Source organism: Pseudoalteromonas piratica (assembly GCF_000788395.1).
Classification (GTDB): domain Bacteria; phylum Pseudomonadota; class Gammaproteobacteria; order Enterobacterales; family Alteromonadaceae; genus Pseudoalteromonas; species Pseudoalteromonas piratica.
Genome location: NZ_CP009888.1, coordinates 800001 through 857671, shown reverse-complemented (window position 1 = coordinate 857671; position 57671 = coordinate 800001). Strand labels below are relative to the sequence as shown.

Genomic DNA, 57671 nt, shown 5'->3' with positions numbered 1-57671 from the left:
GGTGTAGGTGAATCGCTTTACCTTCGATTAATACTGGTTCAAACGCCTGGATACCAAGACGGTGAAGTGTAGGTGCACGGTTAAGTAGAACCGGGTGCTCACGAATTACTTCATCAAGGATATCCCAAACTTCCGGTACTTCACGCTCTACCATCTTCTTCGCAGCTTTGATAGTAGTCGCCATACCGCGGCGCTCTAATTTACCGTAGATAAATGGCTTGAATAGCTCGAGTGCCATTTTCTTAGGAAGACCACACTGGTGTAGTTTCAGTGTAGGACCTACAGTGATTACAGAACGACCTGAGTAGTCAACACGCTTACCAAGAAGGTTTTGACGGAAACGACCTTGCTTACCTTTGATCATGTCTGCAAGCGACTTAAGTGGACGCTTGTTAGAACCTGTGATCGCACGACCGCGACGACCGTTATCAAGTAGTGCATCTACCGCTTCTTGTAACATACGCTTTTCGTTGCGTACGATAATGTCTGGTGCAGCTAAGTCTAAAAGACGCTTCAGACGGTTGTTACGGTTGATTACACGACGGTATAAATCGTTCAGATCAGATGTAGCAAAACGACCGCCATCTAGTGGTACTAGTGGACGTAGATCTGGTGGAAGAACTGGTAATACAGTCATGATCATCCACTCAGGGTTGTTACCTGATTGGTGGAATGATTCCATCAGCTTAAGACGCTTAGTGATCTTCTTACGCTTAGTTTCAGAGTTAATTGTTGGTAACTCTTCGCGCATTTCTGCAATTAGCTGACCAAGGTCTAGGTCACGAAGTAAATCAAGTACAGCTTCTGCACCCATCTTAGCTTCGAACTCGTCACCGTGTTCTTCTAATGCATCTAGGTATTCTTCTTCACCTAATAGCTGACCACGCTCAAGCGTTGTCATACCTGGCTCTGTTACTACGAATGATTCGAAGTAAAGTACACGTTCGATATCACGTAATGTCATGTCTAACATTAAGCCGATACGAGACGGTAATGATTTAAGGAACCAAATGTGCGCTACAGGGCTAGCTAGCTCGATATGACCCATACGGTCACGACGAACCTTAGTTAATGTAACTTCTACGCCACACTTTTCACAAATAACACCACGGTGCTTTAAGCGCTTATATTTACCACATAAACACTCATAGTCTTTTACTGGGCCGAAAATACGAGCACAGAATAAGCCGTCGCGCTCAGGCTTGAAAGTACGGTAGTTGATTGTCTCAGGTTTCTTTACTTCACCGAATGACCATGAACGTACCATATCTGGCGAAGCTAGACCGATGCGGATCGCATCAAACTCTTCGGTCTTGTTTTGTTGCTTCAGAAACTTAAGTAAGTCTTTCACCTTAGCTCTCCTAAAGGAGGTTAATCTTGGGGGCGGTCCATTTTAGCCACCCCAGCTATTCGTTCGCGAAAGGCGCTTAACTCTTTATTAGAGAAGCGCCGAATCGGCTTATTCTTCTTCCAGCTCGATGTTGATACCTAGTGAGCGGATCTCTTTCAACAATACGTTGAACGATTCTGGCATACCAGGTTCCATCTTGTGGTTTCCGTCTACGATGTTCTTATACATCTTAGTACGACCGTTAACATCATCCGACTTAACAGTAAGCATTTCTTGTAGTGTGTAAGCAGCACCGTATGCTTCTAGTGCCCATACTTCCATCTCACCGAAACGCTGACCACCGAACTGAGCTTTACCACCAAGTGGCTGCTGAGTTACTAAGCTGTAAGAACCAGTCGAACGAGCGTGCATCTTGTCATCTACTAAGTGGTTTAGTTTCAGCATGTACATGTAACCTACAGTTACTTTACGCTCAAACTCATCACCAGTACGACCGTCATAAAGTGTTACCTGACCACTTGAAGGGTATCCACCTAGCTCAAGTAGCTCTTTGATTTCACTTTCTTTTGCACCGTCAAACGCTGGAGTTGCGATTGGTAAACCGCCTTTTAGGTTTTCAGCTAAGCGACGGATTTCATCATCAGAGAAGCTTGCAATATCAACTTTCTGACGACAGTCACCTAATGCGTAAGCTTTAGCAATGAATTCACGTAATTCGTGAAGTTCACGCTGTTCTTTCATCATGTCTTCTAGACGTTCACCGATACCACGTGCAGCCAGACCCATGTGTGTTTCTAAGATCTGACCGATGTTCATACGTGATGGTACACCTAGCGGGTTAAGAACGATATCTACGGTACGACCACGGTCATCGTAAGGCATATCTTCTACTGGTACGATTGTCGAGATAACACCCTTGTTACCGTGACGACCAGCCATCTTATCACCCGGTTGAATACGACGTTTAACCGCAAGGTAAACTTTAACAATCTTAAGAACACCTGGTGCTAAATCATCACCTTGAGTGATCTTACGACGCTTAGTTTCAAAGCGCTTATCGTAATCAGCTTTTAATTCGTCATACTGTTCAGCTAGTTGCTCTAACTCACCTTGTTGTGCTTCGTCAGCTAGGCTTTGTGTTAGTAGCTTGTCTGCAGCAAGACCTGCTAGAGATGCTTCGTCAGCACCAGCAGCTACAAGTAGCTTGCGTGCACGACTTAAGATACCTTCTTCAAGGATCTTGAACTCTTCGTTGAAGTCTTTCTTCGCTTCACGAACTTGCATCTCTTCGATTTCAAGTGCGCGCTTGTCTTTTTCAACACCATCGCGAGTAAATACTTGAACATCGATTACCGTACCTGAAACTGAGTTTGGTACGCGTAGTGAGCTGTCTTTAACGTCAGACGCTTTTTCACCGAAGATAGCACGTAGTAGCTTTTCTTCAGGAGTTAGCTGCGTTTCACCTTTAGGCGTTACTTTACCTACTAAGATGTCACCGCCTTTAACTTCAGCACCGATGTAAACAACACCTGATTCATCAAGTTTGCCAAGTGCAGATTCACCTACGTTAGGAATATCAGCAGTGATTTCTTCTGGACCTAACTTGGTATCACGCGCGATACACTGAAGTTCTTGAATATGAATCGTAGTTAGGCGATCTTCTTGAACTACGCGCTCTGAAAGTAAGATTGAATCCTCGAAGTTGTAACCATTCCATGGCATGAATGCCACGCGAAGGTTCTGACCTAGTGCTAAGTCACCTAGGTCTGTCGAAGGACCATCTGCAAGTACGTCGCCACGAACAACCGGCTCACCAACCATACACGTTGGTTTTTGGTTGATACATGTGTTCTGGTTAGAACGTGTGTACTTAGTTAGGTTATAAATGTCGATACCCGCTTCACCTGGAACGCGCTCATCTTCATTTACGTTTACAACGATACGGCTCGCATCAGCGTAATCAACCACACCGCCACGCTTAGCAACGATTGTTACACCAGAGTCTTTCGCAAGTGTACGCTCGATACCTGTACCTACTAACGGCTTATCAGCGCGTAATGTTGGTACTGCTTGACGTTGCATGTTCGATCCCATTAGTGCACGGTTCGCATCATCGTGTTCTAGGAATGGGATAAGTGCTGCTGCAACTGAGATAACCTGTTGTGGCGATACATCCATATATTGAATGCTGTCGCTAGGCATAAAGGTTGATTCACCTTTGTGACGACATGGAATTTGCTCATCAACAAAACGGTTTTCTTCAGTTAGGTTTGCGTTTGCCTGTGCAATTACAAACTGGCCTTCTTCGATTGCAGATAGGTAATCAACTTCGTCAGTTACAACGCCGTCAATTACTTTACGATATGGTGTTTCTAGGAAACCATAATCGTTAGTGCGTGCGTACGTTGAAAGCGAGTTGATTAGACCGATGTTCGGACCTTCAGGCGTTTCGATTGGACATACACGACCGTAGTGAGTTACGTGAACGTCACGTACTTCGAAGCCTGCGCGCTCACGCGTTAGACCACCCGGACCTAATGCAGAGATACGACGCTTATGCGTTACTTCTGAAAGCGGGTTGTTTTGGTCCATAAATTGAGATAACTGCGATGAACCGAAGAATTCTTTAACCGCTGCAGAAATAGGCTTAGCATTGATTAGATCTTGTGGCATTACTGCATCAAGGTCACCTAAGCTTAAACGCTCACGAACTGCACGCTCAACACGTACTAAACCAACACGGAATTGGTTTTCAGCCATTTCACCAACTGAACGGATACGACGGTTACCTAAGTGGTCAATATCATCAACCTCACCTTTACCGTTACGAATGTCGATAAGAACCTTCATAACTGCAACGATGTCTTCTTTACTTAGTGTACCTGCACCATAACCTTCTTCGTGGCCAACACGGCTGTTGAACTTCATACGACCAACTTGTGATAGGTCGTAACGCTCTTCAGAGAAGAATAAGTTGTCGAATAATGCTTCTGCTGCATCACGCGTTGGTGGCTCACCTGGACGCATCATGCGATAGATTTCAACAAGTGCTTCTAAACGATCGTTTGTCGGGTCAACACGTACAGTTTCAGACATGTACGCACCGCTATCAACTTCGTTGATATACAGTGTTTCAATTTTGTTAAAGCCCGCTTTAACAAGTTCAGCCATTAACTCAAGTGAAAGCTCAGCATTTGCTTCAGCAATGATTTCACCTGTATCTTCGTTGATATAGTTTTTAGCTACAACACGATCAATGATGTATTCGTGAGGAACTTCTAGCTGAGTAACGTTGTTCTTTTCTAGTTGTTTGATGTGACGCGCCGTAATACGACGGCCTGATTCAACAATCACATCACCAGAAGGATCTTTAATATCAAAGATCGCAGTTTCACCACGTAAACGTGATGGAACAAGTTCCATTAATACTTTACCGTCTGCTACTTCGAAAGTCGTTGTTTCGAAGAACATTGCTAGAATTTCTTCTGTAGAGAATTCTAACGCACGTAAAATAATTGACGCTGGTAACTTACGACGACGGTCGATACGAACGAAAAGGTTATCTTTTGGATCGAATTCGAAGTCTAACCATGAACCACGGTAAGGAATAACGCGTGCATTGTATAAAACTTTACCCGACGAGTGTGTTTTACCACGGTCATTATCGAAGAATACACCTGGTGAACGATGTAGCTGAGAAACGATTACACGCTCAGTACCATTGATCACAAAAGTACCAGTATCGGTCATGAGCGGAATTTCGCCCATATATACTTCTTGTTCTTTAATGTCTTTTACTGTGCCTGGTGCTTCCTTGTCCATTAGCACTAAGCGAAGCTTAACGCGTAATGGTGCAGAATAAGTCACACCGCGGATTTGACACTCTTTAACATCAAATACTGGCTCACCAATACGATAACTTACGTATTGTAGCTCAGAATTTCCCGAGTAACTTTTGATCGGGAAAACAGAACGGAATGCTGCTTCAAGGCCGTGATTGCCTTCTGCGTCCGGACTTAAGAATTTTTTAAAGGATTCTAACTGCGTAGACAGTAGAAACGGCACATCCAACACTTGTGGACGTTTACCAAAATCCTTACGGATACGTTTCTTTTCAGAATAAGAGTAAGCCATGGGGTTCCTCAGCTTGCTGACTTTTGACCCAACTGCTCATAATAATGAACAGACTAACTTGGCACTGTGGCCAATACTGCAACACCAATTTTTTAATTAGCTAAAAACATTAAAAATCAGTTGGTTGCAAAACTAATAATTAAACAACTTAGCTAATTATTGTGCGACTGCAAAGCCGGAGCTCTACAGCGCAAAAAGGCCGGTGAATAAAAATTCACCAGCCCTTGCCTGATTTTTGGTCAGGCAGCTAATCTAGCATAAGCTAGATTACTTGATCTCAACTTCAGCACCAGCTTCTTCAAGATCTTTCTTAAGTGCTTCAGCTTCTTCCTTAGATACACCTTCTTTGATTGGTGCAGGAGCAGACTCAACAAGCGCCTTAGCTTCTTTAAGGCCAAGACCAGTTGCGCCACGTACAGCTTTGATTGCAGCAACTTTGTTACCGCCAGCAGCAGCTAAGATTACGTCGAACTCAGTCTTTTCTTCAGCAGCTTCAGCAGGACCAGCAGCAACAACAGCAGCAGCTGCAGTTACGCCGAACTTCTCTTCCATAGCTTCAACTAGTTCAACAACTTCCATTACTGACATTTCAGCAATAGCGTCAAGGATTTGGTCTTTAGATACAGACATTTCAAATTTCCTAATAATTACGAACCATTAAGGGTTCAAAAAATACTTTACACCGAAAAAGAACAAAAAACAGCTTAAAATTAAGCAGCTTGCTCAGCTTTCTGTACACGTACTGCTTCAATTGTTTTACACAATTTACCAGCAGACGCTTCTTTCATAGCGCTCATTAAGCGTGCAACTGCTTCGTCGTATGTAGGTAGTGTAGCAAGCATATCTGCGTCTACAACGTTACCTTCAAAAGCCGCCGTTTTAACTTCAAAGTTTTCATTCTTCTTCGCGAAATCTTTAAAGATACGCGCTGCAGCACCTGGGTGCTCAGAAGAGAAAGCAATTAAGCTAGGGCCAACTAGTGACTCATTTAGACACTCATAATCAGTACCTTCAACAGCACGTTTAGCTAAAGTGTTACGAACAACCTTCATCCAAACGCCTGCTTCACGAGCTTCTTTACGAAGGGCAGTGATAGCATCTACAGTTACACCACGAGAATCTGCAACAACTGCAGAAAGAGCACCTTTGGCAGCTTCGTTAACTTCAGCAACAATTGCTTTTTTGTCTTGAAGATTTAACGCCATGGGTGTTACTCCTGGTTCTATGGGGACAAGCCCCTGTTTACTCATCTTCTAATCAAAATTAAGATTAGAAGTGCTTTTTACGGCGAGAGCCAGAAGATTAGGAAAAATCTTGCTGGGGATTCACACCGTCTACGTAGGAAATTAAGCTTACCAAGTGGCTTGCACCTACGGTCTTGGACGAAAGCCTAATTTATCGCTTTTGCTTGAAACAAGCGCGAAATTATAGACTCCAACCCGAATTTGGTTCTATTGTTAAGTTATTAACTCAACAAAATGGCGCAAAATTATAGTGTAATTTTTGCGCCATGTAAACGCCATTCTCTAAATTATACTACTTGAGTATTCAGAGAAGCTTGGTCTACAGCAACACCAGCACCCATAGTAGTAGAGATGCTTACTTTCTTAAGGAAAGTACCTTTCGCTTGTGAAGGCTTAGCCTTCTTAAGAGCGATGATTAACGCTTCAAGGTTTTCTTGAAGTTGGTTTGCATCAAAATCTACTTTACCGATAGTAGTGTGGATAATACCGTTCTTGTCGTTGCGGTAACGAACCTGACCAGCTTTAGCGTTTTTAACTGCTTCTGCAACGTTAGGCGTTACAGTACCAGTTTTAGGGTTAGGCATAAGACCACGTGGACCTAGGATTTGACCTAGTTGACCAACAACGCGCATTGCATCTGGAGAAGCAACAACAACGTCAAAGTTCATTTCGCCTTTCTTAACCTGCTCAGCAAGGTCGTCCATACCAACTAAATCAGCACCAGCTTCTTTAGCAGCATCTGCATTTGCACCTTGAGTGAATACAGCAACGCGTACTTCACGACCAGTACCGTGTGGTAGTACAGTTGCACCACGTACGTTTTGGTCTGATTTACGAGCGTCGATGCCAAGGTTTACAGCAACGTCAACACTTTCAGTGAATTTAGCAGTAGCTAGTTCTTTAAGAAGAGCAACAGCTTCGTTGATTTCGTACTCTTTAGTTACGTCAACTTTTTCGCGGATTACGCGCATACGCTTAGTTAATTTAGCCATTCTCAATTACCCTTCTACATTCAAGCCCATTGCACGTGCAGAACCTGCAATCGTGCGTACAGCTGCATCCATATCAGCAGCAGTAAGGTCAGGACGTTTAGTCTCAACGATCTCTTCAAGTTGTGCACGTGTTACAGTACCAACTTTCTCAGTGTTAGGACGGCCAGAACCAGACTTGATACCTGCAGCCTTCTTAAGAAGGTAAGAAGCAGGTGGTGTTTTCATATCAAAAGTGAATGAACGGTCGTTGTAAACAGAAATGATTACAGGAACCGGTGCACCTTTCTCGATAGACTCTGTACGTGCGTTGAACGCTTTACAGAATTCCATGATGTTTACACCGTGTTGACCTAGTGCAGGACCTACTGGAGGACTAGGGTTAGCCATACCAGCAGCAACTTGTAGCTTGATTAGAGCTTCAACTTTCTTTGCCATTTTAATAACCTCATAAGTGGGTCTTAGCCTTGTGCGTGCGAGGACACGTACTCAAGCGGCTTCCCAAATTAAAAAATTCTATCTTTTGCTATCACCAGATAACAAAAGGCCGCTGATTATAGATTAACCAGCGGCCTTTTTCAATATGATCTTTTAAGAATTATTTATCAGCTTCAACCTGACCAAATTCTAATTCTACTGGTGTAGAACGACCAAAGATAAGTACTGATACCTTCAAACGGCTACGGTCGTAGTCGACCTCTTCAACAACACCGTTAAAGTCAGCAAATGGACCATCAGTAACACGTACCACTTCACCTGGCTCAAATAACGTAGCCGGCTTAGGTGCATCTGCGTTTTCTTGTAAACGATTCAGAATACGATCAGCTTCTTTTTTGCTGATTGGCGCAGGGCGATCTGATGTACCACCAATAAAGCCCATTACACGAGGTGTGCTGTTAACTAAGTGCCAACTTGCATCATTCATGTCCATTTCAACCAGTACATAGCCTGGGAAAAATTTACGCTCTGAACGACGTTTTTGGCCTGATTTCATTTCAACTACTTCTTCAGTAGGAACTAAAACTTCACCAAAACTGTCTTCAAGACCTTGGATTTTAATATGCTCAATAATTGTTTGAGCAACACGTTTCTCAAAACCAGAAAATGCTTGTACTACGTACCAGCGTAGTTTCTTTTCTTTGTTCTCATCCGCCATGGGATCAGATCTCCAATCCAGTTAAAAAGCCAACAATTCTAAATAATGCGCCGTCTAAACCCCACAGGATTAGCGCTGTGATTACTGTAGCAATCATCACGATAAAAGTAGTTTGAACCGTTTCTTGGCGTGTTGGCCACACCACTTTACGCACTTCTAACTTCGCTTCTTTAGCAAAGGCGATAAATTCTTGACCTTTACTCGTTAACGCTGCAACACCAAGGCCTGCAGCAATTGCAATCACTACACCAATTGCACGCAATAGTACAGATTGGTCTTCAAACATATAATTGCCAACAACTGCGCCTGCAAGCAGTGCAATTGAAACAATCCATTTTAATGCATCCATTGAGCTTGATGGAGCTTCTACATTCGCGCTCATAATTAATTTACCTTAATACCAGACACAACAACCCCGTCACTAAGACAGGGTTAATCCATAAAATCCAAACTTTATAATTTACTTAGCAATCAAAAAAACAAATTATCAGGTTTAGACTTCGAATTAAAGTGGCAGGGGCGACAGGACTCGAACCCGTAACCGTCGGTTTTGGAGACCGCTGTTCTACCAATTGGAACTACGCCCCTGCAAAGTGGAAGCCCATTATACTGACCAAATCTTTTAAAACAAGGGTAAAAGATGCTCACTGCTCAATTATCTTAACTTTGCAGTATTTCAGTTTTAGGTTTTTAAAATTTAGTCAATAAAAAACCCAGCAAAAGCTGGGTTTTTAGAACTTAGAAAAGTTTAATTACTTATTCTTTTCTTTTTGTTCAGCAATTACTGTCTCAGCAACGTTTGCTGGACATGCAGAGTAGTGTGAGAACTCCATTGAGAACTGACCACGACCTGAAGTAATTGTACGAAGGTGACCAATGTAACCGAACATTTCTGAAAGCGGTACGTCACCCTTGATGCGAACGCCCATTGCGCCAGCTTCTTGGTCTTTGATCATACCACGACGACGGTTAAGGTCACCGATTACGTCACCTACGTTGTCTTCTGGTGTGAACACATCAACTTTCATGATTGGCTCAAGAAGTTGAGGACCTGCTTTTGGAATTGACTGACGGAATGCACCTTTCGCTGCGATTTCGAACGCGATTGCTGATGAGTCAACTGCGTGGAAAGCACCGTCGAATAGCTCAACTTCAACGTCTAGTACTGGGAAGCCTGCAAGAACACCTTCTTCCATCATAGATGCGAAGCCTTTCTCAACTGCTGGCCAGAATTCCTTAGGAACGTTACCACCAACTACTGAAGATGAGAAAGTGAAGCCTGAGTTTTGCTCGCCTGGCTTGATGCGGTAGTCGATCTTACCGAACTGACCAGAACCACCTGATTGCTTCTTGTGCGTGTAGCTGTCTTCGATTTCTTGCGTGATAGTTTCACGGTAAGCAACCTGAGGCTGACCAACAACAAGGTCTACACCGTAAGTACGCTTAAGGATATCAACCTTGATGTCTAGGTGTAATTCACCCATACCTTTAAGGATTGTTTCACCTGAATCTTCGTCAGTTTCAACCTGGAATGACGGATCTTCTGCAACCATCTTACCGATAGCGATACCCATCTTCTCGTTACCACCTTTATCTTTAGGTGCAACAGCGATTGAGATTACCGGATCAGGGAAGATCATCGCTTCAAGAGTACATTCGTGCTTAGGATCACATAGCGTGTGACCTGTTTGAACGTTCTTCATACCTACAACTGCAATGATGTCACCCGCTTGTGCTTCAGTGATTTCGTTACGGTCGTCAGCTTGCATCTCTACCATACGGCCGATACGTTCTGTTTTACCCGTTGCTGAGTTAAGTACTGTATCACCTTTCTTCATGCGACCTGAGTAGATACGGATGAATGTAAGTGCACCGAAACGGTCATCCATGATTTTGAACGCTAGCGCTTTTAACGGCTCTTCAGCGTCAACAGTTGCAACTTCACCAGTTGGCTCACCTGTTTCAGGATCAGTTAGTGGCTGAGGGTCAACTTCAGTTGGTGCTGGAAGGTAATCAACAACAGCGTCAAGAACTAATTGAACACCCTTGTTTTTGAATGCAGAACCACAGTAAGTTGGGAAGAACGCTAGATCACGTGTACCTTTACGGATACATGCTTTAATTTGTTCCATTGAAGGGATTTCACCTTCCATGTACGCTTCCATTAGGTCATCGTCTTGCTCAACAGCAGTTTCGATTAGCATCTCATGGTATTCTTCAACTTTGTCAACCATGTCTGCAGGAACGTCTTGTACTTCATAGTTTTCAGGAAGACCTGAGTCATCCCAAACGTATGCTTTTTTCTCTAGTACGTCTACAACACCAACGAAATCATCTTCGATACCGATTGGTAATGTCATAACTAGTGGGTTTGCACCAAGAACATTTGTTACTTGATCTACTACGCGGTAGAAGTCAGCACCCATACGGTCTAGTTTGTTTACGAAGATACAACGAGCAACTTCTGACTCGTTCGCATAACGCCAGTTAGTTTCTGATTGCGGCTCAACACCACCAGAACCACAGAATACACCGATACCACCATCAAGAACTTTAAGTGAACGATATACTTCAACTGTGAAGTCAACGTGTCCAGGAGTATCGATTACGTTTAAACGGTGACCTTTCCACTCACACGTTACAGCTGCTGACTGGATTGTAATACCACGCTCAGCTTCCTGTTCCATGAAGTCAGTTGTAGATTCACCATCGTGAACTTCACCAGTTTTGTGGATTTTACCAGTAAGCTTAAGGATACGTTCTGTTGTAGTCGTTTTACCCGCATCTACGTGGGCAAAAATACCGATATTTCTGTACTTAGATAAATCAGCCATTTCTTTACTCTAATTAATTAAAATTTTTCGCGCGGAGTATAACACTAGTTGATGACAACATCATCTGTTAGTGACGTATTTACAGCAATAAAATGTACAAAAATTAGCTTATTTTTGATTAAGCCTATTACATTTGATTGCTTACAGTTTGAACAACTGTAGTTCAAACTATGTACAAGACCGCAACGAATGTTAAAAATGAAAAAAACCCGCGTAACTATTTACGCGGGTTTTTCAATGCTTATGCATTAACTATCAAGAATTAGTCTTCGATAGTTGCAACAACACCAGCACCTACTGTACGGCCACCTTCACGGATCGCGAAACGTAGACCTTCGTCCATCGCGATTGGAACGATTAGCTCAACAGTCATCTTGATGTTGTCACCTGGCATTACCATTTCTACGCCATCTGGTAATTGGATATCACCAGTTACGTCAGTTGTACGGAAGTAGAACTGTGGACGGTAGCCTTTGAAGAATGGCGTGTGACGACCACCTTCGTCTTTAGAAAGTACGTATACTTCTGAAGTGAACTTCGTGTGAGGAGTGATTGAACCAGGCTTACATAGAACCTGACCACGCTCAACTTCGTCACGCTTAGTACCACGTAGAAGTGCACCAATGTTCTCACCTGCACGACCTTCGTCTAGAAGCTTACGGAACATTTCAACACCCGTACAAGTAGTAGTTGTAGTTTCTTTAATACCTACGATTTCTACTTCGTCATTCACGTTGATGATACCGCGCTCAACACGACCTGTTACTACTGTACCACGGCCTTGGATTGAGAATACGTCTTCGATAGGCATTAGGAATGGCTTATCGATGTCACGCTCTGGCTCTGGGATGTATGAATCTAGTGCTTCTGCAAGCTCAACGATCTTGTCTTCCCACTCTTTCTCGCCTTCTAACGCTTTAAGCGCTGAACCTTGGATTAGAGGTAGGTCGTCACCTGGGAAGTCGTACTCAGAAAGAAGTTCACGAACTTCCATCTCTACTAGTTCTAGTAGTTCTTCGTCGTCAACCATGTCACATTTGTTCATGAATACAACGATGTAAGGTACACCAACCTGACGTGAAAGTAGGATGTGCTCACGAGTCTGTGGCATTGGGCCATCAGTCGCAGCTACTACTAGGATCGCGCCGTCCATCTGTGCAGCACCAGTGATCATGTTTTTAACATAATCCGCGTGTCCTGGACAGTCTACGTGTGCGTAGTGACGAGTCGGAGTATCGTACTCAACGTGTGAAGTTGAGATTGTGATACCACGCTCACGCTCTTCTGGAGCGTTATCGATTGCTGAGAAGTCTTTCGCTTCACCACCGTATACTTTTGCAAGTACGTTAGTGATTGCTGCAGTTAGAGTTGTTTTACCGTGGTCAACGTGGCCGATTGTACCTACGTTTACGTGCGGTTTCGAACGTTCAAACTTTTCTTTTGCCATGACGGAACCTATAAAGTTATATAACTAAAATTACATGTAAAGTGTCTACAAAAAGCGCAGACGTATTCAAATAATTGAATAAGTTTATGACAAATTAAAGGAAGTGGAAATTATTTAAGAAAGGTTATAGCTCGGTACTGGTGCTGATAGGCAGATTTGAACTGCCGACCTCACCCTTACCAAGGGTGCGCTCTACCGACTGAGCTATATCAGCACACCAGAAACTGGAGCGGGCAGCGGGAATCGAACCCGCATCATCAGCTTGGAAGGCTGAGGTAATAGCCATTATACGATGCCCGCTTTCGGAACCTGTTCTTAACTACCTCTAACCGTCAAGAGTAAGTGGTGGAGGGGGACGGATTCGAACCATCGAAGGCAATGCCGTCAGATTTACAGTCTGATCCCTTTGGCCGCTCGGGAACCCCTCCACAAATTCTTTTAAAGCTAGACTTTCATATAGTGAAAGTAAAATGGTGCCGACTATCCGAGTCGAACGGATGACCTACTGATTACAAGTCAGTTGCTCTACCAGCTGAGCTAAGTCGGCACGTATACTGCTTAAGTACGGGGCGAGATTCTAAGGCAAGGTTTTAGGATATGCAACCATTAATTTTAAAAAAAATGAAAGTATCGCTTCAAACGTCCAAGTTTTAGTCAAATCGCTGCAGATTTATGCTGTTACCATGCAATTTTTAATATGCAACCAAACCTCGCAGTACTAAATCTTCAATAAATTCGCTATTTTCAATGTGCTCTGATAATAGTTTTCCGTATCCACCAGTACATAATACGCGAATATTTTTACCAAATAAGGCCCTTACTTGTTGCACCAAGCCTAAATTTGCAGCCAAACAGCCAAAGCTTAACGCTTCTGGTGTGTTTATTCCGACCTTGTTATCAAATGTGACGTCTTCATTTGCAAATACTTTTTCTGCACGCATTGTGATTGATTCCATCATCAAATCGATACCAGGAATAATCCATCCACCTTTATGCACACTGCCATCAATTAATACATCTACCGTTGTAGCAGTACCTGCATCGATAACAATGGAGGATGTCTTGGGATATAAATGAGCTGCGGCCAACACAACAAGCCAACGATCTATGCCTAGGTTTTGAAACTCTGGATAAGCACAACTAACACCTTTGTGTTCTGCTGTTACCTGCGCAAAGATAGTTTCGACATTATTCGCTTTTGCGGTAGTAATTAACTGATCAAGCTTGGCATTAGCTCGCACACTCGCGATTAAAACTTGCGTAATTGACTGCCAATCCAAGCCTTGCTGCTCAATAAAAGTGATTTTGCCCGCTTGGTAAAGGGCGAGTTTTAATGCTGTGTTACCTACGTCAACTAATAACTTCATTATGGGTTTACCTTACGTACTGAAATTTCGCCGCCGTAATATGTTTTCTCAATACCATCTTGGCGCAACACTAGCCCGCCTTGCTTATCGATGCCCACACAAATTCCCTGCCACGCCTTTTGCCCTGTATGAAGTGTAATTAGTTGTTCAGCAAACGCGTTAACCTTGTTCCACTCTTGATACATTTCACTTAAACCTGAAGCTTGATACTGTGCCAACCGCTTTTCTAAATAAAATGTCAGCGCAGCAGCTAACTCATTTTTATTTACCTCAAGTCCTAAGCGTTTTAAATCAACCCAAGCTTGATCGATATATTCGCTGGCACTTTCTGGCATTGCGATATTCAAGCCAATTCCTATCACTAAATGGCAAGGGCCTTCGGGTTGACCATCCAGCTCTACTAACACACCTGCTAACTTTTGATTATCTACTAGAATATCGTTAGGCCATTTCAAATTTACTTCGATATTATAAAGCGACTTGATGCAATCGTAGATTGCTAATCCCACCGCTACACTCACCCCCATTGCAGCCTGTAAACCATCCTCAAGTAGCCAGTAATAACTATAATAAAGGTTTGCACCAAAGGGCGATTGCCAAACACGGCCGCGCCTACCACGACCCGCATTTTGCATTTCAGCAACAACTACAGTACCCGAAGTAAGAGCTTGCTTACTTGCTATACGTTGCATTAGTTCAGTATTCGTTGAGTCGATACTGGCATAGGTTTCAAAGTTACCAGTATGGCCTGCCAATTTTTGAAATTCAGATTCAAGTGTAGGCTGCGAAATTAAGGCTATCTCTTGGTTCAAGCAATAGCCTTTATTATTGACTTTGTAAATATCTAGGCCGAGCTCCCCAAGTGATTTAATATGTTTTGCAACCGCAGCTCTACTAATACCCAATTTTTCTCCCAAAAGCTGACCTGAAACAAATTCACCATTTTTCAACGCTTGAAGAATTGCTAGCTTAGTACCCGCTATTTGTGACATTTATCTGCCTCTATTTTGGTTTCACCACTTTTTGCGATGAGCCTTACCTCATGTTCAAGGGCAACATCAAATTTTGCCATTATCACATTTTGAATATGCTTTATCATGGCAATCAAATCGTTATTAACTGCATTTTCTGCATTAATTAAAACCAAAGCTTGTTTGTTACTGACTTCAACCCCGCCTATTTTAAAACCTTTTAAGTTTGCCTGGTCAATCAACCAGCCTGCGGCTAATTTAATATGCGTATCAGACACAGGATAAGTTGGCATCTTTGGATAGTTACTTAATAGAGCATGCGCTTGTTCTTTCAAAACTATCGGGTTTTTAAAAAAGCTGCCACTGTTCGGTTGTATATTTGGATCAGGCAGCTTACTGGAACGAATTGCGACGACCTCATCCATTACTTGCTGTGCTGTTGGTGCCTGTAAAGATCGCAAGGGTCCATAGCTTAAATTGGCTTGCCACTCTTTTGATAACTCAAACTCCACCATTGTAATTACAAACTTACCAAACAAGGCATGTTTAAATATTGAATCTCGGTAAGCAAATTCACACTCTTTATTACTTAATACTTGCTGTTCTCCAGTTTCGACGTCAAAACCAACGACCCTGCTGATTAAGTCTTTAACCTCAACACCATAAGCGCCAATGTTTTGTACGGGTGCAGCACCTACCGTGCCAGGAATAAGTGCCAAGTTTTCAAGGCCATACATGCCTTTTTCAACACAGTGACATACAAAGTCATGCCAATTTTCACCTGCGGCAACTTGAATAACATAGCTAGTTCCCGTATCTGTTACTGTTATTCCTCTATTGGCCATTTGAATTATGTGACCTTCGAAGTCATCAACAAATATTGTGTTACTGCCTTCACCAAGAATAATGTAAGGGGTATGCCAATCAATGCTTTCTAGTTCCTCAGGATGCTCGATTCGCGTCACGCTATTTGCACATGCGGGTAATGCAAATGTGTGGTAGTGCTGTAAAGAAATCAAAATAGGTGCTCAAATTACCTAATTATAAAATTACGCTCATATTAACGCATTCTTTTACTCAACGCATAGAAGTGCGTATTATTGACAAAAATTGTATACAACCTGTTTTTAGGAAAAGCACATGAAGCTAAACGCTATTGCGAGCTTAGTCGCAATGACATTATCTGGCACCACTCTCGCTGCTTATGATGAGCATACTTTTGGTAATTTAGACGATGTTCTTTCTACGCATATTCATTTAGATCTTGAAATTGATTTTGAAAAGAAACAGTTACAAGGTTTTGCAGAGCACACATTAGATTGGCAGCAAAAAAATACTAAAAAGCTTGTACTAGACACACGCGATTTAGAAATCGATAAAGTAGTTTATAAAGATAGTGCTGGCAATTGGCGTCAGGCAAGCTGGCAGCTTGCCAAAGATGATGGCGTTAGAGGCGCAAAACTGACCATTAATTTTGCTAAGCAAGCTGAAAAGGTACGTATTTATTACAACAGTTTACCGCAAGCATCAGGCCTTCAGTGGCTAACACCAGAACAAACAGCCACTAAAACACAGCCATTTATGTACAGTCAATCACAGGCAATTCATGCTCGCAGCTGGATCCCTGTACAAGATACACCGGCAATGCGTGTTACATACACTGCTCGTATTCAAACACCAGAAGACGTTCGTGCAGTTATGAGTGCAGATAACACAGATGCATTTATAAAAGACGGTGATTATCAATTCACTATGCCTCAAGCCATTCCCCCTTACTTGATTGCAATTGGTGCAGGTAACTTAGAATACAAAGAAATGTCACACCAAACTGCGATTTTTGCAGAGCCAACAATTCTCGATGCATCAGTTGCTGAGTTTAATGACACGCAAACCATGATTGAGAAAACCAATGCTATTTATGGCGAATATGCTTGGGGTCGTTACGATTTATTAATGTTACCACCAAGCTTCCCATTTGGAGGCATGGAAAATCCGCGTCTTTCTTTTATTACTCCAACCGTTGTCGCTGGTGATAAGAGCCTCGTTAACCTTATTGCTCATGAGCTTGCTCATTCATGGTCTGGCAACCTAGTCACTAACGCAACTTGGGAAGATCTATGGCTGAATGAAGGTTTCACCTCATACGTAGAAAATCGCATTATGGAAGAAGTCTTTGGTCGTGATCGCGCAGTGATGGAACAAGCATTAGATACCGCAGCGCTAAAAGGCCAAATGCCAAACCTTGAACAAGGCGATACTCGATTAAACCTTAAGTTGAATGGTCGTGATCCGGACGATGCATTTAGCAAGGTTCCTTATATTAAAGGTATGCTATTTTTGATTTACCTTGAAGAAAAGTTTGGACGCGACCGCTTTGACGACTTTGTTCGAGGTTACTTTAAAGAGTACTCGTTTAAGTCGCTAACAACTGCAGAATTTGAAGATTACTTGGCTGACAATCTACTTAATAAATACCCGGGTATTGTTTCTGTAGAAAAGGCAAAAGAGTGGATCCATCAACCAGGTTTACCTGAGGATGCACCCAACCCCACATCTGATGCCTTTATCAAAGTGGATAGCGCCGCAAAAGCATGGTTAAAATCAGGTGACATCACCGCACTGCCTACCGGTAAGTGGACGGTGCATGAATGGCTACATTTTATCAATAATCTGCCACGCGATTTATCAATTGATAAAATGTCACAATTAGATAGCGCCTATAATCTAACACATTCAACCAACGATGAATTAAGCTTCGCTTGGTATATGCTAGCTGTTGGCAATGGCTATCAACCGATTTATGGCCCATTAGAAGAACACCTTGTGGGTATCGGCCGTCGTAAGTTAATTGTCCCTTTATATAAAGCGCTTATTGCCAACGGCAAAAAAGAGTGGGCACTGGCTGTTTACCAAAAAGCCAAACCCGGTTATCACCCACTTGCTCAAGGTACGGTAGAAAACTTATTTAAATAATTACTATGTTGTAACTTAAAAAGGCAGCACTTAGCTGCCTTTTTTATTTGCTAAAAACGCCGCTTTTTCCTGTTCACTAGCTTGCGACCACCAAAACTCTAACATATTCAATGCACTTGGTTGTTGACTAACCGGTGCACTCGTTGCTTGATTAGTAGCCACTTTAGCTTTAGGTGGTGATTTTGGTGCATAGGCAGTGCTGTTAGAAGGAATTTTTCCAATTGTGGATGAAGTTGGCAAATCTGCCATGTTATTTGTTTCAGTCGAGAGAACTACATGCGCTTTTACGGGCTCTAGACGCAGTGCTTGGTTATTCGTCCCGCGTTCTTTGAAATTTGCGAATGGACCTTTAATATACCTTTTTGCCCCGGCAATATCATCAGCACGGGGCATTGATATCTGATAAGTTGCTTCACTTTTATCAATATTGACAACAAGCCAAAACGGATCAGACTCAATTACTTCGTGCTCATCGTAATCAATCTCGTAAAGATCTTTGTACTTAACTTTAATTTTATGCTGCCCTTGTGGCACCGTTACTTTATCTACGCTTGAAAATAACGAATGCTCTACTTTTTCATCATTTACTTGAAGAGGGATTATTTCTTCAGAAAATTTGATAGTTGCACCATAAACTATTGTTGGTAATAAAAGACTAAGCGTTAATATATTTTTCATAAGCATTCCAATAAACCCTTGCAGATATATTCCATCAATCTAAACTGGCATAATTCAATAAGAATTACTACTAGGATGTTGGTATGAGTCAAGATACCCTTTTCACTAAAATTATTAATCGCGAAATTCCTGCAGAAATTGTTTATGAAGATGAATTTAGCCTAGCCTTTAAAGATATTAATCCACAAGCCCCTTATCATGTTTTAATCATTCCAAAAAAGCCTATCGCAACAATAAACGATATTGAGCTTGATGATAGAGAAGTTGTTGGCCATCTTTATTATGTAGCTAAACAGCTAGCCTCTGAAAATGGTTTTTCAGATGATGGTTACCGTGTTGTGATGAACTGTAATGAACATGCCGGTCAAACTGTTTTTCATATCCACCTGCATATGCTCGCTGGTAAAGTTTTAGGCTGGCCTCCTTACACTGACAAAGAAAAGACCTAGATAAAAGTATTAACTTGTTTAAAAAAACAATACAAAAGTTTAAATATTGTGTTAAGCTTCAACAATAATTTAGTTGAAGCTTTTTTTTGTTGAGTTAAACAATGAACAACACAGCGTTTATTATTCTAAACACAAATCCGACTAATAATTCTGGATTAGAAGTATTAAAGCCATTACTTACCACGCAAGGCTTAAATGTAATGCATGGTTTTGATGGAAAGGAAGTTCCGAGCAACACCCGTCTTTTGTTTATCGAGTCTAATGGCGATAATGTTTGGCAACGTTTACAAATGCACATTGCAGAACTGAAATGCGATTGCGATATAATTTTGTTCAATATCTGTGAAAATACTGAACTTGCTAATCGTGCGCTGTTATCTGGCATCCGTGGTGTGTTTTATGAAACTGATAATGCCGACGTGTTAATGAAAGGCATTCGTTTATTACTCGACAATCAACTGTGGTTCCGCCGTGATGTAATGTGTAGTGCGTTAAATCGTTTACTGCAATTCAATAAAGAAGCAATTAATCAAATTACTGATGCTGAATTAGAGCCGGTAAAACTCACTAAACGTGAACGTGCAATTATTAGCCTTATGAGTAAAGGTGCTAAGAATAAAGAAATTGCTGATGAGCTAAATATTAGCCCACATACAGTTAAAACCCATTTGTACAGTGCGTTTAGAAAAACTAACTGCCGTAATCGCATCGAGTTACTTTCATGGGCTCAGTACAATATGCCTAACGAATTACGTTAGCCAACCTATTTAGTTTTCCCCTTTTGATACCGGGTTCTGCCCGGTTTTTTATTGCCTAAAATTCAGGGTTCAGGGTTCAGGGTTCAGGGTTCAGGGTTCAGGGTTCAGGGTTCAGGGTTCAGGGTTCAGGGTTCAGCAAACATTTTTAGCTGTTTAAACCGAACTTTCAACATTCAACCTTATTCAGGCAATAAAAAAGCCGAGCATTTGCTCGGCTTTTTAATTCTTTAAATCTTACTCTGCAGACTGCGCGTCTTCTTGAACTTCTTCAGTCGCTGGGCGATCTAGTAGTTCAATGTAAGCCATTGGTGCGTTGTCACCAGTACGGAAGCCACACTTAAGAATACGAGTGTAACCACCTGGACGATCCGCGAAACGAGGACCAATCTCAGTGAACAATTTACCAACTACTTCTTTATCACGCGTGCGAGCAAACGCTAAACGACGGTTTGCAACGCTATCAGTCTTAGCCAGTGTGATTAAAGGCTCAATTACACGGCGTAACTCTTTCGCTTTAGGCAAAGTAGTTTTGATGATTTCGTGCTTCACCAAAGAACTTGCCATGTTGCTGAACATCGCTTTACGATGACTGCTGTTACGGTTTAATTGACGACCACTCTTACGATGGCGCATGACCCTATCCTTCTAACTAAACTTATCGTTGATTATTCAGCTAAGCTTGCAGGTGGCCAGTTTTCTAGGCGCATACCTAGAGATAGACCACGTGAAGCAAGCACGTCTTTAATTTCTGTAAGTGACTTCTTACCAAGGTTTGGTGTTTTAAGAAGCTCAACTTCAGTACGCTGAACAAGATCACCGATATATTGAATTTGCTCGGCTTTCAGACAGTTCGCAGAACGTACAGTAAGCTCTAAATCATCAACAGGACGAAGTAGAATCGGATCAAATTCCGGCTTCTCTTCTTTCTCTTCTGGCTCAGCCACATCACGTAAATCTACGAATGCGTCTAACTGCTCAGCTAGAATAGTAGATGCACGACGGATTGCCTCTTCAGGATCAATCGTACCATTTGTTTCCATGTCGATAATTAGCTTATCTAAGTCTGTACGTTGCTCAACACGTGCTGATTCAACCGAGTACGCAATACGCTCAACCGGGCTAAATGAAGCATCTAGCAACAAACGACCGATTGGGCGCTCATCGTCTTCAGAGGAAATACGGCTCGACGCTGGAACGTAGCCACGGCCACGTTGAACGCGAATACGCATGCTGATTTCACTGCTATCAGTCGTCAGGTGACAAATCACGTGATCTGGGTTAGCAACTTCAACACTGTCATCGTGTTGAATGTCAGCAGCGGTTACAGGGCCAACGCCTGATTTAGTCAGGGTTAGAAATACTTCATCTTTCTCGTGTAAAGAAACTGCTAAGCCTTTAAGGTTTAGTAGAATTTCGATGATGTCTTCTTGAACACCTTCCTTCGCACTGTATTCGTGTAGTACGCCGTCGATTTCAACTTCAGTCACTGCACAACCTGGCATTGATGAAAGTAAAATACGACGAAGTGCATTACCTAAAGTGTGACCAAAGCCACGCTCTAGAGGCTCTAAAATTACTTTAGAACGCGATGTACTTACAGCGTCGATATCGACTAATTTTGGCTTTAGGAATTCGGTAACAGAACCCTGCATGTGTATCCTCTCTTATCTTTTAACTTTACTTCGAGTAAAGTTCGACGATTAGCTGTTCATTAATTTCTGCAGACAGATCAGAACGCTCAGGTAAACGCTTAAATGTACCTGCTAGTTTCTTAGTGTCTACTTCAACCCAAGTTGGCTTCTCGCGTTGCTCAGCTAGTTCTACAGCTGCAGTAATACGAGCTTGCTTCTTAGCCTTCTCACGGATTTCAACTACATCTTCAGCTGAAACTGTGAATGAAGGAATGTTTACAACTTGACCATTAACAACGATCGCTTTGTGGCTTACTAGCTGACGAGCTTCAGCACGTGTGCTTGCGAAACCCATGCGGTAAACTACGTTGTCTAAACGTTGTTCTAGAAGCTGAAGTAGGTTTTCACCTGTGTTGCCTTTAAGACGAGCAGCTTCTTTGTAGTAGTTACGGAATTGCTTTTCAAGTACACCGTAGATACGACGAACTTTTTGCTTTTCACGTAATTGTAAACCGTAGTCAGATAGGCGACCTTTACGAGCGCCGTGTTGACCTGGTGCTGTTTCAAGCTTACATTTAGAGTCGATTGCTCTAACGCCGCTCTTAAGGAACAGGTCAGTACCTTCACGACGACTTAGCTTGAGCTTAGGGCCCAAATATCTTGCCATGTTATTTCTCCTAACCTATTGTTATACGCGACGTTTCTTCGGTGGACGACAACCATTGTGTGGAATTGGCGTCACGTCAGTAATGTTTGTAATACGGTAACCTAGTGCGTTTAATGCACGAACTGAAGATTCACGACCTGGACCTGGGCCCTTGATGAAAACTTCTAGGTTCTTTAAACCATATTCCTGAGCAGCAGTACCTGCACGCTCAGCAGCAACCTGTGCAGCGAATGGCGTAGATTTACGTGAACCACGGAAACCTGAACCACCTGCAGTTGCCCAAGATAACGCATTACCTTGACGGTCTGTAATAGTAACAATAGTGTTGTTGAAAGAAGCATGAACATGAGCCATACCATCAGCAACTTGCTTTTTAACCTTCTTACGACGGATTGGTGCTTTAGCCATAACTTACCCCACCTTATTTCTTGATAGGCTTGCGAGGACCCTTACGAGTACGCGCGTTAGTCTTAGTACGCTGACCACGTAGTGGAAGCGAACGACGGTGACGTAGGCCACGGAAACAACCAAGGTCCATAAGACGCTTGATATTTAGAGTAACTTCACGACGAAGATCACCTTCAACAGTGTACTTACCAACTTCTTCACGTAATTGGTCAAGAACTTCATCACTTAGTTCACCGATTTTTGTGGTCTCGGCGATACCAGTCGCTGCTAAGATAGCCTTAGAGCGAGTCTTACCTACACCATAGATGCTTGTTAAAGCGATAACAGCATGCTTATGGTCAGGAACGTTAATGCCTGCGATACGGGCCACTAACATATCTCCTATAAATGAATCTGATTATCATCCTGTTGGAAAGCCCGTATAGGATACCCAACCGATATCAGATTTCTACCAATGAAACAGGCCGAGCTTTCGCTCAGCCTGCATGACTTAATTAGCCTTGCCTTTGCTTATGCTTAGGATCGCTGCAAATTACACGTACAACACCTGCACGCTTAATAACTTTACAGCTACGGCAAATTTTCTTAACGGAAGCACGTACTTTCATAACTTAACTCCGTAGTCAACCCTTAGCGGCCGTAGCCTTTAAGGTTTGCTTTTTTCAGCACAGACTCATACTGATGAGACATCAGATGGGTTTGTACTTGTGCCATAAAGTCCATGATAACAACAACGATAATCAAAATTGATGTACCGCCGAAATAGAATGGCGTTTGCCATGCCATTGTCATGAACTCGGGCACTAGACAAATAAAGGTAATGTACAATGCGCCAGCTAAAGTTAGGCGTGTCATTACTTTATCAATGTATTTAGATGTCTGCTCACCTGGGCGAATGCCTGGGATAAATGCCCCTGATTTTTTCAGGTTGTCTGCTGTTTCACGCGGGTTAAATACCAACGCAGTGTAAAAGAAGCAGAAAAAGATGATTGCAGCTGCTAACACCATCGCATATAGCGGCTGTCCAGGAGACAATGCTAATGAGATAGTTTGTAATGTATCAGCAACCGGGCCTTCACCTTGACCGAACCAGCTCGCAATTGTACCAGGGAACAGAATAATACTACTAGCAAAGATTGGTGGAATAACCCCTGCCATATTAACTTTCAGTGGTAAGTGTGAACTTTGCGCTGCAAACACCTGACGGCCTTGCTGACGTTTAGCGTAGTTAACAACGATGCGACGCTGTCCACGCTCAAAGAACACTACCAAATAAGTTACAGCAAAAACGATTACCGCAATCAATAGTAGTACTAACGGTTGTAAATCACCTTGGCGCGCCATTTCGGCAGTCGAACCAATAGCAGACGGCAAGTTAGCTACAATACCTACAAAAATTAGAACCGAAATACCGTTACCGATACCACGTTCTGTAATTTGTTCACCCAACCACATCAGGAACATTGTACCTGTTACCAAGCTCACTACAGCAGTGAAATAGAATGCTGGACCTGGGTTAACCACCAGACCTGACATCATATTTGGTAAACTAGTTGCAATACCAATTGATTGGAATGTAGCTAGCACGAGCGTTGCATAACGAGTGTGTTGGCTGATCTTCTTACGACCTTGCTCACCTTCTTTCTTCAATTCCATGTAAGTTGGATGCATATGCGTCATCAACTGCATGATAATCGAAGCGGTGATGTAAGGCATAATACCTAACGCCAACACCGATGCACGCTCAAGTGCACCACCACTGAACATGTTGAACATTTCAACAATGGTGCCCTTTTGTTGCTCGAAGAACTGGGCCAATACTGCGGCGTCAATACCAGGGATCGGCACGAACGAGCCTAAACGGTAAATAATGATAGCACCTAATACAAATAGTAATCGGCGCTTCAGCTCCGCTAAGCCGCTTTGTGCACTTTGCATATCTAGACCTGGTTTAGCCATAGTACTTCCTTATTATTCTTCTATCTTGCCTCCGGCAGCTTCAATCGCTTCACGAGCACCTTTAGTCACTTTAAGACCTTTAACGGTAACCGCGCGAGAAACTTCGCCAGATTTAACTACTTTAACGAACTGAATGTTCTTTTTAACAATACCAGCTGCTTGTAGTGTGCTTAGTTCTACCACATCGCCTTCAACTTTAGCGATTTCGAACAGGTTCACTTCTGCAGATACTAGAGATTTGCGTGAAGTGAAACCGAACTTAGGTAGACGACGTTGCATAGGCATTTGACCGCCTTCAAAACCAACGCGTACTTTACCACCTGAACGTGACTTTTGACCTTTGTGACCACGACCACCAGTCTTACCAAGACCAGAACCGATACCACGACCAACACGTTTACCAGGTTTTTTTGCACCTACTGCAGGAGAAAGTGTATTCAATTGCATCGAATTAACCCTCAACCTTAACCATGTAAGACACTTGATTGATCATACCACGTACACAAGGAGTATCTTCTAACTCCACTGTGTGGTTGATACGACGTAAACCAAGACCACGTAAAGTAGCTTTATGCTTCGGTAAACGACCGATAGAGCTCTTTACTTGAGTTACTTTTACTGTATTTGCCATCGTGTCTTACCCCAGGATGTTATCAACGCTTAAACCACGCTTCGCAGCAACAGCTTCTGGTGACTTCATGTTGTCAAGAGCTTTAATTGTTGCACGAACTACGTTGATTGGGTTAGTAGAACCATATGCTTTAGAAAGTACGTTATGTACACCTACTACTTCTAGTACTGCACGCATCGCACCACCGGCGATGATACCTGTACCTTCAGCAGCTGGCTGCATGTATACTTTAGAACCAGCGTGACGACCCTTGATTGGGTGCTGTAACGTGTTTCCGTTTAATTCTACGTTTACCATGTTACGACGTGCTTTTTCCATTGCCTTTTGAATAGCAGCAGGAACTTCACGTGCTTTACCGTAACCAAAACCTACTTTACCAGCGCCATCACCAACTACAGTTAGTGCTGTGAAGCTAAAGATACGACCACCTTTAACTACTTTAGAAACGCGGTTTACTGCAACTAGCTTTTCAGCTAATTCAGGTTGCTTTACTTCTACGTTAGCCATTCTCTGCTCCTAGAATTGTAAACCGGCTTCACGCGCTGCATCAGCAAGCGCCTTAACACGGCCGTGATATTTAAAACCACTGCGATCAAAAGATAATTTAGCGATACCTTTCTCAACTGCACGTTCAGCAACTGCTTTACCAACTGCTTGCGCAGCTGCAACATTGCTTGTGCCTTCGATAGAACCACTAATCGCTTTTTCTACAGTAGAAGCAGCAGCTACCACTACACCCTCAGGATTTACAACTTGCGCGTAAATGTGACGTGGAGTGCGGTGGATAACTAGGCGAGTTGCGCCTTGTTCAATAAAGTTTCTACGAGTGCGTTTTGCACGACGTAGACGAGCTGTTTTCTTATCCATCGTTCTACCTTACTTCTTCTTGGCTTCTTTGCGACGCACGTGTTCATCAGCATAACGTACACCTTTACCTTTATACGGCTCTGGCTCACGGTATGCGCGAATGTTAGCAGCAACTTGGCCAACTAACTGCTTATCTGCGCCTTTAACCACAATTTCAGTTTGGCTAGGTGTTTCAACAGTGATACCTTCTGGAACTGGGAAGTTCACAGGGTGTGAGAAACCAAGCGTTAAGTCTAATACTTTACCCTTAGCTGCTGCACGGTAACCAACACCAACTAGCTGAAGTTTTTTCTCGTAACCTTCGCCTGCACCAACAACCATGTTGTTGATTAGTGCACGAGCAGTACCTGCTTGTGCCCAGCCGTCAGCAAAACCTTCACGAGGAAGAGTTTTGATTACGTTTTCTTCAAGCGTTACTTCAACAGCGTCGTTGATAGTGCGAGTTAACTCACCGCTTTTACCTTTAACTTTGATGTCCTGACCAGCAAGTGTAACTTCTACACCGGCAGGAACATTGATAGGTGCCTTTGCTACGCGAGACATAGTTCCCCTCCGATTAAGCTACAAAGCCGATGATTTCACCACCGATACCAGCACCACGTGCAGCACGGTCAGTCATCAAGCCTTTAGAAGTTGAAACGATAGCAATACCTAAACCGCCCATTACCTTTGGTAAGTCGTCACGTTTCTTGTAGATACGTAGACCAGGACGGCTAACGCGCTGTAGAGACTCGATTACAGCTTTGCCTTCGAAATATTTTAATTCTACAGAAAGCTCAGGTTTTACGTCACCAGCTACAGCGTAGTCTGTGATGTAACCTTCTTCTTTAAGTAGTTTTGCAACAGCAACTTTTAGCTTTGAAGAAGGCATAGATACTGAAACCTTCTTAGCCTGTTGGCCGTTACGAACACGTGTAAACATATCCGCGATTGGATCTTGCAAGCTCATTGTCTTACTCCCGTGATTCTATTACCAAGAAGCCTTTTTAAGGCCAGGAACTTCACCGCGCATAGCAGCTTCGCGTAATTTGATACGGCTTAAGCCGAACTTACGAAGGTAACCATGTGGGCGGCCCGTGATGTTACAACGATTACGTTGACGTGCAGGGCTTGAATCACGCGGAAGGCTTTGAAGCTTTAATACCGCGTCCCAACGATCATCTTCAGACGCATTTACGTCAGAGATGATTGCTTTTAGTGCTGCGCGCTTTTCAGCGTACTGAGCAACTAGTTTAGTGCGCTTTGCTTCGCGCGCTTTCATTGAATTCTTTGCCATAACCCTACCCTTATTTCTTGAATGGGAAGTTAAACGCTGTTAACAACGCACGGCCTTCCTCATCACTTTTCGCAGAAGTAGTGATTGTGATATCCATACCGCGAACGCGGTCTACTTTATCATAATCAATTTCTGGGAAGATGATTTGCTCACGTACGCCCATAGAATAGTTACCGCGACCGTCAAAAGACTTAGCGCTAACACCGCGGAAGTCACGAATACGTGGCATCGCAATAGAGACTAAACGCTCTAGGAAATCCCACATACGCTCACCGCGTAGGGTTACTTTACAACCGATCGGATAGCCTTCACGAATCTTAAAGCCAGCAACAGATTTGCGAGCTTTAGTGATAAGTGGCTTCTGACCAGAGATAGCTTCTAGGTCGCTTACCGCGTTCTCTAGAATCTTTTTGTCCGCTAGGGCTTCGCCCACACCCATGTTAAGGGTGATTTTCTCAATTCGAGGGACTTGCATGACAGAGCTGTAGTTGAACTCTTTTACTAGTTCAGCTACTACTTTGTCTTTATATACTTCATGCAGTTTCGCCATCGTATACTCCGACTATTAGATAGTTTTACCGGTAGATTTGAAGATACGTACTTTCTTACCATCTTCAATCTTGAAACCTACACGATCCGCTTTACCAGTTTCCTGGTTAAAGATCGCTACGTTTGATACGTCGATTGACGCTTCTTTCTCAACAATACCGCCTGGCTGGTTCAACTGAGGAACTGGCTTCTGGTGCTTCTTGATTAAGTTAACGCCTTCAACAAATACTCGACTAGATTCAGTTACAACTGAAAGCACTTTGCCGCGCTTACCTTTGTCTTTACCTGCAAGTACGATTACTTCGTCATCACGACGGATTTTTGCTGCCATGATCGACTCCTTATAGTACTTCTGGGGCTAGTGAAACGATCTTCATGAACTTATCGTTACGAAGTTCACGAGTCACAGGGCCAAAGATACGAGTACCAATTGGCTGTAAGCTATCGTTTAAGATTACTGCCGCATTGCTATCGAAACGGATTAAAGAGCCGTCTGGACGACGAACGCCTTTTTTAGTACGCACAACTACTGCGTTTTTAACATCACCTTTCTTCACTTTACCGCGAGGAATCGCTTCTTTAACAGAAACTTTGATGATATCGCCAATCGCTGCGTAGCGACGGTGCGAACCGCCAAGGACTTTAATACACTGCACTTTGCGAGCGCCGCTGTTATCAGCAACGTCCAGCTGAGTTTGCATTTGGATCATTTTATATGCTCCGGTGTAGTTAAAATTTGCCGTAAATTCATACAAATTCACGACCTAAACGTTTATTTGTTCACCATTAAGCGTGTCATCGACAGCTCAAGGGCGGGCAATTGTACCAGCAAACATGGATAAGTGGTAGGTTATTTTTTAATTAATTTAATGCTTAAACCAATGATAAAAAAAGCCTTGCAATAACAAGGAGTTTAAAAAACATACAGCACTATTCAGTTTTACTGTTAAACAAAATGGGGGATAAAATTTGAATATCAAGCGTTGAAGGCTTTGTTCACTAAACTCGTTTACAAAGCCTTATTAAATCATCTTTAATTAAATAAACTTTTTAGTTTGTCTTTAATTTTATCTTTGGCTTTATCTTTTGCTGCATCACCAATATCAGGTTTAACTTGCACATCGTGAAATGGCCCTTTAATACGAATTGGAATTTTAAAGCCTGTGCTTTGATCTTGTGTGCCTTGCCCTTCGATTGAATCAACAATGCCAGTCACTAAGCGATAGTTAATTTTAGTTGCCGGCAAATCAATATCACCATTACCAGAAACACGAATCAGCGGACTTTTCAGCGATAAGTCATTTTGCTTACTCACACCATCAACAAATTGAAAATTACCTGTAAGCGCTGAGAAATCGGTTTTCTCTGCATTATCAAACCCTTTTTCCAACCCTTTTGCGTCAAGGCCACCACCATTAATAAGCTGTTCAGCACTGCGCACCATCGCTGCAATGTTAGCGCCTTTAACGGCACCATCTTTAAAACCAAAACCAATTGCACCATGTAATGCATTTACAAACTCTTTTTGAGATTGGCCTTGGGTGTTAAGCGCAATAGTTAGCTCCCCTTTACCCATTAATTTGTCAAAGCCCACAGCATCACTAAGCAAAGGTTCAGCCTGAATACCTTCAAATGAGAATGACGTATTCATTTTATAGGGTGCACGTTTAGCAACCAATACAATCTGCCCGGTTCCATCACCTTCATACGCTTTAAACTTATCTAGGCCAAGTTGTGCCGTACCATTATTAAGTTTCAGTGATAACTTAGTTTCACCAAGTTTAATTTCTTTAAATTGAAAACCTGTCGCCGCAACTTTAATATCAGCATTAACAATGTTAAGCGCAGATAAGTCGATTTCACTGTCATCCCAAGCGATGGGTTGCGGCTCGCTTGGCGTTTGAGTTGTTTGCTCTTTTGATTCTTCAGGTACATCAATTGATTCAGGTAAGTAAGGGTTAACATTCAACATACCTAAATCAACATTGGCAGTAATCTTAGGCACATTTGTTAACGCTAGTTTGGCGGAGCCTTTAATTGCTAGTTCATCTAAGCTGGCATCGAGCTTAGATAAATTAAGCTCTTGTCCGACAAAACGCATTTCAGACACAATTGAAAATTTATTAAATGCATTGTCTTTCGCTATGAGCGCTTGATTTTGCCACTTAGCAAGCGCTTTAACCGAATCGCCCGTCACTTCTAATTTACCACTAAAATCAGTCATCTGTTTTGCAACTAACCCATCAAAGGTAAGGGACACCAAACGTGAATCTAATAAGGTTTTTAACGTAAAGTCTTGGCCTAACAATAGTTTTTCTGGTGTGTTAAGTGTGACATCTAATTCAAACTTCTCAGCCATATAAGTAACTGCGCCTTCTACTTTCAGCTCCTTTTTGAGCGAAGGTAATTTAATAGCTAAATCTAAATCTGTTACTTTTTGCGATGTATTATTTTGATGATCGATAAATGTAAAGCTACCGCCATAAATCGCAACTTCGCCTAATTGAATATCAAGCCCTTCAGGTAACCCTTGCGAAGCGCCTTGCTGAGAAGACCTTGAGTTTTCATCTTGCGCACCAGTAGTCTTAACCAGTTGCCAATTCACATCACCATTTGGCATCTTCTCTAATAGAATACTTGGATTATTAATAACAAACTTCTCCAGTTTGATATCACCTGTGAGCACTGAAAGGTAAGGAATATGAATGGCCAGTTGGTCCATCGATGCCATACTGGGCTGTGAACCCTGTTTAAAGTTTGAAAATGCTACATCGTTCAGCTCAAGCTTTAGCTTTGGGAAAACAGAGAGGGTTTTATCACCTTTAATTTCGAGCGTACGCCCTGTTGTTTGTTCAACAGACTGTGTAACTTGCTTAAAAATATAATCGACTGGAATAATAAATGGCAGCGCCACTATTAATGCAACAATGCCTAAAAATAAAAATCCAATAACTTTTGCGAACGTTTTCATTGTTTGTCCCTTAATTCACACCTATCGCTACTATAGCTAAGGCCCACTAAAGTTAAAACCTAGCTTGCTAAAAATAATAAGGTTTCTTCAACCAGCACACTTAACCCTTCGACCATTCTGGGTTCCCATGGCAAAGCAAAAGTAATTCTAAAATAGTTTTCAAAATCATTATTTGCTAAAAACATTTTTCCTGGTGCAATCGCAATATTACGCTTGAGTAAACGTTGAAATAGAAGCTCAGAACTTTTACCGCGAGGTAGTTTAAACCAAATACATGGTCCACCTTTTACAACAGCTACGCTCAAATGTGAATAAAGGGGTTTTAACAAAGCCTTTGTTAAACAGTACTGCTGCCACATTTGTTTACGTAACCTTGCTAAAAGTTTGCGATATTCCAATGACGTTATCATTTCACTTAACATCATTTGACTTATCATATCGGGTTTTTCAACAGTAATATGTTTGGTAAAAGAACACATATCAACGCATTGATGGCACACCATGTAACCGAGTGAAAAACTGAAACTGACCGTATCGGAGAAATCCCCAATACTAATTGCGGGTGTTTTATGATGGCTCTGCAGTAAATGGATAATCGACTTTGGACGCTGACCAGAAAAATAGAGCTCCCCTCGATCATATTCGATTAAAATCACATTGCGAGATTGCGCCCAGGTTATTAATGCTTGTTTATTATCATCACTCAGTAGCCGACCGGTTGGATCATTAAAGTTTGGATTAAAGATATAAGCCCTAAATGGCTCAGACAGAAACGCCTCATCCATCAAAGCGATTTCTTTAGTAAAATCGGCCTGCATAGGTACAGCCACCGTTTCGATGTTCAGCTGCTGCAAGTTAGCATTAATAAAAAATGAGCAAGGCGCTTCAACAGCCACCTTTTCATGCAATAGGCCGAGTGAAACCAATGCTAGATTTAGTGCATCGCTACGCCCATGCGTGATTAAAATATTTTCGCTAAATTGTAACTCTTGGCTAAATTCTAAATGCTTAGCCAGCGCATAACGTAGTTCTGGTAACCCCAACTCAAAGTTGTCTTGCTGCAACCGAAAAGGTCTTTTTGAAAACGCTTTTCGATAAAATTTATTAAGAGTCGCTTCATTATCAAGCACCGTAGAGGGGCCTGTACACGACAGCGGTAAAATAGATTCATCATTGAAAGAGTATTGCACCGACTCTGCAAGTGATAGCGCATTTAAATCACGTTTATTAATTACCTTGTCACCGAAGCCAAACAATAAATCATCATTTTGTTGTGTAACGAAATACCCCGATTTTGCTTTCGCTGTTACTAGTCCGGCTAACTCTAATTCATTTAATACCTTGGTCGAGGTACTAATTGACACATTATGTTCTTTGCTCAAAGCTCTTACGGATGGCAACTTGTCTCCGTTAACGTACTCACCCGAAACAATAAGCTGATGGTAATAATCTGTCAGTTGGCGATATTTAAAATGCGGCATCTGTACCCTAAAAAAAATCAGAAACTGTATCTGTTATGTATTTGATCTGAAAATTAAGATTTAAAGCATTACAGAAAAGGAGTCAATATGAACACATTAATTGAAACACCTCGAATGCTTATGCGGCAATTTACGCTCGAAGATGCTGAGCAAGTTTTTAAATTTAGCAGTAATGAAGATGTCACCCGTTACACTGGAGACGCTGGTTGGGTGAACACCATAAACGATGCCGAAAATATTATTCGCAATATTTGGTTAAAAGAATATAACGAGATTGGCTATGCACGCTTTGCCATAATCCTCAAAGAGAATAATCAAGTGATTGGGTTTTGTGGATTAAAATATGAACCTGAGTTAAATGCACCGGATATCGGCTACCGTATGCTGCCAGAATATTGGGGGAAAGGGTTAGGCATGGAAGCAAGTCGCGCTGCACTTGAATACGCATTTAACCAACTCGGCCTTTCTTATATTGTTGGTGAGGTAGATGTTGCTAATACCGCATCACATAAAATACTCACTAATCTTGGTCTTGTAGAGCAGAAACGCTATGAAAAGTGGGGGCATCATTTAATTCACCTAAGTATTGATAACTTTCCTGAAATCACATCCGACAAGTTCACGTTAGTTGAACAAACACAGGCACAGGCTGAAGCTGTTTTCCATCTTTTTTCTAGTTCAAAGGTGTGTGAGTTTTACGATCTTCCAACTATGAAAAGCCTAGCAGAAGCAAAAACACTTATTGAGCAAGATGAATTAATACGCAGACAAGGTAACGGGCATCGCTGGTTAATACAGTGCAACTCGCATAAACAAATTGTTGGCAGTTGTGGATACAAATATGATTTCGCAATACGCACAGCGAAAATTAGTATCGAGATCCACCCTGATTTCTGGCAACAAGGTTTCGCATCGAGTGCTATTACTACTATGACAAAATGGATGTTTACCCATATCGCCTCTTTAAATCGTATTGAAGCGGAAGTACTACCTGAAAACACTGCTTCGTCTATGTTGTTTACCAAACTTGGTTTTCATTTAGATGGTGTAATGCGTGAAAAAGGCGTTTGGAAAAATAAAACCCATGACCTTCAAGTTTTTAGTCAACTCAGGCGCGAAATTTAAGAAGTCAATATTGCATCAAAATTAGATCTCAGTATGATCCACAGCCCGCTTAGCGTAACGCTTTGCAGGACATTGTTAATATTATATTGGGGTCACTTACTAATTATGAAAAAATTGCTTACGTCGCCATCGAAAATGCCACTTTCTGAAGTGGAAGCAAACATCTACCAAAATATTTTAAAACTCATTCCAGATGTTAGCCTTAACCTAATGGCCGTAAAAGTAAGTAACCATCCAGAAGACTTTGCCGGCTGGTGTTATGAGTTAATTGATATTGTAAGCAAACGCGTAAATTTTGACCTACTTGAACCAAACCAACTACCTATTTTAAAGAAAATTCAGCAACAGCTAGAGGCGGGTATTGGCATTAGCCAAATTAAAACGCTACGTATTGCGCCTTGGCCAGTTGTATTTGATTCAATTCAGCAAAATAAAGAGCGCATTGTGCTAGATGAGCAAATTGCACTGCTTAAACATATTGAGAGTATTCGTGAAACCTCTCTGGTTGATATGATTGAAGAAGACAAGCTAGCGTTTGCCGGAAAGCATACGGCAAAACATGATCCGAACATCTATCAATTTGATGTTGAATGGTTTGCGTCAACCAAAACAGCCAAAGCGCTACATAATGTGATTGCCACCAGCTGTACTGACTTAAATGATGCGCTTAGTCATATTCCGTTAGAAGGTGAAATCACCTTTGAAAACTACATGGACTTTGTTCACGGTTACATTACAGCATTTGCAGCAGTTGATAATGAAAAAGCCACACTTGCGCCGGCAACACGCTTACTAGCCATGCGCCGCCCTGATTTTTTCACCCCAGTAACAGCAGCAAGCCTTGATATCTTATGCCAAGCGTTTGGCCTTGTAAGATTAAACAACCAAGACTTTGGCCGCTACTGGCATGACATAGTTATGGCAATTCACAAACAACCTTGGTTTATTGCAACAACACCTGAAGCCGAAGAAGAACAAGCTCTTTGGCAGTACAAAGCATTAGTACCATGTTGGTTTGCTTATTACAGTGACGATGCAAAAGAAAATTCTAACTACTACAAAGCACTTCATAAACCGAAACGCGCAAGCTCAGAAAAATCGAGTGGCCGTAAACGCGGGAAAGAATCAGCTGAAGCATTGGTTGATCGTGCGTTGGCAGCAGAAGATATGCCACAACATATTAAGAATATGCGCGATTCTATTGTAAAAGAAGTTGCTGCTGGTCGTAGCGTTGATGAAACCATCACTTTGATGCGTACTATTTTCGGCTAATTACAAAACAAGGTGCGCAGTTTTTGTGCACCTTGTAATTTTCACGCACCGAGTTAGTGCATTATTTTCAAATACTCATCTTGCCAAATTCATAATTCCCTACTAGTACTTTGATATTCTTGAACTTTTCAGTTTAGGCATAAACTTTGTTAATGGATAGTTAACTCAGCGCTACAATTTTAGGAATTATTATGAAAAAACAATTACTCACAACTCTCACTGCTACGAGTATCGCCTTTTTCTCAGCAGCAAGTTATGCAGAAGTAACCGCTAATGCTGCAGCTTCATCAAACTACTTATGGCGTGGTGTAACGCAAACTAGCGACAACGCTCAAGTGTCTGGTGGTATAGATTACAGCCATGAATCAGGGTTTTATGCGGGCACATGGGCATCAAATGTGGACTTTGGTGGTGATAAGCCAGGTTATGAACTTGATTTATACGCAGGCTTTGCTGGTGAAATGGGTGAGTTTGGTTACGACGTGGGTTATGTGTATTACGCATACCCTGATGCGGTTGACTCAATTGACTTTGGTGAACTTTATGGTGCGTTAAGCTGGAACTGGCTCGAAGGTAAAGTAAGTTATCTTAGCAATGCGCAGTCAGGTGCAACTTCAGAAGAAGATATGATTTACCTAGAGCTAAACGCAACTTTTGAAGTATTAAATGAAACCGAGCTTACATTCCACATTGGTAATTCGATGGGTGATACCGTTGCAGAGTGGTATGGCGAAGACGACAGCTATATTGACTACGGTGTGAGCATTGCAAAAGGCGGCTTCACTTTCGGTGTTGCGCAAACAGATTTAGATGCAGATGACGACTTAAAAGTTTATGTGGGCTTTGCCATGGACTTTGAACTCTAGCAATCAGTATTAATGCTTTAAACTAAAATTACTCCAACTTGCTACAACTAAGGGTGCCTTTCGGCACCTTTATTTCGTTTAGTAAATATCCAAGGCTAATTGTTATGGCACACTGTGACCTGTTGATGCTTGCCAAACGCTATACCATTGCTCACGACTCAAACGCACTTTACTTGCCGCAACTGCTGATTGAATACGCGCTAACTTTCCGGTACCTAAGATTACGCTCGGTTGACATGGTAACGTTAACAACCACGCATAAGCAGCTTGATCGACACTGTCTAACCCGGTTTCTTCGGCAACACTGTGTAATGCAGTTCTCACTCGTTGTGCTTGCTCTGTCTCAGCGAATAATCCGCCACCAGCAAGAGGCGACCAGAGCATAGGTGATATTTGATGCTGTTGGCATAAGTTAAGCGTACCATCATCGAGTGCCCCCATATGTAACGGCGACATTTCAATTTGATTGGTTACTAACTTAAAGTCTAAACGCGACTGCAATAACTCAAACTGTGAAATCGTAAAATTAGATACACCAAAGTTAAGCACTTTACCTTGCGCTTTTAGCTCACAAAAGGCGTCTGCAACTTCATCCGCATGCATTAAATAATCAGGACGGTGGATCAATAACACATCAAGGCGATCAGTTTTGAAATTACGCAATGATTGTTCTGCTGAAGCAATGATGTTAGCTTTACTTGAGTCATAATGTGCAGTTTTACCTGCAAAGCCATTTTCAGGCCAGGCCGGTTTAATACCACACTTAGTAATGATCTTAAGTTGATCTCTTAAATGAGGCGTTAATGCCTCACCAAAGAGTTTCTCACACTGGTATTGACCATAGATATCAGCATGGTCAACTGTATCTATGCCAAGCGCTAGCAGTTGCTCAATGAATTGTGTTAGAGAAGACCCGCGTTGCTGCCACTCATCTAAACGCCAAAAGCCAGCCACAAACGACGATAAATTAAATTCTTGCATATGATTCTCCTGAGTTTAGATACGCTTATTGTAAAGTGTGGCCAAACTCAGCGCATTGCTTCGCATACGTTTTCAGAAAAAAATAATGTTTTTGAATGAAATAAAAACCACTTTCTATGCAATTGTGCAATTAGCTAACGTTTCGCCATTAAGAGATACACTCAAGGTGTCCTGAATATTAAGCTTACCTACCCCTTCAGGTGTGCCCGTTAAAACAATGTCGCCCGGCTGTAATGAGAAATATCTGACAATTTCAGAAAGTAGTTGTTCTATTTTGAATATCATCAGGTTGGTGTCACCAGATTGGCGAAGCTCATTATTAATCGAAAGTGAAAATTCACTGTGCGTTAAATCACTCTCTGCTAGCGGTACAAAGCGCGACACTAAACAGCTTTTGTCGTAGGCTTTTGCGCGCTCCCACGGGTGCCCTTTCGCTTTCAGTTTTGCTTGCTCATCACGTAACGTAAGATCAAGCCCTACACCTAAACCAGCGATACAAGACTTATAATCAGCAATATTGCCCTTATTGAGTGGTTTACCAATTAACAACATTAGCTCCGCTTCATAATGGTGCTCACCTAACCTATGGTCTAACGCCACTTCCCCTTCTGCATTTACAATACTACTCGCTGGTTTTAAAAAGAGTAACGGCTCTGTAGGTACTTCATTACCGAGTTCTGCTGCATGGGCAACATAATTGCGCCCCACACACACAGCTTTGCCAATAGGAAGCTCAATAGCCTCACCGTTATTCCATAAATACGTCATTTAAAAATACCTTTTTATAGTGCTTGCGCCTGTGCCTTAAGTTCAGCCAAATAGCTTGCTTGTCGCTTTTTATGCCAAGTGAGCATATTAGCGGCAAGACTCACCGCCTTTTCTTGCAACTCAATGGCTTTTGCCAATTTATTACTTTGCACATAAGCCTTGGCTAAGTGGTGATAAGCGTATGCATCTTGCGGATAAAGCGCTAATGCTTGGTTAAATACCTTTATCGCTTGCTCTGGCGACGTTTCCAACAAGTGAAATCCCAGTGCATTAATTGACGATTTAGGTGATACTTCAAAACCAAACTTTTCAGTTGATAGACGCTTATAATGACCAACAATAGCTTCCACACCTTGCTTAGCTATTTGGGATTCAGGCGCCAAACCGTTATGAATCTCATCAAAGATCTGCTCTATGCCATACGCAGTAGATAACACCGGCAACGACATAAAATAATGCGCTTTATAATTTTGATATTGCCATTGTAATGATGCAGGTGCGTTTGCACTAATTTCTTCTTTTAATTGTGAATATCTATGCTGTTGATGATCTTCTTTTATGGTTTCGCCATGAGTAAACAGTAAATAACGCGGTTTATTATTTAGCTTGGCTAATTTCTTACCATAGTCCTTTAAAATATTGACACGCTTAGGCGTGAGCTCAGGGCTAATTACAATATGTGCATTAAACAAGTTCGGTTTATTCACTAAGCTTGAAAGCACCACCGAACCATTCACCCGAAAGCCACTAAAAATGCGAAAGCCGTTAGTACGGTATTGTTTATCAATTTCTGGCACTAATTGGGCTTCAAAAAAATCGAGTAAAGGCGTTGTTTTGCCTGTAGCATCAAATAACCGCCCTACCGGATTACCGTATGCAGGCGTCACAATAATGGTTTCTAACCAAGGCCATTCACCATTATGACTCATCCAATCATGCATACCCGGTAAGTAATTTTTGGCATTAGGGTGAAAGTCAAACATCAGCACATAGCGTTTGTTTTGTTTTTGCGAATAGCTTTTTGGCAACTGCACATTAAATTCCAATGGTTGCTCAAACCGCTGGTCTGCAATTGTCAGTACTACTTGTTCAGCTTTAAGAGATGTACTCAGAAATGAAAAGCCAAGCATTAGATAACATATTAAAAAGCGCATAATTTCCCTTTATGTTCAAAGTAGAAGTTAATCCAAACTACGGGATAACGTTATTCAAGTAAACTAAAAAGCCTTATCAGCAAAACTGATAAGGCTTGGTAAGTACATATGAATTATAAGTATTAAAGCTTCTTAATATTATCCCCGCTGTCGCGGTCGATTAGCTTCACAAATGGGTCAACACCGGCGAACTTAGGTAACTCTTTTACTTTCAGTTCAATAATGTTTTCACCCGATTTAATATTGTGCTTTTGTAAGTAAAGTACGGTGTTATCTGCTGATAAATCTTCAGGATCAGCGCTGAATAAGCCAATATCGACTTTATCGCTAAACTGTACTTCGGTTTCTTTACCTTTGCTGTCAGCGCGGTTTAGCTTAGCATCAATGGTGAGTGTTACTGTGTAGAATCCATTTTCATCTTGCTGTTCAGCAACTGCAACTTCCGTTGTTTTTAAATCGTATAAGCTAATATGCTCAAACAAGTTACTTACAAACTGCTTTTCGCTGTCATTTGCATCTTGTGAAATGTATGCCATTAAATCAAGCGTTGTTGGGTAAGGCGTGCTCTGATACTTAAATTCCGCTAAGAAATCTTTCAAAGCTTTGTTTAAACGCTCTTCGCCTAGACGGTCTTTTAACGACATCATTACCACAGAGCCTTTACGATAGTGAATGTACTGCTGGTTTTCACTGCGCATAAATGGCATTTCTTCCAGTGCTTCGGTAGTACGGCCACGTAAGTAGCGGTCTAGCTCGTATTTTAAGAACTTACGGATTTTCTCAGGACCATATTTCTTTTCCATTACCATTAACGCGCTGTATTGCGATAAGGCTTCAGAGATAATTGCGCTACCTTGTACATTTGCCGCGCCTACTTGGTGCCCCCACCATTGGTGAGCCACTTCGTGTGCTGTTACATAGTAAACAGGGTCAATGTTTTCAGGATCACGTAAGTCAGTAATAAAACCAATTTCTTCTGAATACGGCACTGTATTGGCAAAGCTCTGTGCAAATGAGCGGTAACCAGGAAACTCAATAATGCGCATTTGTTTATGCTGGTAAGGGCCAAACGCTTCGGTGAAGTAGTCAATCGAGTCTTTCACTGATTCAATCATACGATCCACATTCATATCATGCGTTTTATGATAGTAAATCTCGATATCAATCCCGTTATAGTTTTCCTTTTTCGCCTCTAAACGCGCAGACATAATTGAGTAGAAGTTCACCATAGGCGCATCCATTTGGTAATGGAAAATACGGCGGCCATTCTCTACTCGTTCTTCAGTTAAATAACCCGGTGCAATTGCAAACTGATCTTCCGACGTTGAAATGGTCGCCTCGAAGTCGATAAAGCCTGTACCTTTACCAAAGAAGCTTTCATTGTAGTAACGGTCGTCTTCTAATTTATTGGCACGCTCTAATGGCTCTAAACCATGTTTGCGACGTTTATGGCGGTCAACGATTTGGTAGCCTTCGTAGTAACCGAAGTGAGGTAATAAATCACCGTTGTTAATAAAGGTACCATTATTCAATAACGTAAAGTCCTCATTGCCTGCTCTAAAGCCTTTATGTTCACGCACTACACTTAACTTACCGCTGCGCGTTTCACCTGGCTGAAGAGGCTTATCAAAAGTAAACCATGCAAGGCTGTAGGTTTTATCTAATTCACCTAACGCGCCACCAGCTAACTCTACTGAGTACTGTTCGGTATAACGCGGTTTATGCACCATAAACTTCTCAATCGCCGTATCGCCCACATTGGTAAATTCAATATTGGCGGTTGCTTCGATTTTACGTGCTTCAGGGAAAATATCCGCGTTGATATTTACCTTAGTAATTACCGGAATATTATCTTCTTTGTGCTGAACATACGCTTTTTCATAGCCTGCTTGCTCAAGTTCATAATCATCCTGCTCTTGATAAACATGTAATACTCGAGTGTTTTGGTAAATGTAACTACCACTGGCAATAAAGATAATTAAACCAGCTGCAACGGTCGCTTTACCATAAGCACCTAAATAATAAGGTACTAACTTGATACGTGCTTTAAGTGGTTGCTCAGGGCCGCGATGCCAAAGCGCATAGCTCAATGCACCTAAGACTAAACTTGCACCTAACCAATACAACATAAACCAATTATGCGCTGTTAAGAAGTGACCATATTGGTTAATGTCTGAATAAGGCACGCTTGGCGCATCGGCAAATTGCCACATTGGATGACTAAAGCCAAAGTTAGAAAGCACTAATGTTCCAATGATGTACACCATAAACAAAAGCATACCGACATATTTGTTAGGGCTAATTACTTGAAGGAAGAATGCCATAACCACTGTCATCATCAATGGAACCAGGTTGATATAACCTAAACGGAATGCATACTGTGATAATTCAAAGTTGGTGTAGCCTTTAAGTGCTTGGTTAGCGACTGTAACAAACGTACCAAAGCTATATAGCAGTACGAAAACAAGTGCTATTGCAATGAATTTAGATAACCAAAAGGTAATGTTGTTTACAGGCATACTATCAATGATATCGCCCATACCTGAGTTGCGTTCACGCCAAACAACTTCTGCACTGTAGTAAGCTAATATCACCAGCATCAATAAACCGGTAGAGCCAGCCACTAATTGCACCATAGTTTGAGTTAATGGCCAATTAGGCGTGCCAAACATGCCTTGTGGGTCAAATAGAGGCGCCATTAACATAAAGCAGGTAATTAGACCTAAAATCAAAAATGGCGCGCTAAAAATCACTTGTTTCACTTCAAAAAGCGTACGTGTTTTGAGATGAGCAAGGGTATTGATTCGCGGGCTATTTTTAATGTTAATACGGTTTGCAAGTGCTGATGTGAAACTATCATTTACAGCTGATTTTTCAGCTTTTTTTGCTTTTACTTTAGTCAGAGTTAAACCACGTTTAAAGCCGCCAAACAACGCCAAAATAGCAATCGCTGCCACCAGCCAAATTACGCGGTTTTGCATTAGTACACCGCTTAACTCAATTGCAGAATTATTCTTCTCATGCATTGTCCAGTAACGGGTTACTTCAGCAAAAGCACTGTAACCAAATGGGTCAATTAATGCGGCTAATTCTCGATATGCAGGCTCACCGGCAAATTGCACTGCCACGTTATAACCAATAAAGAGCGCTACAGCACTTAAATACACACCCATCATTGAGCGGAAGCGAATAGCAATCGCGTAAAATATACAGGCGAGTACTAATAAAGTAGGTACCGATAAGTAGAAAAAAGCAGTGAAGTAATGACTAAATACCGTTGGCCCTAGTCGCTCAACATCAACCCATCCTGCAGCTGCACCCAGTGTAGTACCCAAAAAAATACCCAGCGGCACAAACGCAAATACAGTTAATACCACGGCAAATGAGCCAAAAAAGCGCCCTAGCTGATAGCTAACAGGGTTTATTGGCTTGGAATATAAAATCTCCGCCATTTTAGAGCTTTCATTACGGGTTGCCGTGCTTGCAACAAAGTTCACCACCAAAAAGATGGCAAAAAAGCCCAATATTAGTAGTGTTTGTGCGATAGAGAATGGGCCGTTATAAACCACATTACCGCCACCGCCAATTTGCACATTTTCAGATACAGTCGCAAAAAACGTCAGTAGAAAGAAAATACTGCTCGTAACAATAAACGAAGGTTGTCGAGTAAAGTAGCGCCACTCGAAGGCGAGCATTTTTAAAAACATATCGCCTCCTTACGCTGCATTTCGGTGTTGCAGTAGCGTTGAGAAATAAACATCTTCTAAGTTAGCCGGTGCTGCATCAAAACCTTCAGGTTGGTTTTCAGCCATTACATGCACAATGGTTTTACCAGCAAATAAGCGCTTTGAAATAAGTGGCATAGACGATTCAATTTCCTGTGCTTCATCAAGCGATACCGATTTTTTCCAAATCTGACCATTTAGCTGATCGGTAAGCGCTATTGGGTTACCCTCTAGTAAAATTTGACCCGATGCTAACACTGCCATATTTGGGCAAAGTTCAGATACATCTTCTACGATGTGCGTTGATAAAATGATGGCTTTTTCTTCACCTAGGCTTACTAATAAGTTGTGAAAACGGTTTCGCTCTTCAGGGTCAAGGCCCGCTGTTGGCTCGTCCACAATAATTAAATCAGGATCACCTAGCAGTGCTTGTGCAATACCAAAACGCTGACGCATACCACCAGAAAAACCGCTTACCGCTTTTTTACGATGCTGGAATAAATTAGTGTGCGCCAATAAACCTTCAACAGCTTCCTTACGTTCACCTTTACTTTCTAAGCCTTTTAAAATCGCCATATGATCAAGTAATTCATACGCACTAATACGTGGATACACACCAAAATCTTGTGGTAGATAACCTAGGCGTTTACGTAAACTTTGCGGATCATTGAATACATCAATACCATCAAAGGTAATTTGACCAGCATCTGCCGTTTGAAGTGTTGCGATAGTGCGCATCAATGATGATTTACCTGCACCATTTGGCCCTAATAAACCAAACATGCCTTTTGGCACTTCGAGATTTACATTATTCAGTGCTTTTACACCGTTGTCGTACGTTTTTGATAACCCTGTTATTGATAACATTTGCGTTCTCTTTTTTGTAATTGCCAATATTTCATCAGCCAGTCTAAGTAAAGTGAACGCAATATAACCACGTAAAAATGATTAAAGGTTAAATTCGGTGATTAACGGATTATTAACAAAAAAGCTGTTATTCAAACTAATCAGCGGCGGTACAGTTAATAACGGTCGTATTGTGTTGAAGGAATGAGCTTAAACAACTTACAGCTACAGTAAAGCCCATAGCGATAATGATTAACAAAAAAGCCGCCAATCTAATGATCAGCGGCTTTGCACATAATAGTGGGCGTATTATGTATAAGGGATAAACTATGCTACTTGCTGCGTACCATCAGCATGGCGAATTAAATAATCAAATGCGCCTAAACTTGCTGTTGCACCACTGCCCATTGCAATAATAATTTGTTTAAATGGTGTGGTTGTCGCATCACCAGCAGCATATACACCTGGCATTGATGTAGCGCCTTTGTCATCAATAACAATCTCGCCAAAAGGAGTTAATTCGATACTGCCTTTTAAAAACTCTGTATTTGGAATTAAGCCTATTTGCACAAAAATACCGGCAAGGGAAAGGCTATGTTCGTCGCCAGAGGCACGATCCGTATAATTTAGGCCAGTTACTCGTGTACCGTCACCGATAACTTCAGTGGTTTGTGCACTTTTAATAATTTCAATATTACCTAGGCTGTTGGCCTTTTTGATCAGCACTTCATCGGCACGTAACGTATCAGCAAACTCCAATACGGTAACATGCTCAACAATATTAGCTAAATCGATCGCGGCCTCGATGCCTGAGTTACCACCACCAATCACTGCCACTTTTTTGCCTTTAAATAACGGACCATCACAGTGCGGGCAGTAAGCAACACCTTTACCACGATATTCTTGTTCGCCCGGTACATTCATTTCACGCCAGCGTGCTCCTGTTGCCAAAATCACACTTTTACTGGACAGTGTTGCACCGCTTTCCAGTGCGACTTCTACGTTGCCAGACTTACCTAAGGTAACCGCTTTTTGTTGGGTAATAATATCAACATCATAGTCTTTAACATGTTCTTCAAGCTGTGCCACCAGCTTAGGCCCTTCTGTTTTTTGCACCGAAATAAAGTTTTCAATGCCAACAGTATCTGCCACTTGGCCACCAAAGCGCTCAGCTACAATACCTGTTTTTAAGCCCTTACGCGCCGCATAAATTGCCGCGGAGGCACCTGCTGGCCCACCACCGACTACAAGTACATCAAATTTATCTTTTTGTGACAGCAGCTCGGCTGTTTTTTCTGCTGCGCCATCATCAAGTTTATTGATAATGTCACTGAGTGAAAGTGCACCTTGGCTAAATAGCTCACCATTTAAATACACGCTTGGTACGGCCAAAATGTTGCGCTCTGACACTTCACCTTGGAACAGTGCACCATCGATCATTGTAACCGTAACATTCGAATTTAAAGCCGCAATTGTATTAAGCGCTTGTACTACTCCTGGGCATGTTTGGCAACTCAGTGAAATATACACTTCGAAATTAAGTGTACTTTGCAAACCCTTAATTTGTTCCACCTCCAGCTCACTTGCTTTGGTAGCAACGCCCCCTGTATGCAACAGTGCCAAAATTAAGCTTGTAAATTCGTGGCCCATTGGCACACCCGCAAAATTAATTTCGGTGCCTCTTTTCGGTGAACGAATTGAAAGCATTGGTTTGCGTGCAATTGAATCGTCTTCACGAATTAAAAAATGCTCACTTAGCGCTAAAAGATCATGTGCTAAGGCTTTTACTTCCTGTGATTTATCACTGTCATCTAAGGCAATGACCAGCTCTACAGGGTCGACAATACTGCTAAAATGGCTCTGTAATTGTGTTTTGATATTGTTATCTAAAATACTGTTCATGATGATCATTCCTTAAATGACATTAATCGGTAAACCAAATTGCTGCCTGCTCTAACAGGCAGCAAGGTAAGAGGTGTTAGATTTTGCCAACTAGGTCTAATGAAGGAGCAAGTGTTTCATCACCTGGCTGCCATTTAGCAGGACAAACTTCACCGTCATGTGATGCAACATACTGTGCTGCTTGGATTTTACGAACAAGTTCACCTGCATCACGGCCAATACCTAAATCGTGAGTTTCGATAACTTTAATCTCACCTTCAGGGTTGATTACAAATGTGCCGCGTAGTGCTAAGCCGTCTTCTTCAATCATTACACCGAAGTTGCGCGTAATACGGCCAGTTGGGTCGCCAATCATTGGGAACTGGATTTTCTTAATTGTGTCTGACGTATCGTGCCACGCTTTGTGTGTAAAGTGTGTGTCAGTTGATACTGAGTACACTTCAACACCCATTTCTTGTAACTTGCTGTAGTGATCCGCTAAGTCGCCAAGTTCGGTTGGGCAAACAAAAGTAAAGTCGGCTGGGTAGAAGAATACAACCGCCCATTTACCTAAAACGTCTTTTTCCGAAACTTCAACAAACTCACCATTGTGGTATGCCATTGCGTTGAAAGGTTGGATAGTTGTATTGATTAACGATGTGCTCATAATATTTCTCTCTATAATGTAATTAGTCATCGGAAAAATTAATTAATTTTTTCCGATTGGCTTGATATATAGATTAAGAAATTCAGTTAAAAAGATAAAACAGATTAATTTGATTACTATAATCGGTTTTTAAGAACATCATAAAGTGATCGGTTTTAGTCTGCTAATTAATGACTTTCACTAGCAGCATCATCACACTTGATTTTTTGCTCACCATAAAAGTAGATATTGTTTACTAAGGTATAAGAACCCGAAAGTAATCCTGATAATGGAATCAGTATAGGAGAGAGTACAACGCCAGAAACGCTATAAAAGGTATTTGTTGCTTTCGCAACATCGACTATTTTTAAAACTTTCTTATCACTGGAAAGTTCGCAACGCACATTTGCAATACGGGTTGCTTCTTGGTCTTTCACAGGGAAAACGACGCACCCTGAGAGTGAAAGTATAAGGATAAAAGTAACATTACGCATCGCCGAGTTCCTTGGTAAATTGCATAAGTTACTGTAACTCAACTTTCACAGAGAAAATGTAAAATACTGTGTGAAGTTAAACTGATAAGGCTGTTGTACAGCGCTTTTTATAAATGGCTTTATTCAAGTTCATTATTAATGTTATTTAAGTAAGTTTCAGCCATATTCGCCTGATGGTTCAACTGACTTTTTCCCACATAAAACTGACGAGCAGTATCATTGTTTTTAATTAAATATGCTTCCCCCATTGAAATACTATCATCCATCAAGTTTGAAACCGCTCTATAAGCTGCTATTGCCTTAGCTGTTTCTTTAATGTTTTGATCGTCAGAGGGTAATGTTCCAACGTCTGCTTGCGCGTTTTCTTTTTCATATAGAGCTTGTGCATTAGTAGATATGCTTACATTAACACTATTAGCTGTTACTGAATTATCTTCCTGCGGATGAGTAGCTGTATTACTTTGATGATTCAATTGGTATGAAGTATTGAATGGATTAGAGTTCATCGAAACTTGCATAGTACTTTCTCTCCTAGATCTTGATGATACTATCGTAGCGCCGAAAGTATTAACCTTTGCTTAACTAGACCATTTTTTGTTCAACACTTTAATCTAGCTTGATTAGATGAGGCATCTCGGGATATAACACAAATAAAAAGGGTAAAATAATGCAAGATCATCAATCAGTACCACTGTCTGACTTTATCGAATACTCTCAGGAAGAGATGTTACATCGGGCACAAACGTTTTTAGATACCAGTAAACGAAGGCACTCTATTCGCTCGTTCTCAAATAAACCTGTACCAAAAGAGATAATTGAAACCTGCATTAAGGCTGCGGCAACTGCACCAAGCGGTGCAAATCATCAACCTTGGCATTTTGTCGCAATCAATAGCATGGATGTTAAAAAGAAAATCAGAGAAGCAGCCGAAGATTTAGAACGTTCGTTCTATCAAGGTCGTGCAGGTGAAGAGTGGCTCGATGCACTGAAACCACTTGGTACAGATGATCAAAAACCCTACCTAGAGCATGCCCCTTGGTTAATTGCAATTTTTAGCCAAAAGAAAGGCGGTATCCACGCTGAAGACAAGAACACCAATTACTATGTGCATGAAAGTGTGGGTATTGCCACTGGGTTTTTAATTCAAGCACTTCATCATAGCGGCCTAGTTACACTCACACATACACCCAAACCAATGAGTTTTTTAACTGACATTTGTGGTAGAAACAAAGATAATGAGCGCCCTTATATGCTCATTATCGCAGGTTACCCAGCAAATGATGCAACAGTGCCTGAACACGCCTTAGTTAAAAAAGACATCACCGAAGTTTCGAGCTTTCTATAATGAAAATAAAACCAGGAAAATTCCAACATTTTAAAGGCAATTTTTACCAAGTAATTGATACTGTGACCCACAGTGAGACGCAAGAGACATTGGTGCTCTATAAACCACTCTATGGTGAGCAAGCGCTTTGGGTAAGACCCATTGAGATGTTTTTAGAAGAGATCGAGCGCGACGGTAAAGTATTTAAACGCTTTTCCTTGGTAGAATAAAAGCTATAAAGGCATGAAATCAAAATAAAAAACGCTGCAATTGCAGCGTTTTTTATTTCAAATTTTAGTTGGTAAATAAATCAAAAATATTACCTAAGGTACTTGTTTTACCGCGATAAAACTCAGTGTAAGTACAGTTCTTACAGACTACTGCGGTGAACTTCCTATTTTGCATATCAAAGATTTTTGACCAGCCACTGCCTGTTGTGGCTATTTCATCAGTATCGTAGCTTTGGCACTGACACTTAGGGCATGTCCATTTAGCCATAATCTCTCCTAATTATTATTTCTTTTTAGCATCCATTGACCACAGAATACTTTGGTCTGCTCCCATTACAGTCGTTGGCATTTGACCATTCCATTGCTGTGCACGTACATAATCAACTAACGTCGCATTTGCTTTAATCGCTTCCGCCTTCTTTTGAATTGCTTCAGCTTCTGCCAAACCTTTGAGCTTTATTGCCTCCGCCTGTGCTTCAGCTTCAACCCGAATTGAATATGCTTGACCATCCGCTTTTGCTTTAGCCGCATCACGTTGTGCCATCGCAGTATTCACTTCACGTTGCGCTTCCAACTTTTGACGTTCTAGACGGTGCATTTCGGCTGCCGCTAAGTTTTTCTCAGTCTGTTTCGTTTCAATTGATTGAATATACTTTTGAGGTAATACTAAATTCTCTAATTGTGCAGAGTCTAGTTTTACTGGATATTCTTTCATTTCTTCAACTAACAGCTCTTCAATTTGAGCAATTACTTGCGAACGGTTTTGAATTAACTCTTCTGCTTTATATCGAGCTAATGCATCTTTTGCTGCAGAACGTAATTTAGGGTCAAGAATACGACTTTCAAACTGCGTTAAACCACCATAGCTTTTGAATAAATCAAACGCTTGCTCACGCATTACAGTCCAGTTGATAGACACTTCAGCAGTTACTGGCATTTGTTCATGAGTTGAGGCATTTAGTTTTTCAACATTTTTTCGAGTACGGATTTCCAACACCTCAACATCATCAACGAAAGGTATTTTTGTGTGAAGACCTGGGTTCACTTGTTCTTTTGCTTCACCAAAACGCTTAATAATACCCACATGACCTTCATCAACCGTGTACATTGCAGAATAGATAAGAGATAAACCAAAAAGACCTGCAATAGCCCCGACAATCGGTCCTTTTTTCTTTGGTACCGACATAGTTAAGTCTTGTAAATCATTCTTTTCGTTCAACATACTTGTTACTCCCTTAGTTTAAGTGACACAAACAGTAACAAATTAATTGAGAAAAAGAAGAATAAAGTGATTTAGGGACTAACTCCGTGCTTAACGGAGTTAGAAGCATTTAAGCGGGAAGAAGGCTTTTTTTAATGATGATGCTTGCTTTTATCAGCATTCTTTAAGCTTAAATAAAATAGCTTTGTTACTCGTTCTTCTGGTAACCAGTTAGAATAAGTGAGCGCTAAACTAGCAAGGGGCTTTGATGCAAGTACATCTTCTAAACTCTTGTTATCTACCATAGCGTTGATCATTAACTCTCTCGCCTGCTTGAGTAGCGATAAGTAACTTTCTAAACCAGCTTTATTGGTGACCGGACCATGCCCTGGAATAACTTTTGTTGCACCATCTACTTTACTAAGCACATCAGATACGGCCTTGATAACACCATCTAAAGAACCACCACTATCAACATCAACAAACGGCAGGCTATTTAAATTAAAGAAAATATCACCAAGGTGTACTGCATTGGCTTTTTCATAAAATATGACCGCATCACCGTCAGTATGTGCATTATGATAATGCCATAGCTGGGCATGTTCATTGTTAAAATGCAGTGTCATATCTTTGCTAAAGCTAATCACAGGAAGGTATTTAGAGCCTTCTCCATGCTTTTCCTTTAAACGGCTGTACACATTGTGATGGGCGATTACATGACTGCCCGCATTAGCAAAGTTTTCATTACCACCGGTATGATCACCATGATGATGGGTATTAATTACAAATTCCGGTACACCACTCTTTAGTTTACTGATTTGCGCTTTTATTCCATCACTCAATTTCGCGAACTGGTCGTCAACAATATAGATCCCGTCATCACCTGTACTAATTGCTATATTGCCACCTTGTCCATACAGCACGTGTAAGTTATCTGATAGTTTTTCAAGCTTAAAACTAACGTCAGCAATGACTGAGCTGGTTGAAATCATCCCTATTGAGAGCAGTAATGATCTGGTTAACTTTTTCATAGCGTTCCTTATTTGTTTTCGTTCTTTTACGAGTTCTAACAATTTATGGATTAAAAAAACAGCAAAATATTACTTGACGAAAATGATTACAACTGTAATCCTTAAACAAGTTTAAATTACAGGTGTAATCAAATGGATATCAGTAATTCTGAATTTGAGGTACTTCAAGCATTATGGCGCGTTTACCCTTGTGACGCGCAAACTGTGGTAGAAGAACTCAACAAAGAAAAGAACTGGCATGAAAAAACAGTCAAAACATTACTAGGACGAATGGTAAAAAAAGGAGCGATTAACTTTGAGAAAAGCGGTCGTAGCTATATTTATTCTCCAGTACTTGAAGTAGACGCCTATCGCGCACAAGAAAGCGAAAGCTTAATTGAGCGATTATTTAACGGGCGTATTGCCCCTTTGGTAACAGGATTTGCTAAAAATAAAAATCTTAGCAAGCAAGACATCGATGAGTTAAAAAACCTAATCGACAACTGGGAACAAAAAAATGACTAACTGGTTATTAGAGCAACTATGGCCAATTAGTTTAGCCATAACTTGCACTTTGCTATGCAGTAAACTGTTAAAAGACCATTTAAGTGCCCGATTTCAATACGCACTTTGGTTAATCGTCCCAATGGTTTTACTGTTAAACAATTTACCCGTTTCAAGTGCTATATCATTTGAAACCGAGTTGCATCGATACGTTGTGTCAGTCACCACCCAGTCAAAATCTCTGGATGTCTATGGCTTACTCAGCATGGTGTGGTTAACTGGTTTTTGCTTAATGAGCTTTTTAGTGGTGTATGAACACCTATCCATAAGTAGAAAATTCAATGCTAGCAAACAATTCAGTCATAAGGTTAATAACCGTTTACCTGTCTATCTGAGCAATGCAGTAAATAGCCCGGTATTGTTTGGTTTAACAAATCAACGGTTATTTATTCCGCTTGATTTTCATCAAAGTTACGACAGCGAGCAAGCACAACTTATTTTCCAGCACGAGTGGGTTCACTTCGCACGCAAAGATAACTGGTTTAATGCCCTCGCAATTACCTTATTACTTACTTTTTGGTTCAACCCTCTGTGTTGGATTGGTTACAGCCAATACAGAAAACAACAAGAAGTCGCATGCGATGCTGCAGTATTAGCCCATGCCAATAGAACACAACGTATTGCCTATTGTCGCGCATTACTAGCTTGTGTTTCAGATAATAAAAACACACTTTCTAGCTACAGTTATTACACGGAGAAAAGCACTATGAAACAACGTTTAAATACAATTCAAAAAATGCCTAAAGGCAATATTTTGGTAAATCTTCTGTTATGTCTTGTTCTTTTTGCAGGTCTATCAAGCATTGCATTTGCTAAGTATGGTGAAGGCCATCAAAAACATAACAAAGCTGATGCGCAGCCCATTGTTCGTATTGAGCCAATTTACCCTAAAGAGGCTGCTGACCAAGGTATTGAAGGCTCTGTTGTATTAGGCTTTACTTTAACAGCAGATGGTCAAACGGATAACGTAAAAGTAATTTCGGCAGAGCCAAAAGGTGTATTTGACCGCGAAGCTAAACGTGCTCTAAAACAATGGAAGTACACACCTACGAAAAACACAAACAAGCAACATTTAGTACAATTAGACTTTGCCCTTTCAGAAAAATACAAATCAAAGGATTTAGTTGAGCGTATTAAAGTAAGCTCACATTAATCAATAAGCATCCTCAAGACTATTTGCTAAATAAAAGGGCATCAATTGATGCCCTTTTTAATTTTTATTGTGGATTAAAATCAATACGGTGCATTATTTCACCTGGTAATAGCGGCGTGTTAGCTTGCTTAATATAATCATCATATCCTGCACGGTAATAAGGCGATAAAGGATGACCACTTTGACCACCTGGTAAGGTCAATATTGCAGACTCTTCTGCTCCAGGTTGAACAAATAAACGTTGCGACGCGCCAAAACCCGTACCTTGAACTGCTGGCATAAAGCTATCGCCAAATGCTGGCGCTTTAGGCATATCGAGTAGTTTACTTAACAATGGAATCTGTTTACTAAATGGGTGTTGAATATTTAGTTCATTCACCTTTCCCCAATTTAGCTGTAGTAAAGAACCTTTTTCACTACCTGTATGTTTTACCAAAAGATCTTTTTTCATGTCTTGGTAGCTAGTTATAAGAAGATCAGGCCATGATGCTGCTGATTGCGGCAACCAAGTATCGGTAAAGCTATTAATTAACTGCCAAGCAGCTGGTTCGAGATCGCGTTTTATCGGAGATAGTGACAACCCTTCTGCCTGTAACTGCGCTTCTATCGGTGCAAAGAGTTTATCAATGATTGCTGAACGATACTTTCTCACTAAGGTATAACCCACAGAATCAGGGCATGCACATTCCCCCCAATTCTCAACAAGTTTAATGTCTTGCTGATAAATTTCTGGCGACAGTTTAAGTGTTTTAAGTAACAACGCTTGCCATGGTTTTAAAAACTGCGCTTTATTATCAAGCTGAATGTCATAAAAATCTTGCTCATTAAATTGTTCTTTTTCAAATAGTCGCTGTTTAATTTGCTCTGCACGCGCCCCGAGGGCATAGCCACCATTACCATAGCGTTTATCTTGCTCAACACTCACGACTCGACTATTTGCAGTCCATAATCGCCCATGCTCGGGGTTAAGTAAATATGGAACATCTGACGCGTCCTCACGCCAATTAGGGTCAAAGTCCTCTGGCATAATTGCAATTACACTTGGCGACTTTCGACCTGGTATTGCGCCCGTCGCTTGCCACGCAGCATTACCTTGATTATCAGTAACCAACATGTTCTGTACTGGAATACCTATGGTCTTAGCTATTGAGAGCGCTTCATCAACAGTGTTAGCTTGCTCTAAATTGAGTAATTCCATATCAACTGCATAATCTTGGTGGGCAACCCATTTAAGCGCATACTTTTTTCCACCAATATGCTTAACTGGACCAAAATCACTGACCTCTAACGAATAATCATAAACGCCATCCGGTGTTTTTATTTTTTCAATGACTGTCTGCGTTTCATAGTTACTGTCTAATTCAACCCAATCAACCGTATCGATATATGCATTAGTGAACCCCCAAGCAACTTTTCCATTGGTCCCAACCACAACAGCAGGAGCACCAGGTAAACTAACACCCGTTATTTGATGAGCCTCTTCATTAACAGCATAATTTAATTGTGTTCGATACCAAATAATCGGCACAGCTAAGCCTAAATGCATATCATCCGCAAGCAAGGCTTTGCCCGATGCTGTTAAACTACCTGTGACAGCCCAGTTATTGCTTCCAATATCCTTTGGCTCTGCTATCGGATATATAGTGGAGCTCAATAATCTATCGTTAATCACTGGAATATTGGGTTCAACTAATTCAAATTCAGAGCCATCAAGCGCCGCTTGGTGTTTGCTTGGTTGAGTTAGAAAGCGCACCATGTCAGTACCGAACTTGTCATTAATGAAACTTAACGTGAGGTCACGGCTAAAACTATTGGACTGCAGATCAAGGTACATACTGAAAATAACCAGCAAACTGTCCTCAGGTAACCAAACTGTTCGTTCTGCTCCTGCTAGCAAATATTCAAAGCTCGAATAGGGCATGTGACTTACAGCAAGGTTCACACCTTGCGAGTAACTTTTCAAAAGATTAATGTGATCATCAGGAAGTTGCTCAAGGATTAATTGACTACGCTTTCTAAATTGGTGAAAACGCATTTTCTTATCGAGCTCCAAAGCTGCTTTTCCAAAAAGAAAAGAAAGCTCTCCGGCTGCATTACGTCGTAACAAATCCATTTGAAAAAAGCGGTCTTGACCATGGGCATACCCCAGAGCAAATGCTGCATCGTTGCGAGAGTTAGCTTTTATTACTGCGTGACCAAGAGAATCTCTCTCAAGTGAGACTTTGTTTTTAACAACAACTGAAGTCGTTTTACCAGACAGTTCTGGTAAGCTTAGAGTAAGCACACCATATACAGTTGCGGTTGCTATTAGTGCTAATATTAAAAATAAAATAGATAGCTTTTTTATTATTTTTATCATCCAGCTGATCATCCACGTAATTTATTTGTTTTCTATCATAGTGATAGTGAGTGTAAGTTTCACCTACCAAATTAGATTTATTAAAACACAAACAATTTTGTATAAAAAAAAGACAAAACAGTTGTATTAAACAAGAAAATATTACTATACTTTACGCGTATACTGATTTTCATCTTTCCATTGTCTGATCTGCAAAAAGCTGGTTTCTCCTCCAGCTTTTTTCTTGTCTTGAATATTTAAGTTATTACACAGTAAATTCTGTTGATGACCGTTTTATTAATACTACCTGACTTTCTATATCACAACCTTCAGTGTCAGCTTAAAACTGTAGTTTCTTATAATTTATAAAGCGAAATTTTTAATTAAAGGCTTTTGGGTGTGAGTAAAAAATATAGGAATGTAGTTATAAATGCTTGCTTAGATCTATAAAACGCAAAAAGCCCGCTCATTGAGCGGGCTTTTTACTTAATTAGGAGCTTGGCGATGTTCTACTTTCACATGGGCGAACCCACACTATCATCGACGCTGTTTCGTTTCACTTCTGAGTTCGGCATGGGGTCAGGTGGTTCCAAAACGCTATAGTCACCAAGCAAATCTGGTTGACTTAAGAGCTTGTCTTAAATCTTAATCTGGAAAGCTTTTTTTAAGTAAATGTCTACTTTAGTATTTGTCTCTTTTTTCAGAGACTATTCAACTTCTAACGAGTCTAAACCACTTTGGCGTTGTATGGTTAAGCCTCACGGGTAATTAGTACGAGTTAGCTTAATGCCTCACAGCACTTCCACATCTCGCCTATCAACGTTGTAGTCTTCAACGGCCCTTCAGTTAACTCAAGTTAAAGTGAGAACTCATCTCGAGGCTCGCTTCCCGCTTAGATGCTTTCAGCGGTTATCGATTCCGAACGTAGCTACCGGGCAATGCAATTGGCATCACAACCCGAACACCAGCGGTTCGTCCACTCCGGTCCTCTCGTACTAGGAGCAGCCCCTCTCAATTCTCAAACGCCCACGGCAGATAGGGACCGAACTGTCTCACGACGTTCTAAACCCAGCTCGCGTACCACTTTAAATGGCGAACAGCCATACCCTTGGGACCGACTTCAGCCCCAGGATGTGATGAGCCGACATCGAGGTGCCAAACACCGCCGTCGATATGAACTCTTGGGCGGTATCAGCCTGTTATCCCCGGAGTACCTTTTATCCGTTGAGCGATGGCCCTTCCATTCAGAACCACCGGATCACTATGACCTACTTTCGTACCTGCTCGACGTGTCTGTCTCGCAGTTAAGCTTGCTTCTACCATTACACTAACCGTACGATGTCCGACCGTACTTAGCAAACCTTCGTGCTCCTCCGTTACTCTTTGGGAGGAGACCGCCCCAGTCAAACTACCCACCAGGCACTGTCCACAACCCCGATTCAGGGGCCTATGTTAGAACATCAACACTACAAGGGTGGTATTTCAAGGACGGCTCCACACAATCTAGCGACTGTGCTTCAAAGCCTCCCACCTATCCTACACATGTAGGGTCAATGTTCAGTGCCAAGCTGTAGTAAAGGTTCACGGGGTCTTTCCGTCTAGCCGCGGGTACACAGCATCTTCACTGCGATTTCAATTTCACTGAGTCTCGGGTGGAGACAGCGTGGCCATGGTTACACCATTCGTGCAGGTCGGAACTTACCCGACAAGGAATTTCGCTACCTTAGGACCGTTATAGTTACGGCCGCCGTTTACCGGGGCTTCGATCAAGAGCTTCGCCGAAGCTAACCCCATCAATTAACCTTCCGGCACCGGGCAGGTGTCACACCCTATACGTCTTCTTTCGAATTTGCAGAGTGCTGTGTTTTTAATAAACAGTCCCAGCCACCTAGTCACTGCGACTCTCGTCCGCTTAGAGAGCAAGTCTCATCACAGATAAGAGCGTACCTTCTCCCGAAGTTACGGTACAATTTTGCCTAGTTCCTTCACCCGAGTTCTCTCAAGCGCCTTAGTATTCTCTACCTGACCACCTGTGTCGGTTTGGGGTACGATTCGAAATAATCTGAAGCTTAGAGGCTTTTCCTGGAAGTATGGCATCAACAACTTCCACTCCGTAGAGTGTCGTCTCGTATCTCAGCCTTAGAAACCCGGATTTGCCTAAGTTTCCAGCCTACATACTTTCACATGGACAACCAACGCCATGCTTGTTTAGCCTGCTCCGTCCCCCCATCGCAATTATTCCAAGTACGGGAATATTAACCCGTTTCCCATCGACTACGCCTTTCGGCCTCGCCTTAGGGGTCGACTCACCCTACCCTGATTAGCATGGGATAGGAACCCTTGGTCTTCCGGCGAGCGGGTTTTTCACCCGCTTTATCGTTACTCATGTCAGCATTCGCACTTCTGATACCTCCAGCATGCCTCCCGACACACCTTCAACAGCTTACAGAACGCTCCCCTACCCCGCGAATAAATTCGCAGCCGCAGCTTCGGTGGTATGTTTAGCCCCGTTACATCTTCCGCGCAGACCGACTCGACCAGTGAGCTATTACGCTTTCTTTAAAGGATGGCTGCTTCTAAGCCAACCTCCTGGCTGTCTGGGCCTTTCCACATCGTTTCCCACTTAACATACACTTTGGGACCTTAGCTGGCGGTCTGGGTTGTTTCCCTCTCCACGACGGACGTTAGCACCCGCCGTGTGTCTCCCGGATATTACTTATTGGTATTCGGAGTTTGCAAAGGGTTGGTAAGTCGGGATGACCCCCTAGCCTTAACAGTGCTCTACCCCCAATAGTATTCGTCCGAGGCTCTACCTAAATAGATTTCGGGGAGAACCAGCTATCTCCCGGTTTGATTAGCCTTTCACTCCTAGCCACAGGTCATCCGCTAGCTTTTCAACGATAGTCGGTTCGGTCCTCCAGTCAGTGTTACCTGACCTTCAACCTGCCCATGGCTAGATCACCGGGTTTCGGGTCTATACCCAGCAACTAAACGCGCAGTTAACGCTCGCTTTCACTACGGCTCCCCTAAATGGTTAACCTCGCTACTGAATATAAGTCGCTGACCCATTATACAAAAGGTACGCAGTCACAGAACGAATCTGCTCCTACTGCTTGTACGTATACGGTTTCAGGTTCTATTTCACTCCCCTCACAGGGGTTCTTTTCGCCTTTCCCTCACGGTACTGGTTCACTATCGGTCAGTTGGGAGTATTTAGCCTTGGAGGATGGTCCCCCCATATTCAGTCAAAGTTTCACGTGCTCCGACCTACTCGATTTCACTGTAAATAAGTTTTCGTGTAC

General features: G+C 41.8%; 56 protein-coding genes, 5 tRNA genes and 2 rRNA genes (2 of these 63 cut by a window edge). 10 read left to right on the top strand and 53 right to left on the bottom strand.

The features are described 5' to 3' along the window. From rpoC to murB, 18 genes are all read right to left on the bottom strand, one after another. Nucleotides 1–1351, bottom strand: the start of a protein-coding gene (rpoC, locus tag OM33_RS03880) for a DNA-directed RNA polymerase subunit beta' (RefSeq protein ID WP_038638981.1). 2825 nt of this gene lie to the left of the window's left edge; only the first 1351 of its 4176 coding nucleotides appear in the window; it begins with the start codon at nt 1349–1351; the stop codon falls past the left edge of the window. 108 nt (nt 1352–1459) lie between these two features. Next, a complete protein-coding gene (rpoB, locus tag OM33_RS03875) occupies nt 1460–5485 on the bottom strand; it encodes a DNA-directed RNA polymerase subunit beta (RefSeq protein ID WP_038638979.1) in 4026 nt (1341 codons plus the stop codon). Nucleotides 5486–5752: 267 nt separating this feature from the next. Continuing rightward, complete coding sequence (rplL, locus tag OM33_RS03870) at nt 5753–6115, bottom strand: 50S ribosomal protein L7/L12 (RefSeq protein ID WP_010562297.1); 363 nt, start codon at nt 6113–6115, stop codon at nt 5753–5755. An 80-nt stretch (nt 6116–6195) separates the two neighbouring features. Continuing rightward, nucleotides 6196–6690, bottom strand: coding sequence for a 50S ribosomal protein L10 (gene rplJ, locus OM33_RS03865; protein WP_010562296.1), 495 nt, complete (start codon nt 6688–6690; stop codon nt 6196–6198). Between the two features lie 326 nt (nt 6691–7016). Next, nucleotides 7017–7721 carry a 50S ribosomal protein L1 gene (rplA, locus tag OM33_RS03860; RefSeq protein WP_038638975.1) on the bottom strand — a complete coding sequence of 235 codons (705 nt, stop codon included), beginning with the start codon at nt 7719–7721 and terminating at the stop codon, nt 7017–7019. A 6-nt stretch (nt 7722–7727) separates the two neighbouring features. Continuing rightward, complete coding sequence (gene rplK, locus OM33_RS03855; protein WP_010387320.1) at nt 7728–8156, bottom strand: 50S ribosomal protein L11; 429 nt, start codon at nt 8154–8156, stop codon at nt 7728–7730. Between the two features lie 160 nt (nt 8157–8316). Then, the gene (gene nusG / locus OM33_RS03850; RefSeq protein ID WP_038638970.1) at nt 8317–8874 is read right to left on the bottom strand and encodes a transcription termination/antitermination protein NusG; all 558 of its coding nucleotides are present in this window, start codon (nt 8872–8874) and stop codon (nt 8317–8319) included. A gap of 4 nt (nt 8875–8878) precedes the next feature. Next, entirely contained in the window at nt 8879–9256 is a 378-nt protein-coding gene (secE, locus tag OM33_RS03845) for a preprotein translocase subunit SecE (protein ID WP_038638967.1), read from the bottom strand. Nucleotides 9257–9385: 129 nt separating this feature from the next. Further along, a tRNA-Trp gene (locus tag OM33_RS03840) sits at nt 9386–9462 on the bottom strand. 164 nt (nt 9463–9626) lie between these two features. After that, nucleotides 9627–11708 (bottom strand): elongation factor G, encoded by a 2082-nt coding sequence (fusA, locus tag OM33_RS03835; RefSeq protein WP_038638964.1) that lies wholly within the window; start codon nt 11706–11708, stop codon nt 9627–9629. 262 nt (nt 11709–11970) lie between these two features. Then, entirely contained in the window at nt 11971–13155 is a 1185-nt protein-coding gene (tuf, locus tag OM33_RS03830) for an elongation factor Tu (RefSeq protein WP_038638961.1), read from the bottom strand. 138 nt (nt 13156–13293) lie between these two features. Then, nucleotides 13294–13369 (bottom strand) — tRNA-Thr (locus OM33_RS03825). A gap of 11 nt (nt 13370–13380) precedes the next feature. Next, nucleotides 13381–13455: transfer RNA gene (locus tag OM33_RS03820), tRNA-Gly, on the bottom strand. A gap of 43 nt (nt 13456–13498) precedes the next feature. Continuing rightward, nucleotides 13499–13583: transfer RNA gene (locus tag OM33_RS03815), tRNA-Tyr, on the bottom strand. 43 nt (nt 13584–13626) lie between these two features. Further along, nucleotides 13627–13702, bottom strand: a tRNA-Thr gene (locus OM33_RS03810). Between the two features lie 145 nt (nt 13703–13847). Beyond that, a complete protein-coding gene (locus OM33_RS03805) occupies nt 13848–14522 on the bottom strand; it encodes a type III pantothenate kinase (RefSeq protein WP_038638958.1) in 675 nt (224 codons plus the stop codon). Beyond that, nucleotides 14522–15514 (bottom strand): bifunctional biotin--[acetyl-CoA-carboxylase] ligase/biotin operon repressor BirA, encoded by a 993-nt coding sequence (gene birA, locus OM33_RS03800; RefSeq protein ID WP_038638956.1) that lies wholly within the window; start codon nt 15512–15514, stop codon nt 14522–14524. The genes OM33_RS03805 and birA overlap by 1 nt, the downstream gene beginning before the upstream one ends. Then, complete coding sequence (murB, locus tag OM33_RS03795) at nt 15502–16512, bottom strand: UDP-N-acetylmuramate dehydrogenase (protein ID WP_038638953.1); 1011 nt, start codon at nt 16510–16512, stop codon at nt 15502–15504. The genes birA and murB overlap by 13 nt, the downstream gene beginning before the upstream one ends. Nucleotides 16513–16666: 154 nt before the next feature. Here murB and OM33_RS03790 point away from each other — a divergent pair, with 154 nt between their 5' ends. After that, nucleotides 16667–18466: a M1 family metallopeptidase gene (locus OM33_RS03790; RefSeq protein WP_407681048.1), complete on the top strand. Its 1800-nt coding sequence runs from the start codon at nt 16667–16669 to the stop codon at nt 18464–18466. A gap of 30 nt (nt 18467–18496) precedes the next feature. Here the strand turns inward: OM33_RS03790 and OM33_RS03785 are convergent, their stop codons facing one another. Then, nucleotides 18497–19144: a DUF2057 domain-containing protein gene (locus OM33_RS03785; protein ID WP_038638947.1), complete on the bottom strand. Its 648-nt coding sequence runs from the start codon at nt 19142–19144 to the stop codon at nt 18497–18499. 83 nt (nt 19145–19227) lie between these two features. Here OM33_RS03785 and OM33_RS03780 point away from each other — a divergent pair, with 83 nt between their 5' ends. Together OM33_RS03780 and OM33_RS03775 are read left to right on the top strand one after the other, a co-directional pair. Next, the gene (locus tag OM33_RS03780) at nt 19228–19593 is read left to right on the top strand and encodes a histidine triad nucleotide-binding protein (RefSeq protein ID WP_038638944.1); all 366 of its coding nucleotides are present in this window, start codon (nt 19228–19230) and stop codon (nt 19591–19593) included. A 101-nt stretch (nt 19594–19694) separates the two neighbouring features. Continuing rightward, nucleotides 19695–20351, top strand: coding sequence for a helix-turn-helix transcriptional regulator (locus OM33_RS03775; protein WP_038638941.1), 657 nt, complete (start codon nt 19695–19697; stop codon nt 20349–20351). Nucleotides 20352–20585: 234 nt separating this feature from the next. Here OM33_RS03775 and rplQ read toward each other — a convergent pair whose 3' ends face one another. From rplQ to OM33_RS03685, 19 genes are all read right to left on the bottom strand, one after another. Next, a complete protein-coding gene (gene rplQ, locus OM33_RS03770) occupies nt 20586–20984 on the bottom strand; it encodes a 50S ribosomal protein L17 (RefSeq protein ID WP_038638938.1) in 399 nt (132 codons plus the stop codon). Nucleotides 20985–21016: 32 nt separating this feature from the next. Then, on the bottom strand, nt 21017–22003 hold the full coding sequence (locus OM33_RS03765) for a DNA-directed RNA polymerase subunit alpha (RefSeq protein ID WP_038638934.1): 987 nt from the start codon (nt 22001–22003) through the stop codon (nt 21017–21019). Between the two features lie 25 nt (nt 22004–22028). Next, entirely contained in the window at nt 22029–22649 is a 621-nt protein-coding gene (gene rpsD / locus OM33_RS03760; RefSeq protein WP_038638931.1) for a 30S ribosomal protein S4, read from the bottom strand. Nucleotides 22650–22670: 21 nt separating this feature from the next. Beyond that, nucleotides 22671–23057 carry a 30S ribosomal protein S11 gene (gene rpsK / locus OM33_RS03755; protein WP_010562279.1) on the bottom strand — a complete coding sequence of 129 codons (387 nt, stop codon included), beginning with the start codon at nt 23055–23057 and terminating at the stop codon, nt 22671–22673. Nucleotides 23058–23070: 13 nt separating this feature from the next. Next, the gene (rpsM, locus tag OM33_RS03750) at nt 23071–23427 is read right to left on the bottom strand and encodes a 30S ribosomal protein S13 (protein WP_010562278.1); all 357 of its coding nucleotides are present in this window, start codon (nt 23425–23427) and stop codon (nt 23071–23073) included. Nucleotides 23428–23551: 124 nt separating this feature from the next. Then, the gene (gene rpmJ / locus OM33_RS22315) at nt 23552–23665 is read right to left on the bottom strand and encodes a 50S ribosomal protein L36 (protein ID WP_010562277.1); all 114 of its coding nucleotides are present in this window, start codon (nt 23663–23665) and stop codon (nt 23552–23554) included. Nucleotides 23666–23687: 22 nt separating this feature from the next. Continuing rightward, nucleotides 23688–25016, bottom strand: a complete 1329-nt coding sequence (gene secY / locus OM33_RS03745; protein WP_038638928.1) for a preprotein translocase subunit SecY — start codon at nt 25014–25016, stop codon at nt 23688–23690. Nucleotides 25017–25028: 12 nt separating this feature from the next. Then, nucleotides 25029–25463 carry a 50S ribosomal protein L15 gene (gene rplO / locus OM33_RS03740; protein ID WP_010562275.1) on the bottom strand — a complete coding sequence of 145 codons (435 nt, stop codon included), beginning with the start codon at nt 25461–25463 and terminating at the stop codon, nt 25029–25031. A 4-nt stretch (nt 25464–25467) separates the two neighbouring features. Beyond that, the gene (gene rpmD / locus OM33_RS03735) at nt 25468–25647 is read right to left on the bottom strand and encodes a 50S ribosomal protein L30 (RefSeq protein WP_010562274.1); all 180 of its coding nucleotides are present in this window, start codon (nt 25645–25647) and stop codon (nt 25468–25470) included. 6 nt (nt 25648–25653) lie between these two features. After that, nucleotides 25654–26154 carry a 30S ribosomal protein S5 gene (rpsE, locus tag OM33_RS03730; RefSeq protein WP_038638924.1) on the bottom strand — a complete coding sequence of 167 codons (501 nt, stop codon included), beginning with the start codon at nt 26152–26154 and terminating at the stop codon, nt 25654–25656. A gap of 9 nt (nt 26155–26163) precedes the next feature. Further along, nucleotides 26164–26514 (bottom strand): 50S ribosomal protein L18, encoded by a 351-nt coding sequence (gene rplR / locus OM33_RS03725; protein ID WP_010562272.1) that lies wholly within the window; start codon nt 26512–26514, stop codon nt 26164–26166. 9 nt (nt 26515–26523) lie between these two features. Beyond that, nucleotides 26524–27057: a 50S ribosomal protein L6 gene (rplF, locus tag OM33_RS03720; protein ID WP_038638922.1), complete on the bottom strand. Its 534-nt coding sequence runs from the start codon at nt 27055–27057 to the stop codon at nt 26524–26526. 13 nt (nt 27058–27070) lie between these two features. After that, nucleotides 27071–27463, bottom strand: coding sequence for a 30S ribosomal protein S8 (rpsH, locus tag OM33_RS03715; RefSeq protein ID WP_038638920.1), 393 nt, complete (start codon nt 27461–27463; stop codon nt 27071–27073). A gap of 21 nt (nt 27464–27484) precedes the next feature. After that, entirely contained in the window at nt 27485–27790 is a 306-nt protein-coding gene (gene rpsN / locus OM33_RS03710) for a 30S ribosomal protein S14 (RefSeq protein ID WP_010562269.1), read from the bottom strand. 10 nt (nt 27791–27800) lie between these two features. Beyond that, complete coding sequence (gene rplE / locus OM33_RS03705) at nt 27801–28340, bottom strand: 50S ribosomal protein L5 (protein WP_010562268.1); 540 nt, start codon at nt 28338–28340, stop codon at nt 27801–27803. A gap of 15 nt (nt 28341–28355) precedes the next feature. Next, nucleotides 28356–28670 (bottom strand): 50S ribosomal protein L24, encoded by a 315-nt coding sequence (gene rplX / locus OM33_RS03700; RefSeq protein WP_038638916.1) that lies wholly within the window; start codon nt 28668–28670, stop codon nt 28356–28358. Nucleotides 28671–28680: 10 nt separating this feature from the next. After that, complete coding sequence (gene rplN, locus OM33_RS03695; protein WP_010562266.1) at nt 28681–29049, bottom strand: 50S ribosomal protein L14; 369 nt, start codon at nt 29047–29049, stop codon at nt 28681–28683. 323 nt (nt 29050–29372) lie between these two features. Further along, complete coding sequence (locus OM33_RS03690; protein WP_038638914.1) at nt 29373–31310, bottom strand: AsmA family protein; 1938 nt, start codon at nt 31308–31310, stop codon at nt 29373–29375. A 59-nt stretch (nt 31311–31369) separates the two neighbouring features. Further along, a complete protein-coding gene (locus OM33_RS03685) occupies nt 31370–32791 on the bottom strand; it encodes an aminotransferase-like domain-containing protein (RefSeq protein ID WP_038638912.1) in 1422 nt (473 codons plus the stop codon). An 87-nt stretch (nt 32792–32878) separates the two neighbouring features. Here OM33_RS03685 and OM33_RS22310 point away from each other — a divergent pair, with 87 nt between their 5' ends. The 3 genes from OM33_RS22310 (at nt 32879) to OM33_RS03670 (ending at nt 36054) form a co-directional block, all read left to right on the top strand. Further along, nucleotides 32879–33916 carry a GNAT family N-acetyltransferase gene (locus OM33_RS22310; RefSeq protein ID WP_081991002.1) on the top strand — a complete coding sequence of 346 codons (1038 nt, stop codon included), beginning with the start codon at nt 32879–32881 and terminating at the stop codon, nt 33914–33916. Nucleotides 33917–34021: 105 nt separating this feature from the next. Continuing rightward, a complete protein-coding gene (locus tag OM33_RS03675; RefSeq protein ID WP_038638909.1) occupies nt 34022–35188 on the top strand; it encodes a hypothetical protein in 1167 nt (388 codons plus the stop codon). A 191-nt stretch (nt 35189–35379) separates the two neighbouring features. Continuing rightward, nucleotides 35380–36054 (top strand): TorF family putative porin, encoded by a 675-nt coding sequence (locus OM33_RS03670; RefSeq protein ID WP_038638906.1) that lies wholly within the window; start codon nt 35380–35382, stop codon nt 36052–36054. A 102-nt stretch (nt 36055–36156) separates the two neighbouring features. Here OM33_RS03670 and OM33_RS03665 read toward each other — a convergent pair whose 3' ends face one another. The 9 genes from OM33_RS03665 to OM33_RS03625 form a co-directional block, all read right to left on the bottom strand. After that, the gene (locus OM33_RS03665; protein ID WP_038638903.1) at nt 36157–37035 is read right to left on the bottom strand and encodes an aldo/keto reductase; all 879 of its coding nucleotides are present in this window, start codon (nt 37033–37035) and stop codon (nt 36157–36159) included. Between the two features lie 114 nt (nt 37036–37149). Then, nucleotides 37150–37803 (bottom strand): fumarylacetoacetate hydrolase family protein, encoded by a 654-nt coding sequence (locus OM33_RS03660; RefSeq protein WP_038638900.1) that lies wholly within the window; start codon nt 37801–37803, stop codon nt 37150–37152. A gap of 14 nt (nt 37804–37817) precedes the next feature. After that, entirely contained in the window at nt 37818–38957 is a 1140-nt protein-coding gene (locus OM33_RS03655) for a tetratricopeptide repeat protein (protein WP_038638898.1), read from the bottom strand. Between the two features lie 122 nt (nt 38958–39079). After that, nucleotides 39080–42664: an ABC transporter permease/M1 family aminopeptidase gene (locus tag OM33_RS03650; protein WP_038638895.1), complete on the bottom strand. Its 3585-nt coding sequence runs from the start codon at nt 42662–42664 to the stop codon at nt 39080–39082. Nucleotides 42665–42673: 9 nt separating this feature from the next. Beyond that, complete coding sequence (locus OM33_RS03645) at nt 42674–43549, bottom strand: ABC transporter ATP-binding protein (RefSeq protein WP_038638892.1); 876 nt, start codon at nt 43547–43549, stop codon at nt 42674–42676. A 306-nt stretch (nt 43550–43855) separates the two neighbouring features. After that, a complete protein-coding gene (gene ahpF / locus OM33_RS03640; protein ID WP_038642978.1) occupies nt 43856–45421 on the bottom strand; it encodes an alkyl hydroperoxide reductase subunit F in 1566 nt (521 codons plus the stop codon). Nucleotides 45422–45506: 85 nt separating this feature from the next. Then, nucleotides 45507–46076, bottom strand: a complete 570-nt coding sequence (ahpC, locus tag OM33_RS03635) for an alkyl hydroperoxide reductase subunit C (RefSeq protein WP_038638889.1) — start codon at nt 46074–46076, stop codon at nt 45507–45509. Between the two features lie 167 nt (nt 46077–46243). After that, on the bottom strand, nt 46244–46549 hold the full coding sequence (locus OM33_RS03630; protein WP_038638886.1) for a hypothetical protein: 306 nt from the start codon (nt 46547–46549) through the stop codon (nt 46244–46246). A 119-nt stretch (nt 46550–46668) separates the two neighbouring features. After that, entirely contained in the window at nt 46669–47067 is a 399-nt protein-coding gene (locus OM33_RS03625) for a hypothetical protein (RefSeq protein WP_038638883.1), read from the bottom strand. A gap of 149 nt (nt 47068–47216) precedes the next feature. Between OM33_RS03625 and OM33_RS03620 the strand changes: the two genes are divergently transcribed. Further along, nucleotides 47217–47894, top strand: a complete 678-nt coding sequence (locus tag OM33_RS03620; protein WP_038638882.1) for a nitroreductase family protein — start codon at nt 47217–47219, stop codon at nt 47892–47894. Next, nucleotides 47894–48103, top strand: a complete 210-nt coding sequence (locus OM33_RS03615) for a DUF1653 domain-containing protein (protein WP_038638878.1) — start codon at nt 47894–47896, stop codon at nt 48101–48103. The genes OM33_RS03620 and OM33_RS03615 overlap by 1 nt, the downstream gene beginning before the upstream one ends. Nucleotides 48104–48167: 64 nt before the next feature. Here the strand turns inward: OM33_RS03615 and OM33_RS03610 are convergent, their stop codons facing one another. The 3 genes from OM33_RS03610 to OM33_RS03600 all read right to left on the bottom strand — a co-directional run bounded on the left by OM33_RS03610 (nt 48168) and on the right by OM33_RS03600 (nt 50335). Beyond that, nucleotides 48168–48371, bottom strand: coding sequence for a zinc ribbon domain-containing protein (locus tag OM33_RS03610; protein WP_038638876.1), 204 nt, complete (start codon nt 48369–48371; stop codon nt 48168–48170). Between the two features lie 15 nt (nt 48372–48386). After that, nucleotides 48387–49325 carry an SPFH domain-containing protein gene (locus OM33_RS03605; protein ID WP_038638873.1) on the bottom strand — a complete coding sequence of 313 codons (939 nt, stop codon included), beginning with the start codon at nt 49323–49325 and terminating at the stop codon, nt 48387–48389. Between the two features lie 131 nt (nt 49326–49456). Continuing rightward, nucleotides 49457–50335, bottom strand: coding sequence for an MBL fold metallo-hydrolase (locus tag OM33_RS03600; RefSeq protein WP_038638870.1), 879 nt, complete (start codon nt 50333–50335; stop codon nt 49457–49459). A gap of 132 nt (nt 50336–50467) precedes the next feature. Between OM33_RS03600 and OM33_RS03595 the strand changes: the two genes are divergently transcribed. Next, a complete protein-coding gene (locus OM33_RS03595; RefSeq protein WP_038638867.1) occupies nt 50468–50839 on the top strand; it encodes a BlaI/MecI/CopY family transcriptional regulator in 372 nt (123 codons plus the stop codon). Beyond that, on the top strand, nt 50832–52031 hold the full coding sequence (locus tag OM33_RS03590; RefSeq protein ID WP_052140887.1) for a TonB family protein: 1200 nt from the start codon (nt 50832–50834) through the stop codon (nt 52029–52031). Before OM33_RS03595 ends, OM33_RS03590 begins: the two co-directional genes overlap by 8 nt. Before the next feature lie 64 nt (nt 52032–52095). Here OM33_RS03590 and OM33_RS03585 read toward each other — a convergent pair whose 3' ends face one another. From OM33_RS03585 to OM33_RS03575, 3 genes are all read right to left on the bottom strand, one after another. After that, nucleotides 52096–54390, bottom strand: a complete 2295-nt coding sequence (locus OM33_RS03585) for a penicillin acylase family protein (protein WP_038642974.1) — start codon at nt 54388–54390, stop codon at nt 52096–52098. 475 nt (nt 54391–54865) lie between these two features. Next, nucleotides 54866–54980, bottom strand: a 5S ribosomal RNA gene (gene rrf / locus OM33_RS03580). A 136-nt stretch (nt 54981–55116) separates the two neighbouring features. Further along, nucleotides 55117–57671, bottom strand: a 23S ribosomal RNA gene (locus tag OM33_RS03575); it runs 326 nt beyond the window's last position.

What these genes read in the sequence shown, in the direction of transcription:
- rpoB (WP_038638979.1), bottom strand. Translation starts at nt 5,485, where the DNA reads ATGGCTTACTCTTATTCTGAAAAGAAACGTATCCGTAAGGATTTTGGT.
- rplL (WP_010562297.1), bottom strand. Translation starts at nt 6,115, where the DNA reads ATGTCTGTATCTAAAGACCAAATCCTTGACGCTATTGCTGAAATGTCA.
- rplJ (WP_010562296.1), bottom strand. Translation starts at nt 6,690, where the DNA reads ATGGCGTTAAATCTTCAAGACAAAAAAGCAATTGTTGCTGAAGTTAAC.
- rplA (WP_038638975.1), bottom strand. Translation starts at nt 7,721, where the DNA reads ATGGCTAAATTAACTAAGCGTATGCGCGTAATCCGCGAAAAAGTTGAC.
- rplK (WP_010387320.1), bottom strand. Translation starts at nt 8,156, where the DNA reads ATGGCAAAGAAAGTTGAAGCTCTAATCAAGCTACAAGTTGCTGCTGGT.
- nusG (WP_038638970.1), bottom strand. Translation starts at nt 8,874, where the DNA reads ATGGCGGATGAGAACAAAGAAAAGAAACTACGCTGGTACGTAGTACAA.
- secE (WP_038638967.1), bottom strand. Translation starts at nt 9,256, where the DNA reads ATGAGCGCGAATGTAGAAGCTCCATCAAGCTCAATGGATGCATTAAAA.
- fusA (WP_038638964.1), bottom strand. Translation starts at nt 11,708, where the DNA reads ATGGCTGATTTATCTAAGTACAGAAATATCGGTATTTTTGCCCACGTA.
- tuf (WP_038638961.1), bottom strand. Translation starts at nt 13,155, where the DNA reads ATGGCAAAAGAAAAGTTTGAACGTTCGAAACCGCACGTAAACGTAGGT.
- OM33_RS03805 (WP_038638958.1), bottom strand. Translation starts at nt 14,522, where the DNA reads ATGAAGTTATTAGTTGACGTAGGTAACACAGCATTAAAACTCGCCCTT.
- birA (WP_038638956.1), bottom strand. Translation starts at nt 15,514, where the DNA reads ATGTCACAAATAGCGGGTACTAAGCTAGCAATTCTTCAAGCGTTGAAA.
- OM33_RS03790 (WP_407681048.1), top strand. Translation starts at nt 16,667, where the DNA reads ATGACATTATCTGGCACCACTCTCGCTGCTTATGATGAGCATACTTTT.
- OM33_RS03785 (WP_038638947.1), bottom strand. Translation starts at nt 19,144, where the DNA reads ATGAAAAATATATTAACGCTTAGTCTTTTATTACCAACAATAGTTTAT.
- OM33_RS03780 (WP_038638944.1), top strand. Translation starts at nt 19,228, where the DNA reads ATGAGTCAAGATACCCTTTTCACTAAAATTATTAATCGCGAAATTCCT.
- OM33_RS03775 (WP_038638941.1), top strand. Translation starts at nt 19,695, where the DNA reads ATGAACAACACAGCGTTTATTATTCTAAACACAAATCCGACTAATAAT.
- rplQ (WP_038638938.1), bottom strand. Translation starts at nt 20,984, where the DNA reads ATGCGCCATCGTAAGAGTGGTCGTCAATTAAACCGTAACAGCAGTCAT.
- OM33_RS03765 (WP_038638934.1), bottom strand. Translation starts at nt 22,003, where the DNA reads ATGCAGGGTTCTGTTACCGAATTCCTAAAGCCAAAATTAGTCGATATC.
- rpsD (WP_038638931.1), bottom strand. Translation starts at nt 22,649, where the DNA reads ATGGCAAGATATTTGGGCCCTAAGCTCAAGCTAAGTCGTCGTGAAGGT.
- rpsK (WP_010562279.1), bottom strand. Translation starts at nt 23,057, where the DNA reads ATGGCTAAAGCACCAATCCGTCGTAAGAAGGTTAAAAAGCAAGTTGCT.
- rpmJ (WP_010562277.1), bottom strand. Translation starts at nt 23,665, where the DNA reads ATGAAAGTACGTGCTTCCGTTAAGAAAATTTGCCGTAGCTGTAAAGTT.
- secY (WP_038638928.1), bottom strand. Translation starts at nt 25,016, where the DNA reads ATGGCTAAACCAGGTCTAGATATGCAAAGTGCACAAAGCGGCTTAGCG.
- rplO (WP_010562275.1), bottom strand. Translation starts at nt 25,463, where the DNA reads ATGCAATTGAATACACTTTCTCCTGCAGTAGGTGCAAAAAAACCTGGT.
- rpmD (WP_010562274.1), bottom strand. Translation starts at nt 25,647, where the DNA reads ATGGCAAATACAGTAAAAGTAACTCAAGTAAAGAGCTCTATCGGTCGT.
- rpsE (WP_038638924.1), bottom strand. Translation starts at nt 26,154, where the DNA reads ATGGCTAACGTAGAAGTAAAGCAACCTGAATTAGCTGAAAAGCTAGTT.
- rplR (WP_010562272.1), bottom strand. Translation starts at nt 26,514, where the DNA reads ATGGATAAGAAAACAGCTCGTCTACGTCGTGCAAAACGCACTCGTAGA.
- rplF (WP_038638922.1), bottom strand. Translation starts at nt 27,057, where the DNA reads ATGTCTCGCGTAGCAAAGGCACCTATCAATGTTCCTGCCGGTGTAGAA.
- rpsH (WP_038638920.1), bottom strand. Translation starts at nt 27,463, where the DNA reads ATGAGCTTGCAAGATCCAATCGCGGATATGTTTACACGTGTTCGTAAC.
- rpsN (WP_010562269.1), bottom strand. Translation starts at nt 27,790, where the DNA reads ATGGCAAAGAATTCAATGAAAGCGCGCGAAGCAAAGCGCACTAAACTA.
- rplE (WP_010562268.1), bottom strand. Translation starts at nt 28,340, where the DNA reads ATGGCGAAACTGCATGAAGTATATAAAGACAAAGTAGTAGCTGAACTA.
- rplX (WP_038638916.1), bottom strand. Translation starts at nt 28,670, where the DNA reads ATGGCAGCAAAAATCCGTCGTGATGACGAAGTAATCGTACTTGCAGGT.
- rplN (WP_010562266.1), bottom strand. Translation starts at nt 29,049, where the DNA reads ATGATCCAAATGCAAACTCAGCTGGACGTTGCTGATAACAGCGGCGCT.
- OM33_RS03690 (WP_038638914.1), bottom strand. Translation starts at nt 31,310, where the DNA reads ATGAAAACGTTCGCAAAAGTTATTGGATTTTTATTTTTAGGCATTGTT.
- OM33_RS03685 (WP_038638912.1), bottom strand. Translation starts at nt 32,791, where the DNA reads ATGCCGCATTTTAAATATCGCCAACTGACAGATTATTACCATCAGCTT.
- OM33_RS22310 (WP_081991002.1), top strand. Translation starts at nt 32,879, where the DNA reads ATGAACACATTAATTGAAACACCTCGAATGCTTATGCGGCAATTTACG.
- OM33_RS03675 (WP_038638909.1), top strand. Translation starts at nt 34,022, where the DNA reads ATGAAAAAATTGCTTACGTCGCCATCGAAAATGCCACTTTCTGAAGTG.
- OM33_RS03670 (WP_038638906.1), top strand. Translation starts at nt 35,380, where the DNA reads ATGAAAAAACAATTACTCACAACTCTCACTGCTACGAGTATCGCCTTT.
- OM33_RS03665 (WP_038638903.1), bottom strand. Translation starts at nt 37,035, where the DNA reads ATGCAAGAATTTAATTTATCGTCGTTTGTGGCTGGCTTTTGGCGTTTA.
- OM33_RS03660 (WP_038638900.1), bottom strand. Translation starts at nt 37,803, where the DNA reads ATGACGTATTTATGGAATAACGGTGAGGCTATTGAGCTTCCTATTGGC.
- OM33_RS03655 (WP_038638898.1), bottom strand. Translation starts at nt 38,957, where the DNA reads ATGCGCTTTTTAATATGTTATCTAATGCTTGGCTTTTCATTTCTGAGT.
- OM33_RS03650 (WP_038638895.1), bottom strand. Translation starts at nt 42,664, where the DNA reads ATGTTTTTAAAAATGCTCGCCTTCGAGTGGCGCTACTTTACTCGACAA.
- OM33_RS03645 (WP_038638892.1), bottom strand. Translation starts at nt 43,549, where the DNA reads ATGTTATCAATAACAGGGTTATCAAAAACGTACGACAACGGTGTAAAA.
- ahpC (WP_038638889.1), bottom strand. Translation starts at nt 46,076, where the DNA reads ATGAGCACATCGTTAATCAATACAACTATCCAACCTTTCAACGCAATG.
- OM33_RS03630 (WP_038638886.1), bottom strand. Translation starts at nt 46,549, where the DNA reads ATGCGTAATGTTACTTTTATCCTTATACTTTCACTCTCAGGGTGCGTC.
- OM33_RS03625 (WP_038638883.1), bottom strand. Translation starts at nt 47,067, where the DNA reads ATGCAAGTTTCGATGAACTCTAATCCATTCAATACTTCATACCAATTG.
- OM33_RS03620 (WP_038638882.1), top strand. Translation starts at nt 47,217, where the DNA reads ATGCAAGATCATCAATCAGTACCACTGTCTGACTTTATCGAATACTCT.
- OM33_RS03615 (WP_038638878.1), top strand. Translation starts at nt 47,894, where the DNA reads ATGAAAATAAAACCAGGAAAATTCCAACATTTTAAAGGCAATTTTTAC.
- OM33_RS03610 (WP_038638876.1), bottom strand. Translation starts at nt 48,371, where the DNA reads ATGGCTAAATGGACATGCCCTAAGTGTCAGTGCCAAAGCTACGATACT.
- OM33_RS03605 (WP_038638873.1), bottom strand. Translation starts at nt 49,325, where the DNA reads ATGTTGAACGAAAAGAATGATTTACAAGACTTAACTATGTCGGTACCA.
- OM33_RS03600 (WP_038638870.1), bottom strand. Translation starts at nt 50,335, where the DNA reads ATGAAAAAGTTAACCAGATCATTACTGCTCTCAATAGGGATGATTTCA.
- OM33_RS03595 (WP_038638867.1), top strand. Translation starts at nt 50,468, where the DNA reads ATGGATATCAGTAATTCTGAATTTGAGGTACTTCAAGCATTATGGCGC.
- OM33_RS03590 (WP_052140887.1), top strand. Translation starts at nt 50,832, where the DNA reads ATGACTAACTGGTTATTAGAGCAACTATGGCCAATTAGTTTAGCCATA.
- OM33_RS03585 (WP_038642974.1), bottom strand. Translation starts at nt 54,390, where the DNA reads ATGATAAAAATAATAAAAAAGCTATCTATTTTATTTTTAATATTAGCA.